The 56512-nt window shown below is 69.7% G+C and carries 54 protein-coding genes (1 of these 54 cut by a window edge); 32 read left to right on the top strand and 22 right to left on the bottom strand.

What is annotated here, in order from left to right; translation table 11 throughout:
- Positions 1–467: the final stretch of an ATP-dependent Clp protease ATP-binding subunit ClpX gene (gene clpX, locus FK530_RS21275; protein WP_146488971.1), read on the top strand. Its footprint begins 811 nt before the window's first position; only the last 467 of its 1278 coding nucleotides appear in the window; the start codon falls outside the window, past its left edge; it ends in the stop codon at positions 465–467.
- A 71-nt stretch (positions 468–538) separates the two neighbouring features.
- Here the strand turns inward: clpX and FK530_RS21270 are convergent, their stop codons facing one another.
- Positions 539–2158: an ABC-F family ATP-binding cassette domain-containing protein gene (locus tag FK530_RS21270; protein WP_146488970.1), complete on the bottom strand. Its 1620-nt coding sequence runs from the start codon at positions 2156–2158 to the stop codon at positions 539–541.
- 111 nt (positions 2159–2269) lie between these two features.
- Here FK530_RS21270 and FK530_RS21265 point away from each other — a divergent pair, with 111 nt between their 5' ends.
- From FK530_RS21265 to proB, 9 genes are all read left to right on the top strand, one after another.
- Positions 2270–4957: a valine--tRNA ligase gene (locus tag FK530_RS21265; RefSeq protein WP_146488969.1), complete on the top strand. Its 2688-nt coding sequence runs from the start codon at positions 2270–2272 to the stop codon at positions 4955–4957.
- A complete protein-coding gene (gene folC / locus FK530_RS21260) occupies positions 4954–6372 on the top strand; it encodes a bifunctional tetrahydrofolate synthase/dihydrofolate synthase (protein WP_146488968.1) in 1419 nt (472 codons plus the stop codon). Before FK530_RS21265 ends, folC begins: the two co-directional genes overlap by 4 nt.
- Positions 6369–6770 (top strand): DUF4233 domain-containing protein, encoded by a 402-nt coding sequence (locus FK530_RS21255; RefSeq protein ID WP_146488967.1) that lies wholly within the window; start codon positions 6369–6371, stop codon positions 6768–6770. The genes folC and FK530_RS21255 overlap by 4 nt, the downstream gene beginning before the upstream one ends.
- A 111-nt stretch (positions 6771–6881) precedes the next feature.
- Positions 6882–7295, top strand: coding sequence for a nucleoside-diphosphate kinase (gene ndk / locus FK530_RS21250; protein WP_146488966.1), 414 nt, complete (start codon positions 6882–6884; stop codon positions 7293–7295).
- A gap of 319 nt (positions 7296–7614) precedes the next feature.
- A complete protein-coding gene (locus FK530_RS21245) occupies positions 7615–10689 on the top strand; it encodes a translation initiation factor IF-2 N-terminal domain-containing protein (RefSeq protein WP_146488965.1) in 3075 nt (1024 codons plus the stop codon).
- Between the two features lie 147 nt (positions 10690–10836).
- Positions 10837–11148 (top strand): 50S ribosomal protein L21, encoded by a 312-nt coding sequence (gene rplU / locus FK530_RS21240; protein ID WP_068524798.1) that lies wholly within the window; start codon positions 10837–10839, stop codon positions 11146–11148.
- A gap of 45 nt (positions 11149–11193) precedes the next feature.
- Complete coding sequence (rpmA, locus tag FK530_RS21235) at positions 11194–11457, top strand: 50S ribosomal protein L27 (protein ID WP_013126135.1); 264 nt, start codon at positions 11194–11196, stop codon at positions 11455–11457.
- A gap of 111 nt (positions 11458–11568) precedes the next feature.
- Entirely contained in the window at positions 11569–13029 is a 1461-nt protein-coding gene (gene obgE, locus FK530_RS21230) for a GTPase ObgE (RefSeq protein WP_146488964.1), read from the top strand.
- Positions 13026–14162, top strand: a complete 1137-nt coding sequence (gene proB / locus FK530_RS21225; RefSeq protein ID WP_146488963.1) for a glutamate 5-kinase — start codon at positions 13026–13028, stop codon at positions 14160–14162. Before obgE ends, proB begins: the two co-directional genes overlap by 4 nt.
- Positions 14163–14202: 40 nt before the next feature.
- Here proB and FK530_RS21220 read toward each other — a convergent pair whose 3' ends face one another.
- Entirely contained in the window at positions 14203–14712 is a 510-nt protein-coding gene (locus FK530_RS21220) for an SRPBCC family protein (protein ID WP_410468448.1), read from the bottom strand.
- Between the two features lie 108 nt (positions 14713–14820).
- On the opposite strand from FK530_RS21220, the gene FK530_RS21215 reads away from it, so the two are divergent.
- The 3 genes from FK530_RS21215 (at position 14821) to FK530_RS21205 (ending at position 17127) form a co-directional block, all read left to right on the top strand.
- Positions 14821–15828, top strand: a complete 1008-nt coding sequence (locus FK530_RS21215) for an AurF N-oxygenase family protein (RefSeq protein ID WP_146488962.1) — start codon at positions 14821–14823, stop codon at positions 15826–15828.
- Positions 15829–15928: 100 nt separating this feature from the next.
- Positions 15929–16546: a ClpP family protease gene (locus tag FK530_RS21210; RefSeq protein WP_146488961.1), complete on the top strand. Its 618-nt coding sequence runs from the start codon at positions 15929–15931 to the stop codon at positions 16544–16546.
- The gene (locus FK530_RS21205; RefSeq protein ID WP_146488960.1) at positions 16543–17127 is read left to right on the top strand and encodes a ClpP family protease; all 585 of its coding nucleotides are present in this window, start codon (positions 16543–16545) and stop codon (positions 17125–17127) included. Before FK530_RS21210 ends, FK530_RS21205 begins: the two co-directional genes overlap by 4 nt.
- A gap of 4 nt (positions 17128–17131) precedes the next feature.
- Here the strand turns inward: FK530_RS21205 and FK530_RS21200 are convergent, their stop codons facing one another.
- Genes FK530_RS21200 through FK530_RS21185 form a run of 4 tightly spaced genes read right to left on the bottom strand, consistent with a single transcriptional unit; the run spans position 17132 to position 21788 of the window.
- Positions 17132–17485 (bottom strand): helix-turn-helix domain-containing protein, encoded by a 354-nt coding sequence (locus FK530_RS21200; protein ID WP_146488959.1) that lies wholly within the window; start codon positions 17483–17485, stop codon positions 17132–17134.
- A gap of 60 nt (positions 17486–17545) precedes the next feature.
- Positions 17546–19759 carry a glycoside hydrolase family 3 C-terminal domain-containing protein gene (locus FK530_RS21195; RefSeq protein ID WP_146488958.1) on the bottom strand — a complete coding sequence of 738 codons (2214 nt, stop codon included), beginning with the start codon at positions 19757–19759 and terminating at the stop codon, positions 17546–17548.
- Positions 19756–20649, bottom strand: a complete 894-nt coding sequence (locus tag FK530_RS21190) for a Sir2 family NAD-dependent protein deacetylase (RefSeq protein ID WP_146488957.1) — start codon at positions 20647–20649, stop codon at positions 19756–19758. The genes FK530_RS21195 and FK530_RS21190 overlap by 4 nt, the downstream gene beginning before the upstream one ends.
- 41 nt (positions 20650–20690) lie before the next feature.
- Positions 20691–21788, bottom strand: coding sequence for a CorA family divalent cation transporter (locus tag FK530_RS21185; protein WP_146488956.1), 1098 nt, complete (start codon positions 21786–21788; stop codon positions 20691–20693).
- A gap of 112 nt (positions 21789–21900) precedes the next feature.
- Between FK530_RS21185 and FK530_RS21180 the strand changes: the two genes are divergently transcribed.
- Both FK530_RS21180 and FK530_RS21175 read left to right on the top strand, forming a co-directional pair.
- Positions 21901–23271 carry an MFS transporter gene (locus FK530_RS21180; protein WP_146488955.1) on the top strand — a complete coding sequence of 457 codons (1371 nt, stop codon included), beginning with the start codon at positions 21901–21903 and terminating at the stop codon, positions 23269–23271.
- Between the two features lie 15 nt (positions 23272–23286).
- Positions 23287–24642 carry an MFS transporter gene (locus tag FK530_RS21175; RefSeq protein ID WP_146488954.1) on the top strand — a complete coding sequence of 452 codons (1356 nt, stop codon included), beginning with the start codon at positions 23287–23289 and terminating at the stop codon, positions 24640–24642.
- Positions 24643–24917: 275 nt separating this feature from the next.
- Here the strand turns inward: FK530_RS21175 and FK530_RS21170 are convergent, their stop codons facing one another.
- Complete coding sequence (locus FK530_RS21170) at positions 24918–25670, bottom strand: isocitrate lyase/PEP mutase family protein (RefSeq protein WP_146488953.1); 753 nt, start codon at positions 25668–25670, stop codon at positions 24918–24920.
- A 116-nt stretch (positions 25671–25786) separates the two neighbouring features.
- Here FK530_RS21170 and FK530_RS21165 point away from each other — a divergent pair, with 116 nt between their 5' ends.
- Together FK530_RS21165 and FK530_RS21160 are read left to right on the top strand one after the other, a co-directional pair.
- Positions 25787–27754, top strand: a complete 1968-nt coding sequence (locus FK530_RS21165; RefSeq protein WP_166443327.1) for an ATP-binding cassette domain-containing protein — start codon at positions 25787–25789, stop codon at positions 27752–27754.
- Complete coding sequence (locus FK530_RS21160) at positions 27751–28521, top strand: CbiQ family ECF transporter T component (RefSeq protein WP_146488952.1); 771 nt, start codon at positions 27751–27753, stop codon at positions 28519–28521. The genes FK530_RS21165 and FK530_RS21160 overlap by 4 nt, the downstream gene beginning before the upstream one ends.
- A gap of 87 nt (positions 28522–28608) precedes the next feature.
- On the opposite strand, the gene FK530_RS21155 is transcribed toward FK530_RS21160, so the two are convergent.
- The 5 genes from FK530_RS21155 to FK530_RS21135 all read right to left on the bottom strand — a co-directional run bounded on the left by FK530_RS21155 (position 28609) and on the right by FK530_RS21135 (position 32704).
- Complete coding sequence (locus FK530_RS21155) at positions 28609–28998, bottom strand: ectoine synthase (RefSeq protein ID WP_146488951.1); 390 nt, start codon at positions 28996–28998, stop codon at positions 28609–28611.
- Complete coding sequence (ectB, locus tag FK530_RS21150; RefSeq protein ID WP_146488950.1) at positions 28995–30293, bottom strand: diaminobutyrate--2-oxoglutarate transaminase; 1299 nt, start codon at positions 30291–30293, stop codon at positions 28995–28997. Before ectB ends, FK530_RS21155 begins: the two co-directional genes overlap by 4 nt.
- A gap of 35 nt (positions 30294–30328) precedes the next feature.
- A complete protein-coding gene (gene ectA, locus FK530_RS21145) occupies positions 30329–30859 on the bottom strand; it encodes a diaminobutyrate acetyltransferase (RefSeq protein WP_146488949.1) in 531 nt (176 codons plus the stop codon).
- Positions 30860–30968: 109 nt separating this feature from the next.
- Positions 30969–31844 carry a Vgb family protein gene (locus FK530_RS21140; protein ID WP_146488948.1) on the bottom strand — a complete coding sequence of 292 codons (876 nt, stop codon included), beginning with the start codon at positions 31842–31844 and terminating at the stop codon, positions 30969–30971.
- Positions 31841–32704 (bottom strand): PfkB family carbohydrate kinase, encoded by an 864-nt coding sequence (locus FK530_RS21135; RefSeq protein WP_146488947.1) that lies wholly within the window; start codon positions 32702–32704, stop codon positions 31841–31843. Before FK530_RS21135 ends, FK530_RS21140 begins: the two co-directional genes overlap by 4 nt.
- A 40-nt stretch (positions 32705–32744) precedes the next feature.
- On the opposite strand from FK530_RS21135, the gene FK530_RS21130 reads away from it, so the two are divergent.
- Together FK530_RS21130 and FK530_RS21125 are read left to right on the top strand one after the other, a co-directional pair.
- Positions 32745–33125 (top strand): VOC family protein, encoded by a 381-nt coding sequence (locus FK530_RS21130; RefSeq protein WP_146488946.1) that lies wholly within the window; start codon positions 32745–32747, stop codon positions 33123–33125.
- A 98-nt stretch (positions 33126–33223) separates the two neighbouring features.
- A complete protein-coding gene (locus FK530_RS21125) occupies positions 33224–34627 on the top strand; it encodes an LLM class flavin-dependent oxidoreductase (RefSeq protein ID WP_146488945.1) in 1404 nt (467 codons plus the stop codon).
- 3 nt (positions 34628–34630) lie between these two features.
- Here FK530_RS21125 and FK530_RS21120 read toward each other — a convergent pair whose 3' ends face one another.
- Complete coding sequence (locus FK530_RS21120) at positions 34631–36235, bottom strand: alkaline phosphatase D family protein (RefSeq protein ID WP_146488944.1); 1605 nt, start codon at positions 36233–36235, stop codon at positions 34631–34633.
- A 331-nt stretch (positions 36236–36566) separates the two neighbouring features.
- On the opposite strand from FK530_RS21120, the gene FK530_RS21115 reads away from it, so the two are divergent.
- The 7 genes from FK530_RS21115 to mutM all read left to right on the top strand — a co-directional run bounded on the left by FK530_RS21115 (position 36567) and on the right by mutM (position 42100).
- A complete protein-coding gene (locus FK530_RS21115; RefSeq protein WP_231706745.1) occupies positions 36567–37868 on the top strand; it encodes an MFS transporter in 1302 nt (433 codons plus the stop codon).
- 22 nt (positions 37869–37890) lie between these two features.
- On the top strand, positions 37891–38451 hold the full coding sequence (gene rsmD, locus FK530_RS21110) for a 16S rRNA (guanine(966)-N(2))-methyltransferase RsmD (protein WP_146488942.1): 561 nt from the start codon (positions 37891–37893) through the stop codon (positions 38449–38451).
- Positions 38448–38921, top strand: coding sequence for a pantetheine-phosphate adenylyltransferase (coaD, locus tag FK530_RS21105; RefSeq protein WP_146488941.1), 474 nt, complete (start codon positions 38448–38450; stop codon positions 38919–38921). The genes rsmD and coaD overlap by 4 nt, the downstream gene beginning before the upstream one ends.
- Before the next feature lie 127 nt (positions 38922–39048).
- Positions 39049–39840 (top strand): DivIVA domain-containing protein, encoded by a 792-nt coding sequence (locus FK530_RS21100; RefSeq protein ID WP_146488940.1) that lies wholly within the window; start codon positions 39049–39051, stop codon positions 39838–39840.
- 57 nt (positions 39841–39897) lie between these two features.
- Positions 39898–40476 (top strand): YceD family protein, encoded by a 579-nt coding sequence (locus tag FK530_RS21095; RefSeq protein WP_146488939.1) that lies wholly within the window; start codon positions 39898–39900, stop codon positions 40474–40476.
- A complete protein-coding gene (gene rnc, locus FK530_RS21090; RefSeq protein ID WP_146488938.1) occupies positions 40473–41240 on the top strand; it encodes a ribonuclease III in 768 nt (255 codons plus the stop codon). Before FK530_RS21095 ends, rnc begins: the two co-directional genes overlap by 4 nt.
- Positions 41240–42100: a bifunctional DNA-formamidopyrimidine glycosylase/DNA-(apurinic or apyrimidinic site) lyase gene (gene mutM, locus FK530_RS21085; RefSeq protein ID WP_146488937.1), complete on the top strand. Its 861-nt coding sequence runs from the start codon at positions 41240–41242 to the stop codon at positions 42098–42100. Before rnc ends, mutM begins: the two co-directional genes overlap by 1 nt.
- Here the strand turns inward: mutM and FK530_RS21080 are convergent.
- From FK530_RS21080 to FK530_RS21060, 5 genes are all read right to left on the bottom strand, one after another.
- A complete protein-coding gene (locus FK530_RS21080) occupies positions 42045–42563 on the bottom strand; it encodes a hypothetical protein (RefSeq protein WP_146488936.1) in 519 nt (172 codons plus the stop codon). The two genes, mutM and FK530_RS21080, sit on opposite strands and share 56 nt — an antisense overlap.
- Before the next feature lie 110 nt (positions 42564–42673).
- The gene (locus tag FK530_RS21075; RefSeq protein ID WP_146488935.1) at positions 42674–43363 is read right to left on the bottom strand and encodes a hypothetical protein; all 690 of its coding nucleotides are present in this window, start codon (positions 43361–43363) and stop codon (positions 42674–42676) included.
- Between the two features lie 40 nt (positions 43364–43403).
- Positions 43404–43826 carry an NAD(+)--rifampin ADP-ribosyltransferase gene (gene arr, locus FK530_RS21070; RefSeq protein WP_146488934.1) on the bottom strand — a complete coding sequence of 141 codons (423 nt, stop codon included), beginning with the start codon at positions 43824–43826 and terminating at the stop codon, positions 43404–43406.
- Positions 43823–44323, bottom strand: coding sequence for a DUF1648 domain-containing protein (locus tag FK530_RS21065; protein ID WP_146488933.1), 501 nt, complete (start codon positions 44321–44323; stop codon positions 43823–43825). Before FK530_RS21065 ends, arr begins: the two co-directional genes overlap by 4 nt.
- Positions 44324–44333: 10 nt before the next feature.
- Positions 44334–44873, bottom strand: coding sequence for a DUF1648 domain-containing protein (locus FK530_RS21060; RefSeq protein ID WP_146488932.1), 540 nt, complete (start codon positions 44871–44873; stop codon positions 44334–44336).
- Positions 44874–44954: 81 nt separating this feature from the next.
- Here FK530_RS21060 and FK530_RS21055 point away from each other — a divergent pair, with 81 nt between their 5' ends.
- From FK530_RS21055 to smc, 6 genes are read left to right on the top strand one after another with little or no spacing between them, the layout of a single operon-like run.
- Complete coding sequence (locus FK530_RS21055) at positions 44955–45392, top strand: OsmC family protein (protein WP_146488931.1); 438 nt, start codon at positions 44955–44957, stop codon at positions 45390–45392.
- Positions 45393–45395: 3 nt separating this feature from the next.
- On the top strand, positions 45396–45677 hold the full coding sequence (locus tag FK530_RS21050) for an acylphosphatase (protein WP_269434175.1): 282 nt from the start codon (positions 45396–45398) through the stop codon (positions 45675–45677).
- Between the two features lie 3 nt (positions 45678–45680).
- Positions 45681–46496, top strand: a complete 816-nt coding sequence (locus tag FK530_RS21045) for a hypothetical protein (protein ID WP_146488930.1) — start codon at positions 45681–45683, stop codon at positions 46494–46496.
- Positions 46496–47701, top strand: a complete 1206-nt coding sequence (locus FK530_RS21040) for a glutathionylspermidine synthase family protein (protein ID WP_146488929.1) — start codon at positions 46496–46498, stop codon at positions 47699–47701. Before FK530_RS21045 ends, FK530_RS21040 begins: the two co-directional genes overlap by 1 nt.
- Positions 47698–48156: a DUF350 domain-containing protein gene (locus FK530_RS21035; RefSeq protein ID WP_146488928.1), complete on the top strand. Its 459-nt coding sequence runs from the start codon at positions 47698–47700 to the stop codon at positions 48154–48156. Before FK530_RS21040 ends, FK530_RS21035 begins: the two co-directional genes overlap by 4 nt.
- 25 nt (positions 48157–48181) lie before the next feature.
- Complete coding sequence (gene smc / locus FK530_RS21030; RefSeq protein ID WP_146488927.1) at positions 48182–51766, top strand: chromosome segregation protein SMC; 3585 nt, start codon at positions 48182–48184, stop codon at positions 51764–51766.
- A gap of 102 nt (positions 51767–51868) precedes the next feature.
- Here smc and FK530_RS21025 read toward each other — a convergent pair whose 3' ends face one another.
- The 4 genes from FK530_RS21025 to FK530_RS21010 all read right to left on the bottom strand — a co-directional run bounded on the left by FK530_RS21025 (position 51869) and on the right by FK530_RS21010 (position 56215).
- Positions 51869–52834 carry a RelA/SpoT-related domain-containing protein gene (locus tag FK530_RS21025; protein WP_146488926.1) on the bottom strand — a complete coding sequence of 322 codons (966 nt, stop codon included), beginning with the start codon at positions 52832–52834 and terminating at the stop codon, positions 51869–51871.
- 3 nt (positions 52835–52837) lie between these two features.
- Positions 52838–53836 (bottom strand): DUF262 domain-containing protein, encoded by a 999-nt coding sequence (locus tag FK530_RS21020; RefSeq protein WP_262406790.1) that lies wholly within the window; start codon positions 53834–53836, stop codon positions 52838–52840.
- 54 nt (positions 53837–53890) lie between these two features.
- Positions 53891–55213 (bottom strand): DNA cytosine methyltransferase, encoded by a 1323-nt coding sequence (locus FK530_RS21015; protein ID WP_146488924.1) that lies wholly within the window; start codon positions 55211–55213, stop codon positions 53891–53893.
- 72 nt (positions 55214–55285) lie between these two features.
- On the bottom strand, positions 55286–56215 hold the full coding sequence (locus tag FK530_RS21010; protein WP_158645163.1) for a NaeI family type II restriction endonuclease: 930 nt from the start codon (positions 56213–56215) through the stop codon (positions 55286–55288).
- Positions 56216–56512: the final 297 nt, after the last annotated feature.

Below are 56512 nucleotides of genomic sequence, written 5' to 3'. Positions count from 1 at the left end.
GCAACGAGGTGCGTACGAAGGCGGAGGTTGACACGGTCGACCATTTCGCCGACGTCCTCCCCGAGGACCTGATCAAGTTCGGCCTGATCCCCGAGTTCATCGGCCGTCTGCCCGTCATCGCGTCCGTCTCGAACCTCGACAAGGAATCGCTGGTCTCGATCCTCTCGGAGCCGAAGAACGCGCTCGTCAAGCAGTACCAGCGGCTCTTCGAGATGGACGGCGTGGAGCTCGAGTTCGATGAGGACGCTCTCGGCGCCATCGCCGATCAAGCGATCCATCGCGGCACCGGTGCCCGCGGTCTGCGCGCCATCATGGAGGAAGTCCTCAATCCGGTGATGTTCGACATCCCGTCGCGCGACGACGTGGCGAAGGTCGTCGTCACCGGGGAGACGGTGCGCGACAACGTGCTGCCGACCATCGTGCCGCGCAAGCACTCCCGCGGCGAGCGTCGCGAGAAGAGCGCGTAAAGGACGTACGGACTGCGCCCCCGGCCGAATCGGCCGGGGGCGCAGTCGTTCCGATCACCGGAGGTGCACGGTCACCGGGCGCGCTGCACCCGCGCCTCGTGCCACACGGGTTCGTCGGCCTCGCGCACGGCGCCGTCGGAGCCGAAGACCAGGAACCGGTCGAAGGACCGCGCGAACCAGCGGTCGTGCGTGACCGCGAGGACGGTGCCCTCGTACGCCTCCAGCGCGTCCTGGAGCGCCTCGGCGCTCTCGAGATCGAGGTTGTCCGTCGGCTCGTCGAGCAGCAGCGCGGTGCTCCCGGCGAATTCGAGCAACAGCACCTGGAAACGCGCCTGCTGCCCGCCGGACAGGGTCTCGAAGCGCTGCTCCGCCTGCCCGTGCAGCTCGTACCGGCGCAGCGCGGGCATCGACCGTCCGAGGTCGGCCGCGTGCTCGTGCCGAAGGATCTCGACGAGGGTGCGTCCCTGCAGTTCCGGGTGCGCGTGGGTCTGGGCGAAGTGCCCCGGGACGACGCGCGCCCCGAGTGCCGCGGTGCCGGTGTGCGCCACGGCCTCGCCCGCGAGCAGGCGCAGGAAGTGCGACTTCCCGGAGCCGTTCGACCCCAGCACGGCGACCCGCTCGCCGTAGAAGACCTCCAGGTCGAAGGGCTTCATCAGGCCGGTCAGCTCCAGCTGCTTCGCCGTGACGGAGCGGACACCGGTGCGCCCGCCGCGCAGCCGCATGGCGATCTGCTGCCGCCGCGGCGGCTCGGGCGGGGGACCGGCCTCCTCGAACTTCCGCAGCCGGGTCTGTGCCGCCGAGTACCGGGAGGCCATGCCGTCGTTGAACTTCGCCTGCTCGCGGAGCGTGAGCACGAGCTTCTTCAGCTGCTGATGGCGCTCGTCCCAGCGGCGGCGGAGCTCGTCGAAGCGGGCGAACCGCTCCTCCCGTGCGGCGGGAAAGGTGGCGAAGCCGCCGCCGTGCACCCAGGCGTCCGCGCCGCCCGGTGCGGGATCCACGGCCACGATCCGCGTGGCGGCACGCGAGAGGAGCTCTCGATCGTGACTGACGAACAGCACTGTCTTCGGTGTCTGCCGGAGCTGCTCCTCGAGCCACTCCTTGCCGGGGACGTCGAGGTAGTTGTCCGGCTCGTCCAGTAGCAGTACTTCGTTGTCGCCGCGGAGCAGCGCTTCCAGCGCGAGGCGTTTCTGCTCGCCGCCGGACAACGAGGCCAGCCCGCGCCACTGGGCACGGTCGTAGGGGATCCCGAGCGCCGCGACCGTGCAGGCGTCCCACAGGGTCTCGGCGGCGTAGCCGCCGGCGTCGCCCCACTCGGCGAGCGCGGTCGCGTACCGCATCTGATTCGCGTCGCCGTCGTCGTCCATGAGCGCCAGTTCGATCGCGTCCAGCTCGCGCGCCGCCTCCTGGAGACGGGGAGCCGAGACCGACAGCAGCAGGTCGCGGACCGTCCGTTCGTCGCGCAGCGATCCGATGAACTGGGGCATCACCCCGACGCCGCCACTCGAGGTGACCGTCCCTCCGTGCGGCTCCAGCTCGCCCGCGAGGAGCCGCAACAGTGTCGTCTTGCCCGCGCCGTTGCGCCCCACGAGGGCGGCCACCACGCCGTCGCCCACCCGGAACGAGACGTCACCGAGCAGCGCCCGCCCGTCGGGCAGGTAGTACTCCACGTGCGTCGCCTCGAGATGTCCCATATGCCCCATCCTGTCGGTCGCGCCGGGGAGCGCGCCACTGCTTTTCCGTGTCGGGGTCGTGCCGTGAAAGCCCCACGCGGAGCGCCTGCGTGCACTGACTAGAATCGTGGGGTGACTACTGAGCCGCAGAACGCCGCAGACCGACTTCCCGCCGCCTGGGAGCCCGGTGCGGTAGAGGCGGACATCTACGCCGGGTGGGTTGACGCCGGGTACTTCACCGCTGACAACACCTCGCCCAAGCCGGCTTTCTCGGTGGTCCTGCCGCCCCCGAACGTGACCGGCAGCCTGCACCTCGGGCACGCGCTCGACCAGACCATCACCGACGCGCTGTGTCGCCGCAAGCGGATGCAGGGCTTCGAGGTGCTGTGGCTGCCGGGCACCGACCACGCCGGCATCGCCACCCAATCGCTGGTCGAGAAGCAGCTCGCCGCCGAGGGCACCAGCCGTCGCGAGATCGGCCGCGAGAAGTTCCTGGAGCGCGCGTGGGCCTTCAAGGAGGCCAGCCACGGCAACATCACCGGCCAGATGCGCCGCATCGGCGTGGGCATCGACTGGTCGCGCGAGCGGTTCACCATGGACGAGGGACTCTCCCGCGCCGTCCAGACCATCTTCAAGCAGCTCTTCGACGCGGGCCTGATCTACCGCGCGGAACGCCTCGTGAACTGGTCGCCCGTGCTGCAGACCGGCATCTCCGACCTGGAGGTCGACCACAAGGAGGTCGACGGCGAGCTCGTCTCCTTCCGGTACGGCTCGCTCAGCGACGATGAGCCGCACATCGTCTGCGCCACCACGCGACTGGAGACGATGCTCGGTGACACCGCGATCGCCGTCCATCCCGAGGACGAGCGCTACCGTGCCCTCGTCGGCACGACGCTCGAACACCCCTTCCTGGATCGCCGCATCCCCGTCGTGGCCGACGACTACGTCGACCCCGAGTTCGGTTCCGGCGCCGTGAAGATCACTCCCGCGCACGATCCGAACGACTTCGCTCTCGGCCAGCGGCACGACCTGCCGATGCCCACGATCATGGACGAGACGGCCCACATCGTCGGTACGGGAACGCAGTTCGACGGCCTCGACCGATTCGCGGCCCGCAAGGCGATCCGTGACGCCCTCGCCGAGCAGGGGCGGATCGTCAAGGAGGTGCGGCCCTACCGGCACAGCGTCGGCCACAGCGAGCGCTCCGGCGAGCCGATCGAGCCGCGGCTGTCGATGCAGTGGTGGGTCAAGGTCGAGCAGCTCTCCAAGGCCGCGGGCGACGCGGTCCGCAGCGGCGACACGACGATCGTGCCCGAGTCGCTGGCCCCGCGGTTCTTCGACTGGGTCGACGAGATGCACGACTGGAACATCTCCCGCCAGCTGTGGTGGGGTCACCGCATCCCCGTCTGGTACGGCCCGGCGGACGCCGAGGGCAACCGCGACGTGGTGTGCTGCGGTCCGGAGGACACTCCGCCCCCCGGGTACGAGCAGGACCCCGACGTGCTCGACACCTGGTTCAGCTCCGGCCTGTTCCCCTTCTCGACCATGGGCTGGCCCGAGCAGACCGCCGACCTGGCCAAGTTCTATCCCACATCCACGCTGATCACCGGCTACGACATCATCTTCTTCTGGGTCGCCCGGATGATGATGTTCGGCACGTTCATCGGCGAGGAGCCGCGAGCGCCGGGCAAGGTCCCCTTCCACGAGATCCTGCTGCACGGTCTCGTCCGTGACGAGTTCGGCAAGAAGATGTCGAAGTCGAAGGGCAACGGCATCGACCCGCTCGACTGGGTCGACGAGTACGGCGCCGATGCGCTGCGCTTCACCCTGGCCCGCGGCACCATCCCGGGCGCCGACCTCAACGTGGGCGCCGATGCGGCGGCGAGCAGCAAGAAGTTCGCCACCAAGTTGTTCAACGCGACCAAGCTGGCGCTGATGAACGATGCCCGGGTCGGCGAGCTCCCGGCCCGTGCCGCGCTCACCGACGCCGACCGCTGGATCCTCGACCGCCTCGCCGCGGTGCAGGCCGAGGCCGACGCCGCCTTCGACGCCAACGAGCTGGGCAAGGCCTGCGAGGCGTTGTACCACTTCGCGTGGGACGAGCTGTGCGACTGGTACCTCGAGGTCGCCAAGCTGCAGTTGCAGGGTGCCGACGAGACGGTGGCCGAGCACACCCGCCTCGTCCTCGGCAAGGCCCTCGATGTGATCCTGCGGATGCTGCACCCGACGATGCCCTTCGTCACCGAGGTCCTGTGGAAGGCCCTCACCGGGGGCACCTCCCTCGTGATCGCCGACTGGCCGTCGCGCGACTGGGCACCGGCCGAGATCCCCGCCGACGGGGTCGAGTCCGCCCGTCGTTTCGCCGACCTGCAGCGTCTCGTCACCGAGATCCGCCGGTTCCGCAGCGATCAGCTGCTCAAGCCCGGCCAGCGGGTCGCCGCTCGGCTCTCCGGCCTCGACGAGGCGGGACTCACCGCCCTCGCCCCGGCCGCGGCGAACCTCTGCCGGCTCACTCCGCCGGAGGACGGTTTCGCCGCGACCGCCTCGCTCGAGGTCCGCCTCGTGGGCGGCACCGTCACCGTCGAGGTGGACACGTCCGGCACCGTCGACCTGGCTGCCGAGCGGGCGCGCCTGGAGAAGGATCTCAAGGCCGCGCAGAAGGAGCTCGACGGGACCACGGCGAAGCTCGGGAACGAGGCCTTCCTCGCCAAGGCGCCCGACGCGGTCGTCGACAAGATCCGCACACGACAGACGGTCGCGCAGGAGGAGGTCGAGCGCCTCGCAGCCCGGATCGCGCAGCTCGGCGGGGGCGCCGCGTGACGGTACCCGCGTTCGCCGCCGACCCCGACGACCTCGCCGAACTCGCACAGGTCGAGGCGGAGCTGGACCAGCGCTGGCCCGAGACGAAGATCGAGCCCTCGCTGGCGCGCATCTCCGCGCTGATGCAGCTGCTCGGCTCGCCGCAGGACGCGTATCCGTCCATCCAGGTGGCCGGGACCAACGGCAAGTCGTCGACGGCGCGGATGATCGATTCGCTGCTGCTCGCCTTCGCGCGTCGCACGGGCCGGATCACCAGCCCGCACCTGCAGCTCGCGACGGAGCGCATCGCGGTCGACGGTGCGCCGCTCACCGCCCGGCAGTACGTCGACACCTACCGCGAGCTCGAGCCCTACATCGAGCTCGTCGATCAGCAGTCCGAGGCGGCCGACGGCCCGCGGATGAGCAAGTTCGAGGTGCTCACCGCGATGGCCTTCGCGGCGTTCGCCGAGGCCCCCGTCGACGTCGCGGTCGTCGAGGTCGGTCTGGGCGGGACCTGGGACGCGACGAACGTCGTGACCGCCGAGGTCGCCGTCATCACCCCGATCGGCCTCGACCACGTGGAGATCCTGGGGCCCGACCTCGCCTCGATCGCCGGGGAGAAGGCGGGGATCGTCAAGCGCGCCCCGGAGCGGCTGATCCCCAAGGACACCGTGGTCATCGTGGGTAAGCAGGAGCCGGAGGCGATGGACGTGCTGCTCCGCAGAGCCGTCGAGGCGGACGCCGCCGTCGCGCGCGAGGGCTCCGAGTTCATGGTCGTCGAGCGGCGCGTGGCCGTCGGCGGGCAACAGCTGACCCTGCAGGGGCTCGGCGGCGTCTACGACGACGTCTTCCTCCCGCTGCACGGCGAGCACCAGGCGAACAACGCCGCGGTCGCGCTCGCCGCCGTCGAGGCCTTCTTCGGTGCGGGCGCCGACCAGCAGCTCGACATCGACACCGTCCGGGAGGGCTTCGCGAAGTCGGCGTCGCCCGGTCGGCTCGAGCGCGTCCGCAGCGCCCCGACGGTGCTCATCGATGCCGCCCACAACCCCCACGGCGCACAGGCTCTCGCGCGCACCATCGAGACGGAATTCGGTTTCCGCACCCTGATCGGCGTGGTCTCCGTGCTCGCCGACAAGGACGCCGTCGGTGTGCTCACAGCGCTCGAGCCGGTGCTTGACACCGTCGTGGTCACGCACAACGGCTCGCCCCGCGCGCTCGAGGTGGAGCGCCTCGCGGCGATCGCGGAGGAGATCTTCGGCGAGGACCGTGTGGTCACGTCGCCCACCATGGTGGACGCGGTGGAGACCGCCGTCGCGCTCGCCGATCAGGAGTCCGACGACGAGGAGGGCCCCGCCTCGGGGGTCGGCGTCCTCATCACCGGCTCCGTGGTCACCGCGGGCGCCGCGCGCTCGCTGTTCGGAAAGGAACCCCAGTGACCGAGCCCCAGCGGTTCACACCGCCGCCCAAGGACCCGTGGAAGAGCTTCCGCGGCATCCTCTCCGGCACCCTGATCCTCGAGATGATCGTCATCCTGCTGGCGCTGCCGGTCGTGATCCGCCTCTCGCCGGGCCTGTCGGGACTCAAGGTCGCCTATGTGCTGGTCCTGGCCGCAGCATGCTTCGGCGGGTGCATGGTGGTCAAGAAGCCGTGGGCGATCCCCGCCTTCCTCGCGCTGCAGGTCGCCGTCATCGCCGGCTTCGTCGTGCACTGGGGGATCGGCGCCGTGGGCGTCGTCTTCGCCATCGTCTGGGCCTACATCGCCTACATCGAGCGCGACGTCAAGCAGCGCATGGCCGAGGGACGCCTGCCCGGGCAGGAGCCGATCGTCGAGTGAGTGTCCCGAGCGTCGGGTCCTGCTGGCGTCGGCGGCCGGATCCGGCGGTCGCCGGCGCGGAAAACCGACGCTCGGAACGCGCCCCCGGACCTCACCGTTACGCTGTAGCCCGTGACTGAGCGGACTCTGATTCTCATCAAGCCCGACGGCGTGCGGCGCGGCCTGTCCGGGGAGATCCTGGCGCGCATCGAGCGGAAGGGCCTGACCATCGCGGCCCTCGAACTCAAGCACGTCTCGACCGAGGTGGCCGAGGGCCACTACGCCGAGCACAGGGAGAAGCCCTTCTTCGGCTCCCTGCTCGAGTTCATCACCTCCGGGCCCGTGGTGGCCGCGGTGCTGGAGGGCCCGCGCGCGATCGCGGCGTTCCGCCAGCTCGCGGGCGGCACCGACCCGGTGGAGAAGGCCGTGCCCGGCACGATTCGCGGCGACTTCGGCCTGGAGACCCAGGAGAACCTTGTGCACGGTTCCGACTCGCCCGAGTCCGCCGCGCGTGAGATCGCCCTCTGGTTCCCCGGTCTCGCCTGACCTGCCAGAACCTGTTACACACCCCTGATTCCCACGGGCCCGCCCGCGCGAACCGCGCGGCGCGGGCCCGATACTTTTCCGCACTGCCTGTGGCATGTGGGATACTGACCCCGGACGCACGTCGGCGCGCGCAACCGCGCGGCGCCGACCGGCCCGGCTGGTTCGCACAACGTCGAGCCAGCGTGCGCCACGCACGAGACACGTGCAGACCTTGACAAACGTGGGGCGGTAGGAGATTCCTTCGCCCGCACCACACGACACGCCCCCGCGTGGCCGCGACCAGCAGTGATCGCGCCCGGGGGTCGGTAGGAGATATTGAGTGGCCGACAACACGTCGCCGGAAGAACAGAACAACGAAGCTCGCGAGGAGTTCCCGCAGAAGCTGCGCGTCCACGCGTTGGCGCGCCTGCTGGGCCTCACCAGCAAGGAGGTGCTCGCGCACCTCGGCGAACTGGGCTTCGTCGCACGCAGTGCGCACTCCAGCATCGATCGCAGTGCCGCCGAGCGGGTGCGCGACCGCATCACCGAGTCGGCGGCCGAGGCCTCCGCGGACCCGGCGGCGCCCGCCGCCGAGGCGCCCGAGCCCGTCGCTGCAGCGGTCGAGCCGGAGCAGCCCGTGGCCGACAGCACCCCGTCGCTGTTCTCGGCGGCCGCGGTGGCCGAACCGGTCGTCGAGCAGGCACCGGCGGTCGCCTTCGACGCGAACGTGCCCCTGTTCCTGCAGCCCGAGAAGATCGAGCAGCCGCCGCGCAGGGCACGCGCCGCGAAGAAGGACGCCGAGGATTCTCCGGCCACCGAGTCCGCCAGCGCCGAGTCGGCTCCCACTGCGGCTGATACATCCGTCGACGGCGCGCCCGCCGCGGAGGATTCCGGGGCCGGTTCGACCGATGCCGCGGCGTCGACCGAGCAGAACGGCGACGACGAGGCGGGCGGCAACCGCCGGCGCCGTCGCGGTCGCCGGGGCCGCGGGCGCGGCCGCGGCGAGAACGCCGACGAACAGGACTCCCAGGAGCAGAACGAGGGCGACAAGGCCGGCGACGCCGAGGCGCCGGCTCAGGACGCCGAGCAGGCCGATGGTGAGCGAACCGGCGGCGAGTCCGACGCGGAGAAGGCCGACGAGACCTCGTCGGACGACGCCGACGGGGACGACGTCGAGGACGTGACGGACGGTGGCTCGCGCCGTCGCCGCCGGCGTCGCCGCCGTCGCGCGGGCACGGGGGAGGACGGCGCGGAGGCCGCCTCGACCGACGACCCGCCCAACACCGTGGTGCACGAGCGCGAGCCGCGGCAGCGGACCCGTCGCGACGAGGTACGCGGCATCAGCGGTTCGACCCGCCTCGAGGCGAAGCGCCAGCGCCGCCGCGACGGCCGGGACACCGTGCGTCGCCGCCCGCCGATCCTCACGGAGTCGGAGTTCCTCGCGCGCCGGGAGGCCGTCGATCGCGTGATGGTGGTCCGCGAGCGCACCGGCGTCGGCCCGTCGGAGGGCCAGGACGGCCACACCGTCCCGCACCCGCAGGACTACACCCAGGTCGCCGTCCTCGAGGACGGCGTGCTGGTCGAGCATTTCGTGACCTCGTCGAGCTCGGCGTCGATGGTGGGCAACATCTACCTGGGCCGCGTGCAGAACGTGCTGCCCTCGATGGAGGCCGCCTTCGTCGACATCGGCCGCGGCCGCAACGGCGTCCTGTACGCCGGCGAGGTCAACTGGGACGCCGCCGGACTCGACGGCAACGCCCGCAAGATCGAGCAGGCGCTCAAGCCGGGCGATCAGGTGCTCGTGCAGGTGTCGAAGGACCCGGTGGGGCATAAGGGTGCCCGCCTCACCACCCAGATCTCGCTCGCCGGCCGCTTCCTGGTCTACGTGCCCGGCGGTGGCTCCGCCGGCATCTCGCGCAAACTGCCCGACACCGAGCGCAAGCGCCTCAAGGAGATCCTCAAGGAGATCGTGCCCGCCGACGCCGGCGTGATCATCCGCACCGCGTCCGAGGGCGTCAGCGCCGAGGAGCTGGCGGGCGACGTCGCCCGGCTGCAGGCGCAGTGGGCCGAGATCGAGCAGGCCTCCTCGCAGAAGGGCGTCAAGGCGCTCTACGAGGAGCCCGACCTGCTGGTCAAGGTCGTGCGCGATCTGTTCAACGAGGACTTCAGCAAGCTCGTCATCGAGGGCGCGAAGCCGTGGAGCACGGTCGAGAAGTACGTCTCGACCGTCGCGCCCGACCTGCTGCCGCGGGTCGAGAAGTTCGAGAAGGCCCACGCCGACGCGCCGGACGTCTTCGCGACGTACCGCATCGACGAGCAGCTCGCCAAGGCGATGGACCGCAAGGTCTGGCTGCCCTCGGGCGGCACGCTGGTCATCGACCGCACCGAGGCGATGACCGTCGTCGACGTCAACACCGGCAAGTTCACCGGCGCCGGCGGCAACCTCGAGGAGACCGTCACCCGGAACAACCTCGAGGCGGCCGAGGAGATCGTGCGGCAGATGCGCCTGCGCGACATCGGCGGCATGATCGTCGTCGACTTCATCGACATGGTGCTCGAGTCCAACCGCGATCTCGTGCTGCGCCGCCTCACCGAGGCCCTGGGCCGCGATCGCACGCGCCACCAGGTCTCCGAGGTCACCTCGCTGGGCTTGGTCCAGATGACCCGCAAGCGGATCGGTACCGGTCTCGTCGAGGCATTCTCCACGCCGTGCCAGGCCTGCTCGGGCCGGGGCATCATCGTTCACGACGCACCGGTCGAGTCCTCGGGCGGCGGCGAGGACAACGGCCGCTCCGGTGACAAGGCGGAGGGCTCGGGCCGCAAGAAGCGCAAGCGCGCCAAGTCCGACGGTGCCGCACCGGCCCCGTCGACCCCGACCGCGCCCGCCAAGGAGCCCGCCGCGCACAAGGGCGAGCACCCGATGTTCCGTGCGATGGCCGCGCACCACGACGAGGACGCCCCCGAGGGCGTCGACACGGCCGAGGCGCAGCCCGCCGAGGCGCCGGCCGAGGGGGCGACCGCCGAGCGGGACGCCGTCGAGCCGGTCGTCGAGGCCGTCGCGGAGACGCCCGTGACCGAGGCGCCCGCGGCTCCGGCGGCGGAGGCCGCGCCCGCGCCGCGCGCCGAGGCCGCGACGCCGGTCGAGGCGACGGCACCGTCGGCGCCCCGGCGGCGGCGGGTGGCGCGCAAGGCGCCCACCACCACGTCGGCGGCGGCGCAGACCATCGTGGTCGACATCGCCGCCCCCGCGCCCGAGGCGCCGGTGGCGGGCGCCCCGGCCGCGGACGGTGCCGGAGCCTCCGTGGTCGAGCCCGCGCGCAAGCGGGCCCGTCGACGGGCCGCCGCCCGTCCGGCGGGGCCCGCGGCGGGAGGCCCCGGGAGTGACGGTGCCGACAAGGCGGACCAGCCGGTTTGACCCTGTCGCCGGCCTTCCCGTAACCTGGGAAGGTCGCTTTTCCGGCGGCGCGCTCGTGCGTGCGTGTTCCGGAGTACCCGCGTGATACGAGCCGCGCACCTGGCGCGCGCTGAACTACGAGATGTGTAAGAAGAGGTAAGTCCGAAGATGGCCACGTATGCGATCGTCAAGACCGGCGGCAAGCAGTACAAGGTCGCCGTCGGCGACCTGGTGAAGGTCGAGAAGATCGACGGTGAGGTCGGCAGCAGCGTTTCGCTGCCCGTCGCTCTGGTCGTCGACGGCGCGAACCTCACCACCGACGCCGCGGCGCTGGAGAAGATCTCCGTGACCGGCGAGGTCGTGGATCAGGTCAAGGGACCGAAGATCCGGATCCACAAGTTCAAGAACAAGACCGGCTACCACAAGCGTCAGGGCCACCGGCAGAAGCTGACGGTCGTCAAGGTGACCGCGATCGCCTGACCGGCGAACCGAGACAACGAACACCCCTAGTACAGGAGTAGCCAGATGGCACACAAGAAGGGCGCGTCCAGCTCGCGCAACGGTCGTGATTCCAACGCCCAGCGACTGGGCGTGAAGCGGTTCGGTGGCCAGAAGGTCAGCGCCGGCGAGATCCTGGTCCGCCAGCGCGGCACCCACTTCCACCCGGGCGTCGGCGTGGGTCGTGGTGGCGACGACACCCTGTTCGCCCTCGCGGCGGGCGCGGTGGAGTTCGGCACGAAGCGTGGCCGCAAGACGGTCAACATCGTGCCGGTCGCTGTGGAGGCCTAGGTCCCGCAGCGTCACACGAGTCTTTTCGAAGGCGGGCAGGTCTCCACGACGTGGGACCCGCCCGCCTTCGGCTTTTCGCCCATCCGGGCACATCGGTAGAAAGAGGTTCATATGTCCAGGTTCGTCGACCGGGTGACGGTGCACGTCACGGCCGGTAACGGGGGCCACGGCTGCGCCTCGATCCACCGGGAGAAGTTCAAGCCCCTCGGCGGCCCCGACGGCGGCAACGGCGGCCGCGGCGGCTCCGTGATCCTCGAGGTCGATCCGCAGGTGCACACCCTGCTCGACTTCCACTTCCGGCCGCACCTCAAGGCCACCAACGGCAAGCCCGGCGAGGGCGGCAACCGCGAGGGCAAGTCCGGCCAGGACATGGTGCTCAAGGTGCCGGACGGCACCGTCGTGCTGGACACCGACGGCAAGATGCTGGCCGACCTGGTGGGCGCGGGCACCCGATTCGACGCCGCCCAGGGCGGTCGCGGCGGCCGCGGCAACGCCGCACTCGTCTCGAAGGCCCGCAAGGCGCCCGGTTTCGCCCTGCTCGGCGAGGACGGCCAGGCCCGCGACCTCGTGCTCGAGCTCAAGTCGGTCGCCGACGTGGGCCTCGTCGGCTTCCCGTCCGCGGGCAAGTCCTCGCTGGTCTCCGTGCTCTCGGCGGCGAAGCCCAAGATCGCCGACTATCCCTTCACCACGCTCGCGCCCAACCTCGGCGTCGTCTCGGCGGGGGAGACCACCTTCACCATCGCGGACGTGCCCGGGCTCATTCCCGGCGCGTCGACCGGCCGCGGCCTCGGCCTGGACTTCCTGCGGCACCTCGAGCGCTGCGCCGTGCTCGCGCACGTCGTGGACTGCGCGACCCTCGAGCCGGGCCGCGACCCGGTGAGTGACGTCGACGCGCTCGAGGCCGAGCTGGCGGCCTACCAGCCGGCGCTCGCCGCCGACACCGGCCTGGGTGAGCTCTCCGAGCGCCCGCGGATCGTGGTCCTCAACAAGGCCGACGTGCCCGATGCCGAGGAACTCGCCGAGATGGTGCGCCCCGAGTTCGAGGCGCGCGGCTGGCCCGTCTTCGTGATCTCCGCGGTCGCGCACACCGGCCTGCGCGAGCTCACCTTCGCGCTGGCCGACCTGGTGCAGAAGTACCGGGCCGAGCGCGGCACCCCGGTGGCGCGGCGACCCGTCATCCGGCCCATCGCGATCGACGAGTCCGGCTTCGAGGTCATCTCCGATCCCGATCAGCCGGGCGGCTTCATCGTGCGCGGCCCGCGCCCGGAGCGGTGGATCAAGCAGACCCCGTTCGACAACGACGAGGCCGTGGGCTACCTCGCCGACCGCCTCAACCGGCTGGGCGTCGAGAAGGAACTGATCAAGCTCGGCGCCGAGCCCGGCTGCCCCGTCACCATCGGCGACGTCTGCTTCAACTGGGAGCCGTCGCTGGGCACCATCGACGACGTGCCGGTGACCGGCCGCGGCACCGACATCCGTCTCGAGCAGAACGAGCGGGTGGGCGCGGCCAAGCGCCGCCACCAGCACGACGTCCGCCGCGGTTTGGCGAGCGACGACGAGGACGACGAATGACGGCGGCGCCCGCGACCGGTGATCTCCTCGCGGGCGACATCCGCGCCGTGGTCGCTGGCGCCCGCAAGCTCGTGGTGAAGATCGGCAGCTCCGCGTTGACCGATCTCGAGCACGGCCTCGCCTCCGACCGGTTGGACGCCCTGACCGATGCCATCGTCGCCCGCCTCGACCGGGGGACGGAGGTCATCGTCGTCTCCTCGGGTGCGATCGGCGCCGGGATGGCGCCCCTGGGCCTCAAGCGTCGGCCGACGGACCTGGCGACGAAGCAGGCCGTCGCATCGGTGGGGCAGCTCCAGCTCGCCAACGCCTGGGGCGCCTCGTTCCGGCGGTACGAGCGCATCGTCTCGCTCGTGCTGCTCACCGCGCACGACATCGGCCTCCGCGTGCACGCCGCGAACGCGCAGCGCACCCTGGACCGGCTGCGCACCCTCGGCGCGGTGCCGATCATCAACGAGAACGACGTGGTGGCGTCGAACGAGGTCCGCTTCGGCGACAACGATCGGCTCGCCGCCCTCGTCGCGCATCTCACCGGTGCCGACGCGCTGGTCCTGCTGTCCGACGTCGACGGGCTGTACGACGGCGATCCCCGCAAGGGAGACGCGGCGCTGCTCGCCGCCGTCGACGGGCCCGAGGACCTCGACGGCGTCGTCGCCGGTTCCGGCGGCGCGCTCGGTACGGGCGGGATGGCGTCGAAGCTCTCCGCGGCGCGGCTGGCGGCCGACGCGGGCGTCCCGGTGCTGCTCACCGCCGCGGCCCTCGCCGACCGGGCGCTCGACGGTGCCGACGTCGGCACCGTATTCCGGCCGCGGGCCGTGCGCCTGTCCGCCCGACGGTTCTGGGTGCGGCATGCCGCCGACGTGCACGGCGACCTGACCCTGGACGACGGCGCCGTCTCCGCGGTCGTCGATCGTCGCCGTTCGCTGCTCCCCGCCGGCGTGACGGCGGTGGCCGGCACTTTCTCCGGGGGAGACGTGGTGAACCTGCGCGACCTGCGCGGGGTCGTGCGGGCTCGCGGTGTGGTCGCGTACGACCACACCGAGCTCGAGATGATGCTCGGCCGCGATACGACGGACCTGCCGGAGGGCCTGCGCCGGCCCGTCGTCCACGCGGACGACCTGGTACCGGTCCGCTAGGCCCGCCGGGCGGCCGCCGGAGCCGATCCGGTCGGTGTGCTCAGACCTGGGTGCCTTCGAGATCGCGGCGCAGCGCCGCCTCGGAGGCCTTCACCGCCTGTACGGCGAAGGGCTCGATGAGCATGCCGAGTGCCTTCCCGGCCAGGCCGCCGGGCAGTTCGTAGGTGAACTCCACGGCGAGTTCGGTGGTGGCGTCGTCGACGGCGGTGAAGCTCCAGCGCGACGTGGTCGTGAAGCCCGCGATCGAGGTCAGTGTGATGAGGCGGTCCTCCTCGAACTCGGTCACCCGCACGACCGAGCCGATCTCCTTGGGGCCGACCTTCACGGCGGAGTCGTACGTCGCGCCGAGGCCGTAGTCCTTCTCACCCTGCGGGTCGAACCGGCTGATCCCGAAGAACCACCGGGGCACGGTCCGGTAGTCCGCGACGTGCGCGAACGCGGTGCTCAGCGGCACAGACGCGGTCGCGGTGTGGTGGATCGTGGTCATGGTGCCTCCGGCCTCGGCGTCAGGGACGACGTACGTATGGGACCCGGTGTCCCGGGTGACCACCGGCGACCCTACATGCACGACCAGGGCATTCATACAGACAGGTAGGAAATGTCCACCATCGTGGTACATTTTCAATAGAACTGTGTCAGCCCGCAGGAGGAGTCCGTCATGGCACTGCACATCACGCACATGGGCCGCACCCGCGGCCGCCCGTTCCCCGGGCAGGCGGAGTACGAGCAGACTCTGCAGGATCTGTCCGAGGCGTCCGTCCAGCGCAACTTCGATCCGTACGTCGACATCGACTGGGATTCGCCCGAGCTCGCGGTGATCCCGGACGATCCGCGGTGGATCCTCGACTCGCGGTTCGACCCGATCGGCCGCACCGAGTGGTACCAGTCGCAGCCCCGCGCCAAGCAGATCGAGATGGGGATGTGGCGCCAGGCGAACGTGGCCAAGGTCGGCCTGCAGTTCGAGTCGGTGCTGATCCGCGGGATCATGCAGTACACGGCTCTGCAGCCGAACAACTCGCCGGAGTTCCGCTACGCGACTCATGAGGCGAAGGAGGAGTGCCAGCACACGCTGATGTTCCAGGAGTTCGTCAACCGGATCGGGATGGACGTCCCGGGCGGTCCGCTGTGGTTCCGGCGCCTGTCGCCGATGATCCCGCTGGCGGCCACCACCTTCCCGATGATCTTCTACATGGGCGTGCTCGGCGGCGAGGAGCCGATCGACCACGTGCAGAAGCAGTTCCTGCGCTCCGGCATCGAGCAGCACCCGACGATGACCGCGGTCATGCAGCTCCACGTCGCGGAGGAGGCGCGCCACATCTCGTTCGCGCACCAGTTGCTGGAGCACCGCATCCCCACGCGTGGCGCGTTCCCGCGGTTCCTGCTCTCGCTGGCGCTGCCCCTCGTGATGCGCTCGCTGCTGACGGCGATCGCGGTGCCGCCGCGCGAGTTCCGCAAGCGGTTCGACATCCCGCGCGAGGTCTGGAAGCAGATGTACTGGCGCTCGCCCGAATCGCAGGCGATGAAGCGTGAGGTCTTCGGCGACGTCCGGCTGCTCGCCGAGAAGACGAAGTTGATGAACCCGGTCTCGCGCGTGCTGTGGCGCGTCCTTGGCATCGACGGTCGCGTCTCGCGCTTCCGCAGCGAGCCCGCCTACTCCGCCGGCTGACCCGGCGCCAGGAATCCGCCTGGAGCGGAGCTGCCGTGAGCGGTTCCGCCCCAGGCGGATTCGTCTGTCCTGAGCGTTCGTCCCGTTCCATCATGGGCGCATGGCTGATAACCCGAAGATTCCGCATTTCACCGAGAGCGTGCGCCGCGAGCTCTACGACCGACGGGTCGTCGTCCTCGACGGTCCGCTCGACGACGACAACGGCTCCCTGCTCGCGACCCAGATCCTTTCGCTGGCCTCCGCCGGTTCGGCCGACATCGCGCTGTGGATCCATTCGCCGGGCGGTTCCGTCCCGTCGATGCTCGCGATCCGCGACGTCATGCGGCTCGTCCCGTGCGACGTCTCCACGCTGGTCCTCGGCATCGCCTACAGCGCCGGCCAGTTCCTGCTCTCCGCCGGCACGCCCGGTAAGCGGCGCGCGCTGCCGCACGCCCGCGTGCTCATGCACCAGGGCTCCGCGGGTATCGGCGGCACCGCGGTCGACATCGAGCTGCAGGCGGGCGACCTGCGGCACACCCGCGACACGGTCCTCGGCCTGATCGCCGCGGACACCGGCCGACCCGTGGAGCAGATCTTCGAGGACTCGCTGCACGATCGCTGGTACACCGCGGAGCAGGCGCGCGAGTACGGCTTCATCGACGAGATCGTCGACTCCTTCGACACCGTCGTGCCCGGCCGGCGCCGCGCGGGATTCGACCTGGCGGGGGCGGTCCGATGAGCACCTACACCATTCCCAACGTCATCGACCGGCGCCCGAACGGCGAGCGGATCACCGACGTCTACTCCCACCTGCTCTCCGAGCGCGTCGTCTACCTCGGCACGGCGGTCGACGCGGGAGTCGCGAACGCGATCGTCGCCCAGCTGCTCTTCCTCGCCTCCGACGGTGACGGCGAGATCCAGCTGTACATCAACTGCGAGGGCGGCGATCCCAGTGCTGCGCTGGCGATCTACGACACCATGCGGTACATCCGGCCGGCGATCGCCACCACCTGCGTCGGGCAGGCGGTCGCGGTGGGCGCGCTGCTCCTCGCGGGCGGCACACCCGGCCGGCGGATGGGCCTGCCCCACTCGCGCGTGGTGCTGCACCAGCCCTCCGCGCAGGGGCGCGGCACGATCCCGGATCTGATCCTCCAGGCCGACGAGGTGATCCGCGTCCGCGCGCAGATGGAGCGGGTGCTGGCGCGGCACACGGGCCGGACGCCGGACGAACTGCGCGCGGACACCGATCACGACCGCGTCTTCACCGCCGAGGACGCCGTCGGCTACGGGCTGATCGACGAGGTGATCGAGGAGGCCTGACGGGTCAGGCCGCCAGCGCCAGCAGGCGTGGCCCGGGCGACGCGGGCGCGGGGGAGACGGGGCGCGCCGCCGGCACCGGGGTCGCCGTGAGATCCAGGCGCAGGACGGGGCGGGCCGGCTGCAGGCGCAGCCCCACCTCGACGGCGACGGCGCCGACCCCGGTACCCAGTGCTCCGGCGATGGCGGCGAGCATCTCGCTCGACGGGTCCTTGAGACCGCGCTCGATCTCGGAGAGGTACTGCGGCGAGATCCCGGCGCGCTCCGCGGTGTCCGTCAGCCGTTCGCCCCGCTCGTGCCGCAACCGGCGCAGGTGAGCGCCGAGCTCGTGCCGGAACAGTGCCTCGCCGCGGGTCGTCATACCGGCAACGCTACGACTCCCGGGCCTCCGGCACCGTCGGATCCGCTCTGAGCAGCGTGGTCACCGTGCGGCGACCGCGGCTTCCAGTCGCGCCCGCGCCTCGTCACCGGCCGGCCCGGGCAGCATGTCGAGCGCCTTCCCGAGCGGCATCGATCCGGCGAGCTCCAGCAGCTGGTCGACGGGCATGCCGCCCGCGGCCCCGGCGAGTGCCGTGCGGAAGTCCTCGCCCGCGACGGGGTGCGCCGCCCACTCCGCGATGGTCGACTCCATGTCCAGGGCGTCGACGATGGTGTCACCGTCGAGCGGGATCTCCGCAGCGGCATCGATGTCCGCGCTGCTGCGCCCCACCTCCACCTTGTAGGTGCCGGGCGCGGTCACCCACGCGCCGCGCGGCTCGTCCCAGAAGGCGAAGGCACGGCGCGGCAGGTCGATGCTCACCGTCATCGACGCACCGGGATCGAGCGCGACCTTGCGGAACGCCGCCAGGGACCGCCGAGGGCGGAGGACGGGGCCGGGCCCGCCGCCGATGTACAGCTGCACCACGTGACTCCCGGCGCGCGACCCGGTGTTCGTGACGCGGACCGTGGCGGTCGCGGCGTCGGGGCCGGTGGCGCGCACGGCGAGGTCGTCGACCGCGAAGTCGGTGTAGCCGAGCCCGTGCCCGAACGGGTACCGCGGAGCGATCCCGCGCGTGGTGTACCAGCGGTAGCCCACGAGCAGGCCCTCGCCGTACCGCACCGTGCCCAACTCGCCGGGGAAGTTTCCGAACGCCGGCGTTTCCTCGAGCCTGTGGGGGATCGTCTCGGCGAGCCTGCCCGACGGTTCCGCCATGCCGAAGAGCAGGTCGGCGACGGCCGCGCCGCCGCCCTGGCCCAGCAGGAAGGCCTCGAGGATCGCGTCCACCTCGTCGTGCCACGCTTCCAGCTCGACCACCCCGCCGCCGACCAGCACCACGACGGTGCGCGGCGCCGCGGACGCGACCGCGCGGATCAGTTCGACCTGCTGCGGGGCGATCGCGAGGTCCGGCCGGTCGAAGCCCTCGGACTCCTCCGACTCGGTGAGTCCGGCGAAGACCACCGTCACGCCGGACCGCGCGGCCGCGGCGACCGCCTCCGAGCGGAGGATCTCGCCGTCGCCCGCGTCGCCGAGGCCGTAACCCGCCGCGAACTCCACGGCGACGCCCAGATCGGCTCCGCGCGCGGCGATCTCGTCGAGCGGCACGTCGACGCGGGTGGCGTTGATGTGGCTCGACCCGCCGCCCTGGTACCGCGGGGCACGAGCGAGCTCGCCGATCACGGCGATCGATCCGGAGGCGCCGCCGAGGGGGAGTGCCGCGTTCTCGTTGCGCAGCAGCACCGCGCATTCCGCCGCGGCCTCCCGCGCGAGCGCGTGGTGCGCGTCGAGGTCCGGCGCGGGCTCGTCGTCCGACGGTGCCCACCGCGTCAGGTCGATCACGCGCTGCGCCGCGCGCGTCACGACGGCCTCGTCGAGCGCGCCCGCACGCACGGCGGCGACGACCTTCCCGGCGCTGTGCGGCCCGTGCGGCATCTCGAGGTCGAGACCGGCCCGCACCGCCGCGACGGGATCGTGCACGGCACCCCAGTCGGAGACCACGAGGCCCTCGAAGCCCCACTCGTCCCGCAGGACGGTGGTGAGCAGCCAGGGGTTCTCGGAAGCGTGGACGCCGTCGATGCGGTTGTAGGAGCACATCACGGTCGCGGGCGCGGCCTCGCGGACGATCGTCTCGAACGCGGGCAGGTAGATCTCGCGGACGGTGCGCGGATCCGCGTCCACGCTGATCCGCATCCGCTCGGTCTCCTGGTTGTTCAGCGCGAAGTGCTTCACCGATGCGCCCGCGCCGGCGCTCTGCAGCCCCTGCACCGCGGCGGCGCCGAGCGTGCCGGCCAGGAGCGGATCCTCCGAGTAGTACTCGAAGTTCCTACCGCACAGCGGGTGCCGCTTGATGTTCACGCCGGGGCCGAGGACCACGGCGACGCCGAGCGCGCGCGCCTCGGCGGCGACGGCCGCCCCGATGCGTCGCGCCAGGTCCGGGTTCCAACTGGACCCCACCGCGACGGCCGGCGGGAAACAGGTCGCGGGCGCGGCGGCGTTGAGTCCGAGATGATCCGACGCGCCGACCTGGCGGCGCACGCCGTGCGGGCCGTCCGTCAGCACGATCGACGGGACGCCGGGCGCCGGGGCCGTGGTCCAGAAGTCGGCGCCCGTGAGCAGGCGGGCGCGGTCCTCGAGCGGCAGGTCGGCGGCGGAGGTCATCGGGTCCTCTCGGTCGGGGTACGACGGTCGTCGGTGAGACGGGCCAGCGCCGTCGCGACGTCCACGTCGACGGTGACGTCGGCCAGCTCGTCGCCGCGCGTGCGTCCGCGGTTGACGATGACGACGGGTTTGCCCTGTTTGGCGGCGTGCCGCACGAAGCGCAGGCCGGACATCACGGTGAGGGAGGTGCCGAGCACGAGGAGGGCATCGGCGTCGTCGACCGCGGCGAAGGCCCGCGCGACGCGCGGCTTGGGCACGGACTCGCCGAAGTAGACGATGTCGGGCTTGAGCACGCCGTCGCACACGGCGCAATCGACCATGGTGAAGTCGGTCGTGTCCTCGACGACGACGTCGGCGTCCGGGGCGACCTCGAGCGCGCCTCGTCCGGCGATCCGTGCCGTGAAGCCGGCGTTGAGCGGTTCGAGTTGGGCGTGCAGGCGGTGGCGGCTGATCCGGTAGTCGCAGCTCAGGCAGCGGACCTGGGCGTAGTTGCCGTGGAGGTCGATGACGCCGCGAGAACCCGCCTTGAGGTGCAGCAGGTCGACGTTCTGCGTGATCACCCCGGTCACGCCCGGAAGCCCGGCCAGCGCCCGGTGTGCGGCGTTGGGCTGCGCCGAATCCATGTGCCGCCAGCCGAGGTGGTTGCGCGCCCAGTACCGTCGCCGGAACTCGGCGGAGCCGAGGAACTGCTGGAGCGTCATCGGAGTCCGACGGGGCGCCCCCGGGCTGCGGTAGTCGGGGATGCCGGACGCGGTGGAGACGCCCGCGCCGGTGAGCGCGACGATCCGCCGCCCGCGCAACACGGCGTGCGCCCGGTCGAGCCGTTCGGCCCAGTCCACGTCGGGCGCGGTGGCCTCCGCGGGCTCCCAGGCGGGTATCGCAGTGCGCACGCCACCAGGTTACTCGCCGGAACGGGGCCGACGGGGCGGTCTCAGCGCTGACCGTCGGCCCGGTCGGCCGGCGGTCGGCCGCCCAGCGCCGACGAGGCACCGCCCGAGGTGGAGTGCGCGCCGTGGTGCGCGCTCGCGAACGGATCGACCTCCGGCCCCTTGTTCCGGCGCAGCCACAGCGCGAGCGCGATCAGGGGTACGAGCAGGCCGCCCAGGCCCAGGAAGAAGAACTGCCACGCGCCGCCGATGTGGTCGACGAGCCAGCCGAAGTTCTGGCCGAAGAAGCCGGTGACGAAGGTCAGCGGCAGGAAGATGGTCGAGAGGATGGTCAGGCGCTCGATCGTCGAGCTCTGCCGTGCTGCGGAATGCGCCTGTTGGACGGAGACCACGGCGATGTTCGCCTGCAGGATGGTGCCGAGCAGGTCGCGCTGGGCGGAGACCTCCTCGTTGACCAGCTGCAGTCGGTCGTAGACGTCGCGCAGGTAGGGGGCGAGGCGCTCCTCGCCGAGGCCCTTGCCCACCGCGGTGACCACCGCGAGCAGCGGGTGCGCGGCCCGGTAGAAGTTCGTCACCTCGCGCCGCAGCAGGTAGATCCGCTCGGTGGGGGCGACGGCGCCCGAGAAGACCGTCGCCTCGATCTGCTCGATGTCGTGCTCCAGGCCGGCGACGACGGGCTCGTAGCCGTCCACGACCTGGTCGAGGATCGCCCACAGCACCGCGTCGGTGCCCAGCGCGAGGAGCTCGGGCTTCTGCTCCAGCCGGGCGCGCGCCTGGTGCAGCTCGCTCGCCACACCCTGCCGCACGGTGATGACGAAGTTCTTCGCGACGAAGACGCTGATCTCGCCGAAGTCGACCTCCTCGCGGGCGTCGTCGTAGCGCGCGGTCCGCAGGATCACCAGCTTGACGGATGCCTCGAAGTCCTCGACCTTGGGCCGCAGGTGGTAGTCCTGTGCGTCCTCGACGGCGAGTTCGTGCAGATCGAAGGCCTCGCGGACGGACTCCATCTCCTCCGGTGTCGGCTCGAACAGGCCGAGCCAGACGAAGCCGTTCTCCGTGCAGAGGCGGGCGGCGTCCAGCGGCGCGAGGGTCTCCTCGGCCTGCCGGGTGCCACCCAGGTAATGGGCGCAATCGACGATCACTCAGGAGATTCAACCGCACCGGGGGCGTCCGCGTGGGAGTTCGCACCGCCCATTCGCCTGGCGGTCACCGCCCGGAAACCGATGTATTCGTTCACCGAAGTATATTCCGACGATGACCACCGAGACCTCGCAGGCACCGTCGATCGCAGCGCGCCTGGATCGGCTGCCCATGACACGGCTGCACCTCGCCGCGGTCGGCGTCATCGGCCTCGGCCTGTTCTTCGATCAATACGAGAACTTCCTGGCGGCGACCATCGCGACGGTGCTCAAACGCGACTTCGCGCTGGGGACCGACGAGCTCAAGGTGCTGCTCGCGTCGGCGTTCATCGGCCAGTTCATCGGTGCGCTGTTCATGGGCCGGCTCGCCGACCGGTACGGCCGGCGGACCGCCTTCATGATCAACTTGGCGCTGTACTCGGCGATGTCGCTCGCCGGCGCGTTCAGCCCGAACGCCGCCTTCCTGGTGGTGACGCGCTTCGTCGCGGGGATCGGCATCGGCGGCGAATTCGCTCTCGCCGATTCGTATCTCTCGGACATCCTGCCGAAGAACGTGCGCGGCAAGTACATCTCGCTCGCCTACGTGGTCTCCTTCCTCGGCGTCCCGGTGGTCGGCTTCGCCGCGCGCTGGCTCACACCGCAGGTCTTCGACCTCGGCGGGGTCGAGGTGCAGGGCTGGCGCCTGCTGTTCGTCTTCGGGGCCCTGGGCTCGCTCCTCGTGTGGCTGGTCCGGCGTGGCCTGCCGGAGTCGCCGCGCTGGCTGGAGGCGCAGGGGAGGTTCGACGAGGCCGACGCCATCGTCCGGCGCCTCGAGGCGCAGGCGGTGAAGGAGGGGAAGTCGCTCGCCGAACCCGATGCGGCGCTCCGCCCGGTGACGTCCCGCTCCATCACGATCCGCGCGCTGTTCCGGCCGCCCTACCGCCGGCGCACCGTGATGCTGTGGATCGTCTCCGCGCTGGAGGTCTTCGGCTACTACGGGTTCGGCACGATCGCGCCGCTGGTGCTGCTCGCCAAGGGCTATTCGATCCAGACCTCGCTGCTGTTCGTCGCGCTGTCGTACATCGGCTATCCGCTCGGCGCAGCGCTCGCGGTGCCGATCGTCGAGCGGATCGAGCGCCGCTACCTCGTGATCGGCTCGGCGGGCCTGATGGCGGCCTTCGGGCTGTGGTTCGGCTTCGCGGCCGGTCCGGTGCAGATCGTGCTCGCCGGATTCCTCTACACCCTCGCGTCCAACCTGTTCTCGAACGCCTACCACGTGTACCTCGCGGACTCCTATCCCACCGCCATCCGCGGGACCGCCGCCGGCGCGGCGTATTCGCTGTCGAAGCTGGTGACCGCGTTTCTTCCGTTCGTTCTGCTTCCCATTCTCGACGAGCGTGGCAGCGTGTGGGTGTTCGCGGTGGTGGCGGCGGCGATGATCGCCCTCATGATCACGGTGGCCGCCCTCGGCCACCGGAGTACGGGCCGCTCCGCCGACGAGGTCTAGGACGGAAAGGCGATCATGACGGAATCGAGTGCGAAGACTCCCGTGTCGTCGCGGGCGGAGACGCGGCGGGCGATCTGGAACACGTTGCGCGGCAGCAGTGGCAACCTGGTCGAGTGGTACGACGTCTACGTCTACACCGTCTTCGCGACGTACTTCGAGAGCCAGTTCTTCGACAAGGCCGACAAGAACTCGACCGTCTACGTCTACGCGATCTTCGCGGTCACCTTCGTCATGCGTCCCGTCGGTTCCTGGTTCTTCGGACGGTACGCGGATCGTAAGGGCAGGCGGGCCGCGCTGACGATGAGCGTCTCGCTCATGGCCGCGTGCTCGTTCATCATCGCGATCGTGCCCGGCCGGGAGACCATCGGTGTCGCGGCCGCGGTGATCCTGATCCTGTGCCGGCTTGTGCAGGGCTTCGCGACGGGCGGCGAGTACGGCACGTCCGCGACGTACATGTCCGAGGCCGCCACGCGCGAACGCCGCGGCTTCTTCTCCTCGTTCCAGTACGTCACGCTCGTCGGTGGCCACGTCCTGGCGCAGTTCATGCTGCTGGTGCTGCTGGGGATCTTCTCCAAGGCACAGGTCTCCGACTTCGGCTGGCGCATCGCGTTCTTCGTCGGCGGCGTCGCGGCGATCGTCGTCTTCTGGCTGCGCCGCACCATGGACGAATCGCTCTCCGAGGAGCAACTCGCCGCCGTCCGCGCCGGCGAGGACACGAGCTCCGGCACCATGCGCGAGCTGCTCTCGGGATACTGGCGACAGCTGGTGCTGTGCTTCCTCATCACCATGGGCGGCACACTGGCCTTCTACGTCTACAGTGTCAACGCCCCCGCCATCGTCAAGAGCACGTACACCGACCACGCGCTGACGGCGACCTGGGTGAACCTGATCGGCCTGATCTTCCTCATGCTCATCCAGCCCATCGGCGGCATGATCAGCGACCGGATCGGCCGCAAGCCCATGCTGGTCTTCTTCGGCGTGGGCGGCGTCTGCTACACGTACTTCCTCATCACCTACCTCCCCGACGTCCACGTCGCGATCGGCTCGCTCGCGATGGTCTGCTTCGGCTACGTGATCATCACCGGCTACACGTCGATCAACGCGCTGGTGAAGGCCGAGCTGTTCCCCTCGCACGTCCGCGCCCTCGGCGTGGGCATCGGCTACGCGCTCGCCAACTCGATCTTCGGCGGCACCGCGCCCCTGCTCTACGAGGCGGCCAAGAAGTCGGGCCACGTGCCGTGGTTCATCGCCTACGTGACGATCACCATCGCGATCTCGCTGGCCGTGTACATCGTCTTCCTGCGCAACAAGTCCGAGACCTTCCTCGACCGGGAGCGCGGCAGCGCCTTCGTCCCCGACGGTGCGCGGTAGGCCTACGCCCCGGCCTCCCACACGACGCGGGCGCGCAGGCTGTCGAACTGTTCGCGCGTGATCAGCCCCCGGTCAAGGAGACCCGCCAGCGTGTGCAACCGGTCGACGGGATGCGGCGTCGTCGCGAAGGCGGCGAGGACCGCCGGGCTGAGCGGCGAGGGCGTCCCGTCGGCGAGCAGTCCGGGCGGCGGTGTGTCGGGCGCCCCGGTGCAGTACTGGAAGGCCGCGCGGGCCCGCTCGTCCCGCGCGGCGAGCTCGAGAACAGCCCCACGGCGTCAGCGCCAGCGCGCGAGCAACTCGTTCGATCGTTCGGTGAGCGCCATCTGCCAGATCGGCCCGAAGCTGATGCGGCCCGCGCCGGCGGCGGCCAGAGCGGCCAGGTCGTCGGTCGCGGGGTTCGCGATCGCGTTCACGGGGAGCGGCAGCGCGTCGGCGAGGTGCCGGAGAGTGGCCGCGTCGTGGAACGCGACCGGGTAGAGCGAATCGGCGCCGGCCTCGGCGCACAGCTGCATCCGCGCGATGGCGCGCTCGACGCGATCGTCCGCCTCGCCCACCTGGTTCTTGAAGATGTCGGTGCGGGCGTTGATGACCACGTGCACGCCCGCGGCGTCCGCGGCGGCGCGCAGGGCGGCGACGAGGTCGGCGTGCTCCTGGGCCTCCCGGAAGCGCCCGCCCTCGGAGTGGACGGTGTCCTCGATGTTCAGCCCCACCGCGCCCGCGCCCAGCAGTCCCTCGACGATCCGTTCGGCGGACTGCCCGTAGCCCGATTCGATGTCGACCGAGACCGGCACGTCGACGGCCGCGGTGATCTGCGCGACGCGGGTCATCGCCTCGTCGAAGGACATGCCCTCGCCGTCGGGCCTACCGACCGAATCCGCCATTGGGTGCGAGCCGACGGTGAGCGCGGCGAAGCCGGCCGCGACCGCGGTGTTCGCGGACCAGGCGTCCCAGGTGGTGGGCAGCACGACGGGATCGCCCTTGCGGTGCAGGGACGTGAGGGTGACGGCCAGATCGGCGAGCGAGGTCATGCCCTCAGTCTGGTCCATGCGTCCGCGCGGCGCTCGGAATCCGACGGGCCGGTCGGTCCGCTGAGATGTGCGGTCGCGGATACAGTGATTCGATGTCGGAAACCGAGTCGGGTCCGCTGCGGCCCGTCGAGTTCGCCCACGCGGCGGTCACCGCCGCGCTCATGTCCGCGATCGCGGTGCTCTCCATGGTCGTACCGGGCGCCGTCGTCTTCGCCTGGGCCGGAGCGGTTCCCATGGGGGTTCTGGCCTTCCATCACCGCGCCCGGGTCGCGGTCGCGACGACGATGGCCGCCGGGACTGTCGCCTTCCTGCTGGCGGGCTTCGGCGGCCTGGTGTCCGCGTGGACCTGCGTGTACATGGGCGTGATCTGCGGACAGGTGCGCAGACGGGGCCGCGGGCGCGGCACGATGCTCGCCGTCGCGGCGCTGTGGGGCGTCGTGGTCGCGACCGCGGTTCTCGCCTTCCTCGCGGTCGTGACGGAGATCCGCACGGTGGTGTTGGGAGCCTTCGCGGCGAACGTGCGCGGCCTCGGTGCGCTGCTCCTGCCGCTCCCCGGCGGTGCCGGACCCGGGGCCGCGCTGCAGCGCCTCGCGGACTTCGGGCTCCTGCACTGGCCGGCCTTCGTGTGGGTGTCGGTGTGGCTCATCGTGGTCGTGGGCTGCTCCTTCGCGTGGCGCATCCTCACCCCGGTGCTGCGCCGCGTTCGTGCGACCAGCGCCGCACCGCGCGACCTCTTCCCCCGCGACGTCGGGGACGAAGCGCCTCGCCCCCTGCCGGTCCGGCTGCAGGACGTCGCCTTCCGCTACCCGGACGCCGAGCGCGAGACGCTCGCCGGCGTCTCCTTCGCCGTGGAGCCCGGCGATCACGTCGCGGTGACCGGTGCCAACGGCACCGGCAAGTCGACGCTCATGCGCGTGCTCGCGGGGCTCCCACCGACGAGCGGCGACATCGTCCGGTCCGGACCGGTGGGATTGGGCCGGCCAGGGGGCACCGCCCTCGTGCTGCAGCACGCCGACAGCCAGGTGCTCGGTATCCGCGTCGCGGACGACGTGGTCTGGGGCCTGCCGGACGCGGTCGACGTGGATGTCGAGGGCCTGCTCGCGGAGGTCGGGCTCGCGGGGATGGGTGACCGGGACACCTCAGGCCTGTCGGGCGGGGAGGCGCAGCGCCTCGCCGTTGCGGCCGCCCTCGCCCGGCGGCCCGCGCTGGTCGTGGCCGACGAGGTCACCACCATGGTGGACCGCGACGGCCGGGACGAGCTGATGGACCTGCTCGGCGGCCTGACCCGGCGGCACGCGCTGGGCCTGGTGAACATCACGCACTATCCGGAGGAGGCGGCCGGGGCGGACCGCACCGTCGACCTCGGCAGCGCGCAACGCGCGGAGTCCCCGCCTCCCGTCGCGGGCCGGGCCGCCCGCCCCGACCCCGGAGGGCCGCTGCTCGTGCTGCGCGAAGTCCACTACGAGTACGACGCGGGCACGCCCTGGCGGCGCCCGGCGCTGCGCGGCGTTGACCTCGTGGTCCGCCAGGGTGAGGCGATGCTCCTGTGCGGCGGCAACGGTTCGGGCAAGTCGACGCTGGCCTGGGTGATGGCGGGGCTGCTCGCTCCGACCTCCGGGACCTGCGAGCTCGACGGTGCGCCCGTCACCGGACAGGTCGGTGCGGTGGCGCTCGCGCTGCAGGCCGCCCGCCTGCAGCTGGTGCGGGGGACCGCCGGCGATGCCCTCGCGGCGCTGGCCGGACTCCGCGGAGACGACGGGCCGGCGATCGCCCGTGCCCTCGCGTCCGTGGGCCTTCCCGCGGCGACGGCCGGTCTCCTGGTGGACCGGCTCAGCGGTGGTCAGCTCCGCCGGGTGGCGCTCGCGGGTCTCCTCGCGCGGGCACCGGGGCTCCTCATTCTCGACGAGCCGCTCGCCGGGTTGGACCTGCCCTCGCAGCGCGAGCTGATCGAGTTGCTGATCGGGATCCGGGACGGGGGCCAGGCGATGGTGATCATCTCGCACGACGTCGATCACCTGGACCGGCTGTGCGACCGGACCGTCCACCTCCGGCACGGCGTGATCGACGCGGAGGAGGTGGCATGAGCAGGGCGACGTCGCTGGTGCTGCGCCCGCTCCCGCGGCGTTCCTACCTGCACGATCTGTGGGCCGGTACGAAACTGCTGGCGGTGGCCGCGATCTCCGTCGTGCTCACGATCGACCCGGGGTGGCCCGTGATCGGCCTGTTCGCCGCGCTCCTCGTCCTCGCCGCCGCGGCGGCGAGGATCCCGCTCTCGGTGCTGCCCGCCGTCCCGCGGTGGGTGCTCGTGATGGTCGCGATCGGCGGCTGCCTGATGGCCGCGAGCGGCGGTGCGCCCCACGTGGACCTCGTCGGGGCGACCGTGGGCCTGGGCGGTGTGCTCAACCTCCTCCGCGTCATCCTGCTGGGGCTGGTGCTGCTCGGGGCGGGCGCCCTCATCGCGTGGACCACGGACCCCGCCGACGTGGCACCCGCTGCGGCGCGACTCGCCCGGCCACTGCGACCGCTGCGCGTGCCGGTGGACGAGTGGGCCGTCACGCTGGCGCTCGCGCTGCGCACGTTCCCGCTGATGATCGACGAGTTCCGGACCCTGGCGGCGGCGCGACGGCTGCAGCCGCCGCCCGCGGTGAAGCGTTCGCGCCGTGCCGATCTGGTCGACCTCTGCGTCGCGGCGATGGTGGTCTCCCTGCGGCGGGCCACGGAGATGGGGGAGGCCATCGCCGCCCGCGGCGGCACCGGCCGGCTGGTCGTCCACGCCGCGGGGCCGGGTCGCCTCGACGCCGTCGCGGCGGTGGTGGTGGTCGCCGCGTGCGCTTTCGCCCTGGCTCTCTAGATCGGCCCCAGACGCAATTGAACACCGTTTCCGACATTCTGACCTGCGGGTCTTCTGTCCGAAACGGTGTTCAATTCAAGGTGAGGATCAGTCGACGGCGACCAGGGGGTAGACGCCGTTCTCGTCGTGCACCTCGGTGCCGACGACGGGCGGGTTGAAGACGCACAGCATGCGCATGCGGGTCCTGGTGGTCACGGTGTGCCGCTCGTTGCCGTCGAGCAGGTACATCGTGCCGGGCGCGAGCGGGTACTCGACGCCGGTCTCCCGGTCGAGCAACGTGCCCTCGCCCTCCACGAGCCACACGGCCTCCACGTGGTTGGCGTAGTGGAACTCGTTGACGGTGCCGGGCTCGATGACGGTCTCGTGGAACGAGAAGCCGACCTTGTCGCCGCCGAGGACGATGCGCTTGCTGCGCCAGTGGCCGGCGGCGACGTCGCGCTCGGTACCGGTGATCTCGTCGGTCGTACGGACGATCATGCGGACAGCACCTTTCGGGTTGCGGTGGCGAGGATGTCGAGGCCGAGATCGAGCTCGGAGTCGGTGATGGTCAGCGGGGGCAGCAGCTTGACCACCTCGTCCGACGGGCCGGAGGTCTCCGCGAGGAGGCCCTGCTCGTAGGCGGCGGCGCACACCTGTCCGGCCTTGTCGGCGTCCGTGAAGACCAGGCCCTGGACCATGCCGCGGCCGCGGTGGCTCAGCTGCTCCGGGAACTCGGCGCACAGCTCGCCGAAGCGCTTCTCGATGTGCGCGCCCTTGCGGAGCGTCTCCTTCTCGAGGACGTCGTCCGACCAGAATTCGTCGATCGCGTGCTTGGCGGTGACGAAGGCCGGGTTGTTGCCGCGGAAGGTGCCGTTGTGCTCACCGGGGCCCCACACGTCGAGCTCGGGCTTCATCAGCGTGAGCGCCATCGGCAGGCCGTAACCGCCGATCGACTTCGAGAGGGTCACGATGTCGGGCGTGATACCGGCGGCCTCGAACGAGAAGAACGGACCGGTACGGCCGCAACCCATCTGGACGTCGTCGACGATCAGCAGCATGTCGTGCCGCTCGCACAGGTCGGCCAGCGCACGGAGCCACTCGGGGCGGGCGACGTTCACGCCGCCCTCGCCCTGGACCGTCTCGACGATGACGCCGGCCGGCTTGTTGAGACCGCTGCCGGAGTCGGCGAGCACCGCCTCGAACCACTGGAAGTCCGGTGCGACGCCGTCGAAGTAGTTGTCGAAGGGCATCGGGGTCGCGTGCACCAGCGGAATGCCGGCGCCGCCGCGCTTCATCGAGTTGCCCGTCACGGACAGTGCGCCGAGCGTCATGCCGTGGAAGGCGTTGGTGAAGTTGATGATCGACTCGCGACCCTTCACCTTGCGGGCGAGCTTCAGTGCCGCCTCCACGGTGTTGGTGCCGGTGGGGCCGGGGAACTGCACCTTGTAGTCGAGGCCGCGCGGCTTCAGGATCTTGTCCTCGAAGGTCTGCAGGAACTCGCCCTTGGCCACCGTCGACATGTCGAGCGAGTGGGTGATGTGCCCCTCGGAGATGTACTCCACCAGGGCCTGCTTGAGCTTCGGGTGATTGTGGCCGTAGTTGAGCGCGCCGGCGCCCGCGAAGAAGTCCAGGTAGCGGCGTCCGTCGCGGTCGATGAGCCATGAGCCCTCGGCCCGATCGAACACGGCGGGCCAGCCGCGCGAGTAGCTGCGCACCTGCGACTCGCGGGTGCTGAAGATCGAGGGCTGCTCGAAATCTGCGGTACTGGTGTGATCGTCGGTCAGGGTTGCCATGGTGATCCTCCTCTGGGCCGTGCAGCGCCCCGCGATCAAGCGGGGTCGATGGTGTACAGCTGCTCGGGATCGTGTGGTTCGGAATCAGTGGGGGAGATGTGATGCGAGGCGAAGAGATCGCTCACCGCGAGGGTGGACCCGCGCTTCTTCGCCACCGCGCCGAAGAGCTGTTGGGACGCGGTGTTGTCCGCGGTGATCGTGGTCTCCAGGCGTGAAACGCCCTCCACCGCAAGACGGTCCAACAGATCGATGAGCATGCGCGAGGCGATGCCGTGACCGCGGTGCGCGGCGTCCACCGCGACCTGCCACACGAACAGGGTGTCCGGGCGGTCGGGCCGACGGTAGCCCGTGACGAAACCCGCTACGGCGCCGTCGCGTTCGGCGACGATCGACGAGGCGGCGAAGTCACGGCACAGCAACGTATACGCATACGTCGAATTGAGATCGAGAACCTCGGTGTCGCGGGCGATTTCCCAGAGTCGAATCCCGTCGTCGATCGACGGGCGGCGGGTGCTGACCCCCGTTTTGGCGGGGGCTGTGGGATCGCTCTTGTGAGACGGGCTCATCGCTTTCGACGCTAACAACCGGCACTGGGGAAGTCACCCGCCCTCGGAAATCGGTCACCGGAACGCCGGGGTATCCCCAGCGAGTCGGGTCAATGTGAGATGGGTCACATCAGGGGTGTGGAGGGGTGATCCTCGCGAGTGCACCGATCTCCAGAGCCGCCCACAGCGCACCGTCGGGGCCGAGCGTGATGCCGTGCGGCTCGGAGGCCGGCGTCGGGAGCTCGTACCTGCGGATTCGTCCCTCATCGTCGATGGACCCGAGCGCATTGCCGGCCCACTCGGTGAACCACATCCGCCCGTCGGGGCCCGCGCAGATGGCGTGTGGGCGGGCGGCGGGGTCCACGAGCGGGTGCCGGGTGACGGTCCCGTCGGGCGCGATGCGGCCGATCCGCCCCGCCCCGATCTCCACGAACCAGACGCCGTCGTCCGCACCCGCCGCGATGCCCACCGGCGCGCTGCCGGCGTCGAGGGGGACGGTGCGGATCGACCCGTCGACGTCGATCCGGCCGATCGCGTCGGCCTGATTGAGCGGGAACCAGAGCGCGCCGTCGGGGCCCGCGGCGATCGCGGACGGGAAGGCGCCCGCGATGGGCAGGTCGAACGCGGTGACCTCGCCCGTGACCGTGGCCCGGCCGATCCGGTTCGTGGCCGTGGCGGTGAACCACAGCGCACCGTCGGGCCCCGTCGCGAGGCCGTACGGCCCGCAGCCCGGTGCGAGATCGATGTGCGAGACCTCGCCCTCGACGGTGATCCGGCCGAGCCGGTGGGCGCGGTACTCGGTGAACCACAGGGCGCCGTCGGGTCCCGGGACGATGATGGTCGGGCCGGTGTCGGCGCCGGCGGGGAAGCGCACGGTCTCGCCCGTCGCGACGTCGTACCGGCCGATCTCCCCACTCCCGACCAATGTGAACCAGAGTCCGTCGTCCGGCCCGGTGGCCAGGGCGTACGGGCCGTCGCCGGGCACGGGGTGGATCGAGATCGTCATCCGGTGGGCTCCTGTTCGGCGAGGAAGGCGTCGACCTCCGCGGCGGTCGGGGCCGCCGCCGCGCCCGCGGCGGTGGCCGTGAGGGCCCCGGCGGCGTTGGCGCGGCGCAGGCGCTCGGCGGGAGGCAGGTCCCAGTGGGCGGCGAGGGCTCCGGCGAAGGCGTCCCCGGCGCCGGTGGTGTCGACGACCTCCACCGCGAAGCCGGGCGTCTCGACGGTGCCGTCGGGCCCGCAGGCACGGGCGCCGTCGCCGCCGAGGGTGGTGACGACGTGCGGCACGCGCTCCACGGCCTCCGCGAGCGCCTCCTCCTCGTCCCGGTTGACGATGACGGCGTCGAGGAGGTCGACGAGGTCGTCGGGCAGCGCCTGCACGGGGGAGGGGTTGAGCAGGACGACGGTCCCCGCCTCGCGCGCGGCGCGCGCGGCGTCGACGACGGCCGGCAGGGGGATCTCGAGCTGCAGGAGGAGGACGTCCGCCTCGGCGATCGCCGCACGCGTCGCGTCGCCGACGGTCACGGCGCCGTTCGCGCCCGGCACCACCACGATGTGGTTCTCGCCCGAGGCGTCCACCGTGACGTTCGCGAACCCGGTGCTGCCGTCCACCCGCGCGACGCGGGTGACGTCCACGTCCGCCGCGGCCAACGAGTCGAGGACCGTCTCGGCGGCGGCGTCCTCGCCGACCGCACCGATGAACACCGTCGAGGCCCCGGCGCGCGCCGCGGACCGGGCCTGGTTCGCCCCCTTGCCGCCCTGCCCGAAGGCCACCGACTGCCCGGTCACCGTCTCACCCGGCTGCGGGAAACGCTCGCACACCGTGACCGCGTCCAGGTTCACGCTGCCCACCACGACCACTGACGTCATGCCCGCACCCTACGGCGCACCGCGGCCGTAGGCTCGGCCCATGACCATGATTCGTCCGTTCCTCATGTTCCAGGGCGGGGTCGCCGCCGCGGCGATCGAGCTGTACGTGGCGGCCTTCGACGGCGCAGTGCTCTCCTCGGTCCCGCACGCCGATCCGGGGCAGGGAATCCAGCTCGCGGAGTTGGTGATCAAGGGGGAGCACGTCCTGGTCAGCGACAGTGCGGTCGATCACGCCTTCGACTTCACCCCGTCGACCTCGTTGTTCGTGGACTGCGACGACCGCGAGGAACTGGAGCGCCTGACGGAGACCCTCGGCGCGGGTGGGAGGACCTACATGCCGCTGGGCGCGTACGGATTCTCCACCGCCTTCGCCTGGGTCGGGGACCGGTTCGGCGTGTCCTGGCAGCTCAACCTCGCCTGACGGTCCGCCGTACCCGGACGCGCCCCGGGCGGCCGGGCTCGCGTCACGCTGAGTGCAAGCCTGGGCGGGTGCCGGCCCGCGGCCTAGCGTCGGCCGATATGAGCCGTCAGATCCGTTTCAACGCCTTCGACATGAACTGCGTCGCCCACCAGTCCCCGGGGCTGTGGCGGCACCCGGAGGACCAGTCGCACCGGTACAAGGAACTCGGCTACTGGACGGACCTGGCGAAGCTCCTGGAGCGCGGCACCTTCGACGGCATCTTCATCGCCGACGTCCTGGGAATCTACGACGCTTACAACGGCAACGGCGACGCGGCGATCAGGCACGCGGCGCAGGTCCCCGTCTCCGACCCGATCCTGCTGGCCTCGGCCATCGCGGGCGCGACGGAGCACCTCGGCATCGGCATCACGGCGGGCACGGGCTTCGAGCACCCCTTCCCCTTCGCGCGCAGGCTGACCACGCTGGACCACCTCACGAACGGCCGGATCGGCTGGAACGTGGTGACCGGCTACCTGCCGTCCGCGGCGCAGAACATGGGGCAGCTCGACCAGCTGCAGCACGACGAGCGCTACGACCACGCCGACGAGTACCTGGAGGTGCTCTACAAGCTGTGGGAGGGCTCGTGGGAGGACGACGCGGTGATCCGCGATCGCCAGAGCGGCGTCTTCACCGATCCGTCGAAGGTGCATCCGATAGGTCACCACGGCAAGTACTTCGACGTGCCGGGCATCCATGTGGGGGAGCCGTCGCCGCAGCGCTCGCCGGTCATCTACCAGGCCGGGGCGTCGCCGCGCGGGCTGAAGTTCGCGACGGAGAACGCCGAGGCGATCTTCGTGGCGGCGCCCACCAAGGCGATCCTGAAGAAGCTCGTCCGCACGATCCGGGAGGGCCTCGTCGCGAACGGCCGTGACCCCTACTCGGCCAAGGTCTACACGCTGCTCACCATCGTGACGGACGAGACGGAGGCCAAGGCGCAGGCCAAGCTCGAGGAGTACCACCGTTACGCCAGCATCGAGGGCTCGCTGGTCTTCATGTCCGGCTGGATGGGGGTGGACCTGGGCGCCTACGACCCGAGCGACCCGGTCGGCGATGTGCAGTCCAACGCCATCATCTCCGCCGTCTCCAACTTCCAGCAGGCCGATCCGTCCGGCAAGGAGTGGACGGTCGAGGACATCGGCAAGTGGGGCCGCATCGGCGGTATGGGACCGGTCCTCGTCGGCTCCGCCGAGCGCGTCGCCGACGAGCTGCAGGAATGGGTCGAGGAGACGGACGTGGACGGCTTCAACCTGGCCTACGCCATCACGCCCGGCACCTTCGAGGACATCGTCGAGTTCATCGTCCCGGAACTGCGGCGACGGGGCGTGTACCCGTCGGAGTACGCGCCGGGGACGCTGCGCAACAAGCTGTTCGGGCGGGGTGACCGGTTGCCCGCCGATCACCCCGCCCAGCGCCACCGCTACATCCGCGCGGACGACGAGGCCCACGCGGGCGCGCCCGCCTAGGGTTCAGGCGGCGGGCAGTTCCTTGCTGTAGAGCGAGGCGCCCTTGGCGTCGCGCAGGTGCACCGTCAGAGCGCGCGTGCCGCCGTCGATGGTGACCTGCCCGAAGTGCTGGAAGCCCTCTGCGGGGGAGACGTTCGCCTTGTCGGGGGCGTGCACGAACTCGTACTGCGCGCCGAACGTGCCGTCCAGCGGGCTCTGCGGGAAGGCGCCCGCGTTGAGCGGGCCCGAGACGAACTCCCAGAACGGCGAGAAGTCCTGGAAGGCCGCCTTGTCCGGGTGGTAGGAGATCGCCGCGGTGTAGTGCACGTCCGCGGTGAGGTACACGACGTTCTTCACGTCCTTGGTCCGGGAGAGGATGCGGGAGAAGGCGATCTCGCGGCCCAGCGGGGCTCCGTTCTCGCCCTGCGCGACGGCCTCCATCGACTTCGGTCCGCCGTCCTTCGGATCGGTGGCGGCGTCGGGCACGACGATGCTCAGTGGCAGGTCGTTCGCGACCACCTTCCACACGGCCTTCGACGAGGTCAGGCCGTCGATCAGCCACTGCGTCTGCTTGTCGCCGAGGATCCCGGCGTCGTTGGCGGTGGCCCAGGCGTTGGGGTTCGGGTCCTTGTAGCTGCGCATGTCGAGCACGAAGACGTCCAGCAGGGGTCCGTAGGAGATCTTGCGGTACAGGCGACCATCCGCGGCTTCCGTGGGCTGCACCGGCTGCCATTCCCGCCACGCCCGGTAGGCGAAGTCCGCCAGCTTGTTCACGTCGGTCTCGGTGTAGCCCTTGCGGTTCTGCCCGGCCAGGTTCTCGCCGGGGAACCAGTTGTTGATCACCTCGTGGTCGTCCCACTGGATCAGCTGCGGCACGTTCGCCGCGAACCGCCGGTAGTGCTCGTCGGTGAGGTTGTAGGCGTAGTTGCCCCGGAAGTCCTCCAGGGTCTGCGCCACGTGGTCCTTCGCCGCGGCGGTCACATTGCGGTAGACGGTGCCGTCGTTCTGCTTCTGGGTCTCCGGAACCGGGTTGTCGGCGTAGATCGCATCGCCCGAGTGGAGGAAGAAGTCGGGCCGCACATCGGCGATGGCGCCCATGATCGCCATCCCGCCGTCGCGGTTGATGCCCCAGCCCTGGCCGACGACATCGCCGGACCACGTGAAGTTCACGTTCCCCGCCGCCGACGGCGCCGTGCGGAAGGTGCCCGCCACCGGCTCCGACCTCGCACCGTTCTCGCCCTCGAGGGTCACGCGGTAGTGCACCGTCTGGCCGGGCTCCAGGCCGGTGACGCGGAACCGTCCGGCACCGTCGGACGACGGATCGAGCTGCGGCCCCTCGAAGCGGCGCGGGTTGCTGAAGGACTCCGACGAGGCCGTCTCGACGATCATCCGTGCGGGCGCGTCCGAGCGGGCCCAGAGGAGCGCACCGTCGGTCCGGGGGTCGCCGGACGCGATGCCGTGCGTGAGGGACGGCCGTCTGCGCACCACCCCTGGCGAGGACGAGGCGGCGGCACCGTCGGACGAGCTGCCGCACGCCGACAGGAGCGAGCCGGCGGGGATCAGCAGGGCGCCGGCGGTGCCGGCCTTGAGGAGGGAGCGGCGCGAGAAGAGCGAATCACTGAGGGGCATTGCGGAAACGATGCCGCAGTCCGGTTCCGGATCGGCGAACAACCGGTTACCAGCGGGGATGCGAACCGGTGTCCACATGGTGAACCACTAAGGGTGGATCGATACTTCGATTCTGTTAACGTCGAACGCGCGGTAATCACACGTCCGGTGGGCCCAGCAGTGTCTAGCCACAGGCAAGCCCGGTCCGCACGGTGACCAACGCCAGGGGCTGATCTGCATGCCTGATAACTCAACAACGCCCTCCGTGCCGTCCCCGCTGTCCATCGCGGGACTCCAGGAGACCGAACAGCAGCACAAGAGCAAGCTGCACAAAGCCATCGCGGCATCGGCGATGGGCAACTTCACCGAGTGGTTCGACTACGGCGTCTACGCCGCGACGACCGCGTACCTGACCCAGGCCTTCTTCCCGGGCACGCTCGGCACCCTGGGCACGCTGCTCGGTTTCGCCGTGTCGTTCGCCCTGCGTCCGCTCGGCGGATTCGTCTGGGGCCCGCTCGGCGACCGGCTCGGCCGGAAGGTCGTGCTGGCGACCACCATCCTGCTGATGGCCGGATCGACGGCGCTGATCGGTGTGCTGCCCACGCATGCGCAGGTGGGTGTGCTCGCGCCGGTTCTGCTCATCGGCCTTCGCGTGGTGCAGGGCTTCTCGACCGGTGGTGAGTACGGCGGCGCCGCGACCTTCATGGCGGAGTACTCGCCGGACGGCAAGCGCGGCCGCTACGGCAGCTTCCTCGAGTTCGGCACCATGTGCGGTTTCGCCGGTGGTACGGCCTTCGTGCTGCTCCTACAGCAGCTGCTCACGCGCGACGAGATGTACGACTGGGGCTGGCGCATCCCGTTCTTCGTCGCGATCCCACTGGGCTTCGTGGGCTGGTACCTGCGGCACCAGCTGGACGACACTCCCGTCTTCGAGGAGATGGCCGAGGAGCAGGAGCACCAGGGCTCCGCCTGGCAGCGCTTCGTGTCCCTGCTGCGGGACTACAAGCGCCCCATCATGATCATGTTCGGGCTGGTCATCGCCCTCAACATCGCGAACTACACCCTGATCGCGTACATGCCCACCTACCTGCACGGCACGATCGGCATGACCGAGTCCGACTCGTCGATCCTGATGCTGATCGGCCAGGTCGCGATGGCGCTGTGCATCCCGTTCTTCGGCGCACTCTCGGACCGCACGGGACGCAAGCCGATGTGGTGGTTCTCGCTGATCGGCCTGCTGGTGATGGCCTGGCCCATGTTCTGGCTCATGGGCCAGGGATTCGGTTGGGCGATCCTCGGATTCGTGGTGCTCGGGCTGCTGTACATCCCGCAGCTGTCGACCATCACCGCGACCTTCCCGGCGATGTTCCCCACGCAGGTGCGCTACGCGGGGTTCGCCATTTCGTACAACGTGGCGACCGCCGCCTTCGGCGGTACGGCGCCGCTGGTCAACGACGCGGTGGTGGAGAACACCGGCTGGCTGCAGTTCCCGGCCTTCTACATGATGGGGGCCTGCGTCATCGGCCTCATCGCGCTGCCGTTCCTGCAGGAGACCAAGGGCTGCTCGATCCGCGGCACCGAGGTGCCCGGGCCGGACACCGATGCCACCCGCCTCGCGCAGATCGAGGAGGCGAAGCTCGCCCAGGCGAGCTGACGGCCGTGACTAGAGTGGAGCGGTGACCAGGATCATCGCCGGGGCGGCACGCGGGCGCAGGCTCGCAGTGCCGCCCCGCGGCACTCGTCCCACCTCGGATCGCGTGCGCGAGGCACTGTTCAGCGCGCTCCAGTCCCGCCTCGATTTCGACGAGCTGTCCGTCCTCGACCTCTACGCGGGGTCGGGGGCGCTGGGCTTCGAGGCCCTGTCCCGGGGCGCCGCCCGCGCCGTGCTCGTCGACGCGGATGCGAAGGCCGTCGCGGTGATCAACCAGAACGCGCGCACCGTCGGCCTGCCGGGCGCGACCGCGCACCGTCGGGCGACGAGGGCCTTCCTCGAACTCCCGGCGCAGTCCTACGACCTCGTCTTCCTCGACCCGCCCTACGACCTGCCGGCAGACGCCGTCGACGGCGACGTGGCCGCGCTGACCGCAGGCTGGCTCGCGCCCGGCGCCCACGTCGTCGTGGAGCGCTCGGCGCGCACGGCCGCCACCGCATGGCCGGAGGGCTTCGAACCCGAGCTGACGCGCGACTACGGGGAGACGCGCGTGGAGATCGCCGTCTGGCAGGATGACCGGGCATGAGCAAGGCGTGCTGCCCCGGATCGTTCGACCCGATGACCAACGGCCACCTGGACATCTTCCGCCGCGCCGCGCGGATCTTCGACGAGCTGGTGATCACCGTCGTCGTCAACCCCAACAAGCAGGGCATGTTCTCGATCGACGAGCGGATCGCGCTGATCGAGGAGAACGTGGCGGACCTGCCCGGGGTCACAGTCGACCGGTGGACGGGGCTGCTCGTCGACTACGCGCGTCAGGAGGGCGTCGCGTGCATCCTCAAGGGCCTGCGCAACTCGACGGACTTCGACTACGAGCTGCCGATGGCCGGCATGAACATGCACCTCACCGGTGTCGAGACCGCGTTCCTCACCACCGCGCCGGAGTTCTCCTACGTGTCGAGCTCGCTGGTCAAGGAGGTCGCGAAGCTCGGCGGCGACGTCTCCGCGTTGATCCCGCCGAACGTGCAGAAGGCCGTGGCCGCCAAGCTGTCGTGAAATCGGCCGATGTCGAGCCGGCAGCGCATATATCCGGCGCGAACTGCAATTCGGCGGATTCCCCGGGGGTCGACACGCGGCGGCGCCGTTACGGCGAAACATCGGTCCCACGCGTCACAATGGGTGTATGTACCGCGTATTCGAAGCACTGGACGAGCTGGGCGCCATCCTGGAGGAGGCGCGCAGCGTCCCCATGACCGCCGGGTGCCTCGTGCCCCGCGGTGATGTGCTCGAGCTCCTCGACGACATCCGCGACGCCTTCCCGGCCGACCTCGACGACGCGCAGGACGTGCTCGATCAGAAGGATCGCCTGATCAGCGAGGCGCGCACCCACTACGACACCACGGTGACCCAGGCCAATTCCGAGGCCGACGCCACGCTGAGCCGTTCCCGCGCCGAGGCCGACCGGCTCCTGGCGGATGCGAAGGCGCAGGCTGATCGCATGGTCGCCGAGGCGCACCAGCACGCCACCGGCCTTGTCGCCGAGGCGCGGGCCGAGGACGAGCGGATCCGTCGCGGCGCTCAGCGTGAGTACGAGGCCGTGACCGGCCGCGCCCGCGCCGAGGCCGAGCGCCTCGTCGCCGACGGCAACGCCGCGTACCAGCGGTCGGTGGCCGAGGGTATCGCCGAGCAGGAGCGCCTCGTCGCCGAGACCGAGGTCGTGGCCGCGGCCAAGGGCGAGTCGGATCGCATCATCGACGCCGCGCACGCCGAATCCGATCGCCTGCGCGGGGAGTGCGACGTCTACGTCGACACCAAGCTCTCGCAGTTCGAGGAGGTGCTCGGCGCCACCATGCGGTCCGTGAACCGCGGCCGGCAACAGCTCCGCACCGCCGCGGGCGTGCACGACTACAGCGATCACGGCGCCGCCGACGGCTACCTCGAGGAGTTCGCCGAATCACGGGTCGACGCGCGGTAGGCGGGTTGACGTACAATCGGGTGTTTGGCTTGACCTGACGAGTTCCCGAGGATTGTTGTGAACGAACCCAATGCCGCCGTGCGCCAGCCGGCCGGTAAGCCGTACGTACTCGACGTCCGGGCCTTCGGGCGGCGGCCGGGCACCTCAGCGCAGGTGCACCGCACGGTGGCCGCGCCCGAGCGCATCGGCGTCGACCTGATCGGAATCGAGACCGGCGAGGAGGTCGACCTCGATCTGCAGGTCCAGGCCGTCTCCGAGGGCGTCCTCGTGACCGGCACCGTCAGCGCGAACACCGCGGGACAGTGCGCCCGCTGCCTCGATCCGCTGTCGGGCGCGCTCAACCTGTTCCTGACGGAGCTGTACGCGTACCCCGAGAGCGAGACCGCGAAGACCACCGACGACGACGAGATGTACCGCATCGAGGACGACATGATCGACCTCGAGCAGGCCATCATCGACGCCGTCGGCATGGAGCTGGCCCTCGACCCGACGTGCTCCGAGGACTGCCCGGGCCTGTGCCAGGGCTGCGGCGAGAAGCTGGCCGACCTGCCCGCCGATCACCACCACGAACAGATCGATCCTCGCTGGGCCGGACTCGCGAAGTTCGCCACCGACGGCGAGGCCGACACGAAGTGAGCAAGCGTCTCCCCGCGCCGCCCGCCACGGACCGCGCCCCGCTGCTCGAAGCCCTGGGTGTCGCGCTCGACGACGAACTGCTCACCCTCGCCCTGACGCACCGCTCCTACGCCTACGAGGCGGGCGGGCTGCCCACCAACGAGCGGCTCGAGTTCCTCGGCGACAGCGTGCTCGGGATCTCGGTCACCGAGTGGCTGTACACGACCCATCCGGACAAGCCCGAGGGCGAGCTCGCGAAGATCCGCGCCAGCGTGGTCAACATGCACGCCCTCGCCCGCGTGGCCCGCGGGCTGGGGGAGGGCGGCCTCGGCGCGCACCTCTACCTGGGGCGCGGTGAGGAGCTGACCGGCGGCCGCGACAAGGACTCGATCCTCGCCGACGGCACCGAGGCACTGCTCGGCGCGGTGCACATCGAGCACGGCATCGACACGGCCCGCGAGGTCGTTCTGCGCCTGTTCCTGCCGTTGCTGACGGCGTCGTCGTCGATGGGCGCGGGACTGGACTGGAAGACCTCGCTGCAGGAGCTCACCGCGGAGCGGGATCTCGGCGCGCCGGCGTACCGCATCACGTCGACGGGGCCGGACCACGACAAGGAGTTCACCGCCGTCGCGGTGGTGGACTCCAGCGACCTCGGCGAGGGTGTGGGCCGTACCAAGAAGGAGGCCGAGCAGAAGGCCGCCGCGGCCGCCTGGAAGTCGCTGGACGGGGGAGCGGTCGGCCCTGCCGCCGGGGACGCGCCGGCGGGCGACGCCGAGTCGGCCTGATGCCCGAGCTGCCCGAGGTCGAGGTCGTCCGGCGCGGTCTGGTCGATCACCTGGTCGGCCGCGGCGTCACCTCCGTGGAGGTGCTGCACCCCCGCGCCGCGCGCCGCCACGTCGCCGGCGAGGCGGACCTCATCGGCCAGATCACCGGTGCCGATGTGGAATCCGCACAGCGGCGGGGCAAGTTCCTGTGGCTGCCGCTCGCGCGCGGCGGCGCCTCCGCCGACGCCGCGATCGTCGTGCACCTGGGCATGAGCGGGCAGATGCTGGTCGGGCCGGGCGACGACCGGCACCTGCGCATCCGGGCCGGATTGTCCGACGGTGCCGTGCTCCGGTTCGTCGACCAGCGCACCTTCGGCGGCTGGGCCGTGGACCCGCTCGAGGAGGTCGCCGGCACGTTCGTGCCCGCGTCCGTGGCGCACATCGCTCGCGACCCGCTGGACCCGCTGTTCGACCGCGACGCCGTGGTCGCGCGGATGAAGCGCAAGGACACCGAGATCAAGCGCGTGCTGCTGGACCAGACCGTGATCTCCGGCGTGGGCAACATCTACGCCGACGAGGCCCTCTGGCGCTCGGGTGTCCACGGCCGCCGTCGTGCCTCCGCCCTGACCAAACCCGCGCTCGGCCGGCTGATCGACGACGCCACCGACGTGATGCGGAGCGCGCTCGACCAGGGCGGCACCAGCTTCGACTCGCTGTACGTGAACGTCAACGGCCAGTCGGGCTACTTCGAGCGGTCGCTCAACGCCTACGGGCGCGACGGTGAGCCGTGTCGCCGGTGCGGCACCATCATGCGTCGTGAGTCCTTCATGAACCGGGGCTCGCACTTCTGCCCGAGCTGTCAGACGGTGCCGCGCCGCTGAGGCCGGAGATCGGCGGACGTACCACCGGGATGAGTCCGCGAAACAGCATCGCCATGATCGCGGCCACCAGGACGAATCCCAGAGGCGCGGAGGGCATCGTCGTGAAAGCGGACTTCACGAGAACCATCAGGCCGTAGCCGATCGTCCCGACGATGGCGGTGTTCAGGATCCACGCCGTGGTCAGACGGCGATACTCCTCGGGGTGCTCGGTCCAATAGGCCCGAACCGCCGGTTTCATCCGCGGGCTGAAGCCGCGGCCCACGAGTGGTACTGCGATCGCGACGAAGACGACCGTCGCTCCGAACGTTATGAGCTGGTTCTCGACGTACGTCGAGCGTGGAACCGCGCCGGCGCCCCTCCCGCCCGACTGTGGATACGCCTCCGGGCCGGCCACGTAGACCAGTCCGAGTACGACGAGGAAGAACAACAACGACCCGAGATACAGCCCCCACTGCTTCTGCATGGCCCCACGGTAGGTCTCACCCCGTCGGGGAGTGCGGGCTCCGGCTCGAGTGCCGGGATTCTCACATTCGACGTTCCGAGGGAACCGAACACCGATGCGGTGCGTCGTCGTCAGAGCGCCTTCGGCTCCGTGCTTCCAAGCCGCGACGTGCGGACTTCGGAGGCCCACGCCTCAGCTTCCACGAGACGCAGTTGCGCAGCGAGATCACCGCGAGGGCGGGGCGTCGGCGGCTCCTCGTCCATCGAGAAGTCAGGGGCACGAGTGCGATCCGCGAAGATCAGTGCCTGCAACTCCTGCATGCGGGTGAAGTACCGATCCGTGGGGAAGAAGCCGAAACGGTGGTCGTCACGGGCATCGGCCACGGTGGTCGAATACACCCGCTCCATGCGCAGCCGCTCAGCCTCGGCAACGGACATGGGCCAGCACTCGATCCGCTCCAGATCCGCGAGGAGCTCGGCGCCCACCGCGAACCGGGCTGGTTGATCCGGCAGTAGGTTCGGCGCCTCGCCGTACTCCACGACCCACCCTTCGGGGGCGTGCGTGATACGCGTGGGCCGTGTCCACGGCGTGATCCGGGTGCCGTACATCGTCGGGCGGCTGCGCATCGCCTCGTCAGTGGGCTCTGGATTGCCGCCGTACTCGACCGGCGCCGTGGGCGGCCAGAAGAACTCGAGCGGCACCTCATCAGGCACAGTGAGATCGGTGACGACCCATCCCCGGGCCAGCAGACGCGAGTCGACATCATCCTGGAACAGTCGCACGGCATCGGTCAGGCGGCGAATCTCCTCGTCAGCGGACATGCGCCCATTCTCCGCTGAGGGGGTGACAAGTTTGGCGCGGTCAGTTGATGATCTCGCCGCGATCGGTGGGGGCCTTCGAGATCAGGGTGTCGCGCCACATCTGCAGCGCCTCGGGGGTGAGTCGGGTCCAGTCGGTCACCTCGGCGACGATGCGCAGCGGCTCGGTGCTGCGGTACGACCGGGTGGGGTTGCCGGGGAACTTCTTGTCGGTGACGTTGGGGTCGTCCTCGAACGCGCCCGTGGGCTCCACCTCGTAGACGCGCGGGGCGGCACCGTCGGACTTGAGCTCGGAGGCGAGCTCCGCGGCGAGCCCGGCACCGTCGCGGAGGGCGGTGAAATAGATGTGGTTCATCACCACGTCGGGGCGGTAGTTCGAGACGAAGCCCGCGCTGAGCAGGTCGCCGGGCTGGAGGTCGGCGGTGGTCCCGTGGAAGAACGGGCCGGTTTCCGAGGAGGCGCTCATGGACTCAGGGTATCCGTGGGAGGCCGGAGGGCGCGCCAGAGAAGGTGCGCCGTGCTCACGGCGATGACCGCGAGGACGACCCAGATGCCCACACCGAGCACGGGATTCCCGTCCGGACTCACGATCGCGCCCGTCACCGAGACGGCCAGGAGCAGGAGGACCGCGCTCCCCACCGTGAGGAGGTAGCGCTGCAGGAGGGCGTCCAGGCCGGATCGGTGCTCCGGGTCGAGCCAGTACGCCCGCGCGGTCGGCGGGAGATTGATCAGGCCGTCCGGGATCGCGGACGTGCACGCCGCGAGCACGCCGAACAGGGCCGCGAGACCGGCGGTCGAGGCCGCCAGGATAGCGAGCGCCGAGCCGCGGGGCCGCCACGCGTCCGGGGTCCCACCTCCGCCCCAGTGCGTGGGGAACGGGTCGGGCCCGGACGCCGCGGCCCACGCGAGGCTCGCGCCGCAGAGCACGACCGCGGCGAGGAAGATCCACCAGCGAGGTCGCATGCCCACAACGTTACCGTGGCGAACGACTGTCGCTCCGGCCGGGGCGGGCTCCGCGCGCCGTCGTCGAGGACCGCTTGGGCGGGTGCATGAGCAACCAGATCAGGTATCCGACGGACCCCACCAGCGCGACGAGGAAGAGGATCACCAGCGTCGACTTCGCGGCGGTCTCGGTGGGGTCGATGACCGTCACCACGAACGTCGCGCCCTGCAGAACCAGGAAGAGGCCACCCGCCCAGAGCAGGAAGCCGGAGACGATGTCGTCGAACGCGGGACGGTGCGCGGGGGACAGCCAGTAGTCGCGCCGGGGCGTGCGGATGACGGAGGCCGGAATCCGCGGCGCCGTCAGCGCGAGAACCGCGAACAGCACGGCCACACCCGCGGCGATGCCAGCGTGCAGCGGCACGGCTTCGCCGCGCGGGGTGCACGAATCCGGCTGCCCGGACAGGCCGAAATGCGTCGGGAAGGGGTCCGGCCCGGAGGCGGCCGCCCACGCCGCTGCGGCCGCGTACGCGAGGACGGTTCCGAGGAAGGACCACCACCGTGCGCGCATGGCTCAACGCTACCGCCCGACCACGGCCGGCACCGGGCCGCCGGGCACCGGTCGCGGCCGGTGCTGCCGTAGATTGGACATATGGCCGACGACACGAACGCGCAGGCACCGTCCACCGAACTCTGGGTCGAGCGCACCGGCGTGCGCCGCTACACCGGGCGCAGCTCGCGGGGTGCCGAGGTGCTCGTGGGCTCGGTGGACGTGGAGGGTGTGTTCACCCCCGGTGAGTTGCTCAAGATCGCGCTCGCGGCGTGCAGCGGCATGTCCACCGATCACGTGCTCGCGCGGCGCCTCGGCGACGACTACGACGCCACCGTGCGCGTCTCCGGCGACGCCGACCGGGAGAACGAGACCTACCCCGAGCTCAACGAGATCCTCGAACTGGACCTCTCCGAGCTCGACGAGGCGGGCCGGGAACGGCTGATCACCGTCGCGCGCCGCGCCGTCGATCAGGTGTGCACCGTGGGCCGCACGCTCAAGGCCGGCACCACCGTCAATCTCGACATCACGTCGGAGTAGCGAGTGCCCGACGAGCAGTCCCGGATGACGGCCTGGGTGCACGGTCAGGTGCAGGGCGTCGGCTTTCGCTACTGGACGAAGACTCAGGCCCTGGAACTGGGCCTGCTGGGCTACGCTGCCAACCAGCCCGATGGGCGTGTGCGCGTCGTGGTCGAGGGCGACCGGTCCGCGTGCGAGACTTTGCTGCAGCGTCTGTGGTCGGGGCACACTCCGGGGAGGGTCGATCTGGTCGTGGAACTTTTCGGGCCCGCACGAGGCGGGCTCCCGTCGTTCGAGGAGAGGTGAGGCATGCAGCCGCCCGTTCCTGAGAACCGCCCCGTGGGCGACATCCCCGGGCCGGAGTCGAACCACCTGCCGCCCGTCCCCGGGCTCCCGCCTCAGGTGAACCTGCCCGATACCGTCGAACCGCCGCGGCGACCCGGCCGGATCCGCGAGCAGGACGAGAACACCACCGCCCGCCCCGAATCGGTGGCCGAGGCGCGTGCCCGGCAACGGGCCCAGCGCCAGCGCGCCGAGGACGAGGAACGCGAGGCGGCGGAGGCCGCGGCCGCGGCGGCGAAGAAGAGCCGGCGCCGCAAGCAGATGATCGGTGCCGGCGTCGGTGTCGGTGTCGTCGGCGCGATCGCCCTGTTGTACGTCGCGATCCCGGACAACGACAACACCCAGAACGTGAACACGCAGACGGCGTACTGCACCGTCGACGGCGACCAGGTGGTCTCCGACGACTACTGCTCGCGCGGAACCTACAACCCGGTGACCGGCTTCATCTTCCTCAACGGGATGAGCTACCGGTACAACTACGGAGGCTCCTACAACAACGGCAGGCTCACCGGCGGCAGCTACGACCGCCCGCCCAACACCGCGTTCCGTACGTCGTCGGGCGCGGCGGTGGACCCCGCGAAGACCACCTCCTTCGGTACCAACGGCCAGAGCAACGCGGCGAGCAAGCCCGCGCCGCCCGCGGCCGGGTCCAAGTCCGGTGGAAGCGGGACGAAGGCAGGCAGCAACAACGGCTCCTCCGGCAAGAACATCGACCGCGGTGGCCTCGGCACCGGTAGTAAGGGCGGCAGCTCCAAGGGCGGCTCCGGATCGAGCGGTTCCTGATGCGGCGCATGCGGGGAACGCCCCGCGAGGGCTGGCAGCGGACGGTCGAATCGCAGGGCCTGGTGTTCGGCACGCCCGCGCGCGACGGTGCGGGCGACAGCCGGAACTACTGGGACGAGTCGGTGTTCTACGAGTTCGACATGGACGAGGTGCTCTCCCTCGAGGCGCAGGTCGAGGTGCTGCACTCGATGTGCCTCAAGGCCGTCGAGAACGTGATCCTCACCGAGCGGTACGCCGATTTCGGCATCCCCGAGTGGGCCTGGGGCGCGATCGAGGAGTCCTGGAAGCGGCAGGACCCGCACGTGTACGGCCGCTTCGACCTGCGCTACGACGGTCGGCGGCCCGCGAAGCTGCTCGAGTACAACGCGGATACGCCCACGTCGCTGTTGGAAGCCGCTGTGGTGCAGTGGTACTGGTTCCAGGACACGGCTCCGGACAAGCGCTCGTGGGACGAGGGCGGGTACGACCAGTGGAACTCGCTGCACGAGTCGCTGGTGGCGCGCTGGGGCGAGATCCGGAACGTGATCCCGCCGTCGGAGTTGCATTTCACCTGGTCCGGCGCCGACGCGACGGGCGAGGACCACGTGACCACCGGCTACTTGCAGGAGACGGCCGCCGAGGCGGGCTTCGACACCGTCGGCCTGCCCATCGAGGACATCGGCTGGGACCACGACCTGAAGACCTTCGTCGATCTCGAGGACGCCCCCATCCACTCGGTGTTCAAGCTCTACCCGTGGGAGTGGATCCTCGAGGACGACTTCGGCAAACGGGTCGTCGAATCCATCCCCGCGACCACGTGGATCGAGCCGCTGTGGAAGGCGATCCTCTCCAACAAGGCGATCCTCGCGGTGCTCTGGGAGATGTACCCCGACCACCCGAACCTGTTGCCCGCCTATATCGACAGCCCCGGCTTCCTCACCGAGTACGTGAAGAAGCCCAAGCTCGGGCGCGAGGGCGCGAACCTCACGATCGTGGACGGGGGCCGGGAGACCGCCACCGGTGGCGTCTACGGCGCCGAGGGCTACGTGTACCAGATGTTCGACCCGCTTCCCGAGTTCGACGGCTATCGCCCCGTGATCGGCGCCTGGGTCGTCGGCGACGAGTCCGCCGGTATCGGCATCCGCGAGACCTCCGGCCTCATCACCGACGACGGTGCCGCGTTCATCCCGCATCGCATCACTCCGAAAGGCACGACCGCATCATGAACACGACCTTCCTCGCCGCCGCAGACCTGGGCACCCTGGGCAAGGGCATCGGCGCGATCTGCCTCTACGCCCTCGTCGGCCTGGTGCTGATGGTGGCCGGCTTCTACGCCGTCGACCTGTCCACCCCCGGCAAGCTGCGCGACCTCGTGAAGGCCGGCAAGCCCAACGCCACCTACATCACGGGCGCCGGCATGCTCTCGATGGCGTTCATCATCGTCGTCGCGATCTACGCGAACTACACCGGCGGCGGCGACCTGTGGGCGGGCGTCGTGTACTCGCTGGTCTACGGCATCGTCGGGATCGTCGCGCAGATCGTGTGCGTGCGCGTCCTCGACCTGGTCACCGGTGTGGACATGGACGAGCTCATGTACTCCGAGGTCTTCCTGCCGCAGGCCCGCGTCATCGCCGCCTCGCACGTTGCGCTCGGTCTGATCGTGGCGATGGCGGTCCTGTAGCGGTCACCGCCTAAACTGGCGTTTCGTGTATCTCAAGTCGCTGACACTGAAGGGCTTCAAGTCCTTCGCTTCGGCGACGACTCTGCGCCTCGAACCGGGTATCACCTGCGTCGTCGGACCCAACGGCTCGGGCAAGTCGAACATTCTCGACGCCCTGCGCTGGGTGATGGGCGAGCAGGGTGCCAAGGGCCTGCGCGGCGGCAAGATGGAGGACGTCATCTTCGCCGGCACGTCCGGTCGCGCGCCGCTGGGCCGGGCCGAGGTCACGCTCACCATCGACAACTCCGACGGTGCGCTACCCATCGACTACTCCGAGGTCTCCATCACGCGGCGCATGTTCCGCGACGGCGCCGGTGAGTACGAGATCAACGGCACCAAGTGCCGCCTCATGGACGTGCAGGAGCTGCTCTCGGACTCCGGCATCGGTCGCGAGATGCACGTCATCGTCGGGCAGGGGCAGCTCGCCGCGATCCTCGAATCGAAGCCCGAGGAGCGTCGCGCCTTCATCGAGGAGGCGGCCGGCGTGCTCAAGCACCGCCGGCGCAAGGAGAAGGCGGTCCGCAAGCTCGACTCGATGCAGGCCAACCTCGCCCGGCTCACCGACCTGACGACGGAGCTGCGCCGCCAACTCAAGCCGCTGGGGCGGCAGGCCGAGGTGGCCCGTCGGGCGCAGACCATCCAGGCCGACCTCCGCGACGCCCGGCTGCGCCTCGCCGCCGACGACCTGGTGCGCAGGCGCGCCGAACTGGCCGACCAGAGCGGCAACGAGGCGGCGGTGCGTGAGGAGCAGAATCTCGTCGCTGAACAGCTGGACGAGGCGAACGCACTGGTCGCGGAGCACTCGGAGGCCGTGGCCGCGCTCGACCCCGCGGTGAAGGCCGCGGGGGAGGGCTGGTTCTCGTTGTCCGCGCTCGCCGAGCGCGTCTCCTCGACGGAGCGGATCGCCTCCGAGCGCGCCCGCCTGCTGTCGGAGCCCGTGCAGCACGCCCCCGGCCGCGACCCCGAGGAGCTGGAGGCCGAGGCCGAGCGCGTCGCCGAGGAGGAGGCCGAGCTCATGGAGGCCCTCGAGGAGGCCGCCATGATCCTCGAGGAGGCGACGGAAGAGCTGGCGTCGCGCGAGGAGTCGGCCCGGGACGCGGAGAAGGCGCACATGGCCGCCGTCGCGGCCATCGCGGACCGTCGAGAAGGGCTGGCCCGCCTCGCCGGCCAGGTCGAGACCCTTCGCACCCGCGCCGAATCCGTGGAGTCCGAATCCGGACGGCTCACCGCCGCGATCGCTGAGGCGGTCGAGCGGGCCGAGGCCGCAGAGTCCGAGTTCGAGCAGGTCCAGGGGCAGATCGCCGAGCTCGACGCCTCCGAGGCCTCGCTCGACGAGCATCACGAGCGCAGCGTCGCCGCGTTCAACGCCGCGAGCGCGCGGGTGGAGGAGCTGCGCGCCTCGGAGCGGGAGGCCGAGCAGAAGGTCGCCTCGCTGGTCGCGCGCATCGAGGCGCTGTCGATGAACCTCGACCGGGGCGACGGCGCCGCCTGGGTCGTCGAGCACGTCGACGGTGTGACCGCTGCGGTCGCGTCACGGCTGTCGATCCGCAGCGGCTACGAGAAGGCCGTCGCGGTGGCGCTGGGCCCGGTGGCGGAGGCCGTGGCGGCGGGCTCCGTCGATGCGGCCGTGACGGCTGTCGAGCGGCTGCGCGAGGCGGACGGGGGCCGGGCGGCCGTCGTCATCGAGGGCGTCGCGCCCGGCACCGTGCCGTCCGGCCCCCTGCCCGACGGTGCCGTCTGGGCCGTGTCGTGCGTGGACGCACCGTCGTCGTTGGAAGGGGCGGTTTCCGCGGCGCTGGCCGGGTACGTGCTCGTGCCTTCGGTGGCGGACGCGGTTGCCGTAATCGCCGCGCGGCCCGAGCTGCGGGCCGTCACGTCCGACGGTGACGTCATCTCCCACGGGGTGCTGACCGGCGGCTCCGCGGCGCGGCAGTCCACCCTGGAGGTGCAGAAGTCGATCGACGCGGCCGAGGCGACGCTGGGGGAGACCCGGCGGTCGGTGGAGTCGCTGTCGGCGGCGCTGGCCGGGGCGAACGAGGACTTGGCCGCGCGGCGCGAGGTCACGGAGTCGGCACTGGCGGCGCTGCACGAGTCGGATTCCCAGCTCGGCGCGATCTACGAGCAGCTGGCCCGGCTGGGGCAGGCAGCGCGGAGCGCGCGCGACGAGGCGGAGCGTCTGGTGGCGCAGCGAACCCGGATCGAGGGCTCGCGGGATGAGACTCGGGCCGCGCTGGTGGAGCACGAGGAGCGACTGCGTCTCGCGGAAGCCCTGCCGGACGATTCGGTGTCCGTGGGGACCGATGAGCGGGATGCGGCTGCTGCCGCCCTGGCTGCGGCGCGTTCGGTCGAGATGGAGGCCCGGCTCGCCCGCCGCACCGCCGAGGAGCGCGCGGCCGGCGTGCGAGGCAAGGCCGAAGGGCTTCGACGGGCCGCCGCGGCCGAGCGGGCCGCGCGGGAGCGGGCGGAGGCTGCGGCGGCTTCTCGGCTCGCTGCCGCCGCGGTGGCTTCGTCGGTGGCGGAGGGCGCCGCGTTGGTGTCCTCGCGGTTGGGGCGCGCGGTGACGAGGGCTGCTGCGCATCGTGATGCGCTGGAGGCATCACGCGCGCAGCGCGCCGGCGCGCTGGACGTCGCGCGGCAGGAATCGACCGCGCTCGCAGCTCGGCTCGCGCAGCTGACGGATGCGGTGCACCGCGACGAGGTGGCGCGGGCGCAGGCGGCGCTGCGGATCGAGCAGCTCGAGGAGCAGGTGGTGGCGTCGTTCGCGATGTCGCCCGATGATCTGGTCGCCGAGTATGGGCCGGACGTTCTGTTGCCCGCGTCTGCGCTGGAGCTGGAGGAATACGAGGCGGCGCGCGAGCGCGGCGAGACGGTGGTGAAGCCGCAGGGGCTGCCGTTCGACCGGGCGGTGCAGGAGCGCCGGCTCAAGCTCGCGGAGAAGGACCTCGCGACGCTCGGGCGCGTGAACCCGTTGGCGCTGGAGGAGTTCGCGGCGCTGGAGGAGCGCTACAACTTCCTCTCCACTCAGCTCGAGGACGTGAAGTCGGCCCGCGAGGATCTGCTGAGTGTGGTCGAGGAGGTGGACGCCAAGATCCTGCAGGTGTTCACCGAGGCCTGGGTGGACGTGGAGCGCGAGTTCGTCGAGGTGTTCAAGACCCTGTTCCCCGGCGGCGAGGGCAAGCTGATCCTCACCGAGCCGGGCGACATGCTGACGACGGGCATCGACGTCGAGGCCCGGCCTCCGGGCAAGAAGGTCAAGCGTCTCTCGCTCCTGTCCGGCGGCGAGAAGTCCCTGACCGCCGTCGCCATGCTGGTCGCCATCTTCCGCGCCCGGCCGTCACCCTTCTACGTGATGGACGAGGTCGAGGCGGCCCTGGACGACACCAACCTCCGACGCCTGATCTCCCTGTTCGAGCAGCTGCGCGACAAGTCCCAGCTCATCGTCATCACGCACCAGAAGCCGACGATGGAAGTCGCCGACGCTCTCTACGGTGTGTCAATGCGTGGGGACGGGATCACCCAGGTCATCTCACAACGGATTCGTGGACAGGAGCTGGGCGCGCTGCCCGTATGATGCGGGGACAAACGGTTGGGGCTATCCGCGAACGCGACCGATAGTGATTGCTGCCGGACGAGCATTTGCAGATCCGTCCTGGTTGACGCGTACCTGGCGATCTCACAATCGCACTACTACATCGCCGCGCAAGGTGCCTAGGTCAGGCTGATGTGCGACCGCCTCTGCAGTTACCATGATTTTGGCATGATTTCGGCGGAGTGAATCTTCGAATTCTGAGAAGGGCACAATCCTAAGTAGCGCAATGGCTATGGCCTGAAGCGGCGTCACGAGCGTATCAGCTAGGATGGTGGAAAACCCAGATGTCTTGAGAAGCTTGTCGATAGTATCGAACTCCACATTGCATGATTCGACGAGGCTTCGCGCTGTTTCGACGAATCGAAGAACGTTATGTGGACGTCTGTCCGGTCGCCAAAGGCTGAGCCAGTTCTCGTACTTGGTGTCATTTTCGTTGTCAGGTGGATCAATACTCTGGCTCTGATGCAGCTGTGAAGCTGCTTCTAGATCGGTAAGGATACCATCAAGCATTTCTAAAGCTGCACGCGCCTGGCTCGAAGTTCTGAGCGTGTGCCATCCGATTCTTCCGCTCGATACGCTCTTGTAAATCTGATCATGAGTCGCGCTCCACCAAGCGTACTGAAGTCCTGTTCGTACCTGCACCTCGAAGCGTCGTTCTCGGACATTAGACGACACTACGGCTGGGCTGACTTTACCTTCAAGTGTGGCGATGAGGTGAACATCGTCGTACGCGAACGAATCATGCTTGCCGTTGCTCCGCACCTTGGTTTGATAGGTGACGACTGGCTCCAGTTCCAACATCGCCGGTTCGATCTGGTTTCGAGTTGGAACGACAATCATTGCGGCGTAGAGATCATTGAGGTCGCCGAAGCCGCCCCGTCCAGATTCAACCTTCGATAGAGCGCTCTCGGCTGTTTTGATTCTGTCATCGAAGAGCCAATGATTGTCTGCGCATACCGTGCGGAGCCTAGAACCCGCGAGTCTCTGTACCTCGAGTGCGACTTCGAGTGCAGAATTGTATGCACTGAGAACACTTCCGGTGATCAGCACAAGCTACTCCGGATCGTTAATCAGTACCTCGGCGAGAACCTCAGCACGGATTCGCCGGTTCGCTTCCTTGCTTGTGCCCTGCCTAACGGCATTGCTATAGGATATTTCTGCGGGAGAACGCGGCTCCTCCAGGCGTTCGGAGAGAAGTCGAAGTTTCTCTGCAGTGGAATCGTCGGCAGGTATGCTCTCGCCGAGAGCAATTCTCGCGGCCCACAAACTGTAGAAGTCTCCCAGGTTTCGCCATCGCGTATTGCGCCATTCTAAGGGGAGGTTATTCATCCACAGTAGGATCTCTTCGAATCTATCCAGAGCCTGGTCTTCGTCGGGGATTTGTTCGTCGTACTGCGCATAATATTCGTCCAGCGCGTTCGCGCTTCCTTCCTGAATTCCATCCATTGTGAGGATAAAAATTTCCGAGACGTACTCTACGTCTTGCATTCGGGAAATTCTAGCACGCGTGGCCACATTAATCTTGCTCCAGAAGGGGTGCCGGGCGAGGTTTGTCATCTTTGTGATGAATGCGCCGTCGAACTGGGCTTTACGTAGCTCTTGCCGGTTGAGTTTCGCTGTGTTCCGATTTAGGCGCGCGAAGGCTTCTCTGATCTCGTGGGGATTTGAACGGCTGATATTCTCGACGCTAAGAACGTAGTCGACGAACTTCTGCTGTTTGCTTTCAGGTAGATCAGAATAGTACGCGTCAGCCAGATCCTCATCGTCCAAGTAGGAACCTAAGTGGAACTTGTCCATCGTGAACTCAATTATAGCTTCGAGGCGCTGCTTTCCATCGATAACGTTGTGCCGCGTTGGAGCTCCTGCGCGCGTCTCGTTCTCGAGATATATGGCGGGGCAAGGAAAGTCTTTCAAGATGGTGTCGATGAAAAAACGCCGGTAATCGTCGCTCCATACAGACCGTCGTTGGTAACTAGGGTTGAGATTCAACTGGCCGGACGCGTGAAGTTCCAGGAACCACTGGACGGTTTGCGTGTTTGGGCGTCGATGCATCGTTCTCAAGGCCTTCTTTCTGGCTGTGAATCATCTTCCGCAGTACGGCAGCGATTAACTGATCCGTGCGCGCAATTGCTTCTCAATAAACGAAAGATGTCTCGAATGGTCAGATTGACCACGGAAGGCGCGCCACTCTCCGAGCTTGTAGGTAGTCCGGCCGCCTCGGGACCCTGTAGTTATCTCGAAGTCTCGGCTTAGGAACGTGATTCGCCGCTCGATCTCGTCCGTGGGCATCGTGTTGCCGAGATCGCGGCTTAATCCAGCGAGCGACACGAAATTTCTGCGTTCTCGCAAGGCCTTGTAGACCTCATCGTGGAATTCGGGGGCATCACCGTCGGTTGGCGCCTTCGCATCGCCAGTCTTGCGCAGTGCGGCCGCGATGGACTCTCCGACTGCACGGGCAACCGGGGGTGGAAAGGCGTTGCCGATCTGGCGGTAAATCGTGGTCTTTTTCCCGCGCGCGGGAGCGAAATCCCAGTAGTATTCGCTAGCGCGGTCTTGGTGCCAGCCTTGGAGGCGCGCGATCATCTCGTTCGTAAGTTTCGGGACATAGTTGGCGGGTGTGTCTTTGGTGGGTGCCTCATTGGCGACTCCGAAGCCATCGACCGACAGTTGCATCCATGCATGCTTGGCACGAGTTGGGCCGAGATCGGGGCCGCCATGCTTCTTGGAGCCGCCAACGATTGTGGGCGCAATCCTATTGGCCTTCTTTGCCCACGCGGTCGCGCCACGCCAGCCGCTCGCGGCCATGAGAGGCTTGAGCGCTTCGCCGACGGTCGGCGCAGTTTCACTTGGCTCGGGCCATGCGAAATATGGAGCGAATTCTTCCTTCAGCGCAACGAGAATGAACCGTGGCCTGAGCTGAGGTACTCCAAAGTCGCGAGCTTCCAGAAGGCGCCAGTCCGCCTTGTATCCAAGCTCGGCGAGTCGGTCGAGGACTGCTTGGCGGTAGCCGGCGAATCGCGGCATCGAGAGACCGCGGACGTTCTCAAGCAGGATCGCGTCGGGCTCCATGCGCCCCGCAGCCTCGACCGCCCAGGCGAACAGGTCGCGCTCGTCCTCTGCGCCCTTCTGCTGTCCCGCGATAGAGAACGGAGGGCATGGCACGCCGCCGGCGAGCAGACTGACTCCCCGGTGTTCCTCAGGGGACCAGACCGACTCATCGGCAACATCCCCGATCGCTACCTTTGGCTGCTCCAGACCCTCATCGTCTGCTAAACGTCGAAGATTGCGATCGAGTGTCGCAGCCGCGTCCTCATCAAGCTCGACGGCCAGAGTGTGGCGGAACCCAGCAAGATGCAGGCCTAGGCTCTGGCCGCCTGCTCCTGCGCAAATCTCGACGACCGTGAGGTCGCTGCGTGTCTCTCCGCTCATGATGGACGCCATCATGCCAGGGGGCACCGACAAACTTGCGGAGACGTGCACGCAAGTTGCAACATTCGGCCTCTACCCAAGGCTGTCGCTGTACCAGTCCGTCGAGAATGCAGTCGCGCTGGCCGGCTCGACGGGCATGAGGACTAGGCTCCCGCCGTCCTTGCCAACCGCGATTGGCCCGGCCCACTCGGGGCTGGCGGGCGATACGTATGCGGAGACGTACTCAGTGCGTCGTGGGACCGGGAGGCCGAGCTGTCGAGCGGCGCGTGCCTGCCAATCGTAGGCGCCGCTCAGGATGACCATGCCTTCGGCTGCCAAGGGACCCCGAGCTCCACCCTTGCCGCCCCGCAGGCGTCGTGTCGGGTCGAGCTGTGCCGCTGCCGTGCACACCGCTGCACGACTGACAATTTTGCCTGGTGCTCTGCGGAAGAGCTCGGAGATGCGGGCAGTGCCACCCTTCGGTTTGAAGATTGCTGCGATGTCGGAAGGGGATAGGTGAAGCAGGACGTTCGGCGGGAGATCGCCGTCGCGGGTCAGCCAGTGAATGTGGGGGCGGCCGGCGGCCGACAGCGTCCGTTTCGCGTCACGATTCTGTCCTTTGCCTAGCCACTCTTCCCGGGCGCGAACTACGCCGAGCGAGAAGGATGAATCGACATCGCTGGCGGTGACGACCATGCAGAGCTGATTTACAGCCTCGGGCGGCAGCATCCATGAGCCCATCTTCTGGCTGTACTTCGCGTCGACATCGTGGCCGGCAATTTGGTAGTCGAGCTTGTCGCCGTCAGCAAACTTGAATTCGCGCTGCAGATTGATCTCGATCAGGGTTCCGAAGTGGGTTTTCTCAGTCTTGAATAACTGTTCCCAGCTGTACCGCTTGGTCCGAACGCCGTCGTAGAGCTGGTCGAACGTGTCGCGAAGGACCTGAGCTGTCCTCTCGCCATCAGGGTCAAGTCGTCGCAGGGCAGCGACGACGTCGTTGAGGTCAGGGTCGTCAAGCTCCACGAGGTGAGGGTAGCGGCTCGCCAGGATTGCTCAAGGGCTTCCGCGTGACGGCGGAACTGGCAGCACCTGACCCGACAGCAGCGCGCACGCTGTCGACCACTGCTGAGACATCCTCGTGCTCCCAGAATCTGAGGACGCGCCAGCCTGCACGCTCGAGCCGCTCAGACGTAGGGACTGGTGCACGGTTAGGTGACATCTGATCTGGCTTGCCCCGGGAGGGCGGCCTGGAAGGATGACTACTGTGCCTAAGCCTTATCCGAAAGAGTTCCGTGATGATGTGGTCCGGGTTGCCCGGGA

It is taken from the genome of Tsukamurella conjunctivitidis, from assembly GCF_007858475.1.
Lineage (GTDB): Bacteria > Actinomycetota > Actinomycetes > Mycobacteriales > Mycobacteriaceae > Tsukamurella > Tsukamurella conjunctivitidis.
The sequence above is the reverse complement of the archived record's forward strand: the minus strand, read 5'-3'. Positions and strand labels throughout refer to the sequence as shown.

Excerpts from the sequence above, each read along its gene's own strand:
- FK530_RS21130 (WP_146488946.1), top strand. The coding sequence starts at position 32,745 with ATGACCATGATTCGTCCGTTCCTCATGTTCCAGGGCGGGGTCGCCGCC.
- FK530_RS21065 (WP_146488933.1), bottom strand. The coding sequence starts at position 44,323 with ATGCGACCTCGCTGGTGGATCTTCCTCGCCGCGGTCGTGCTCTGCGGC.
- FK530_RS21270 (WP_146488970.1), bottom strand. The coding sequence starts at position 2,158 with ATGGGACATCTCGAGGCGACGCACGTGGAGTACTACCTGCCCGACGGG.
- FK530_RS21180 (WP_146488955.1), top strand. The coding sequence starts at position 21,901 with ATGACCACCGAGACCTCGCAGGCACCGTCGATCGCAGCGCGCCTGGAT.
- proB (WP_146488963.1), top strand. The coding sequence starts at position 13,026 with ATGACGGCGGCGCCCGCGACCGGTGATCTCCTCGCGGGCGACATCCGC.
- FK530_RS21055 (WP_146488931.1), top strand. The coding sequence starts at position 44,955 with ATGGCCGACGACACGAACGCGCAGGCACCGTCCACCGAACTCTGGGTC.
- FK530_RS21040 (WP_146488929.1), top strand. The coding sequence starts at position 46,496 with ATGCGGCGCATGCGGGGAACGCCCCGCGAGGGCTGGCAGCGGACGGTC.
- FK530_RS21140 (WP_146488948.1), bottom strand. The coding sequence starts at position 31,844 with ATGACGATCTCGATCCACCCCGTGCCCGGCGACGGCCCGTACGCCCTG.
- rpmA (WP_013126135.1), top strand. The coding sequence starts at position 11,194 with ATGGCACACAAGAAGGGCGCGTCCAGCTCGCGCAACGGTCGTGATTCC.
- FK530_RS21080 (WP_146488936.1), bottom strand. The coding sequence starts at position 42,563 with ATGCAGAAGCAGTGGGGGCTGTATCTCGGGTCGTTGTTGTTCTTCCTC.
- FK530_RS21210 (WP_146488961.1), top strand. The coding sequence starts at position 15,929 with ATGGCTGATAACCCGAAGATTCCGCATTTCACCGAGAGCGTGCGCCGC.
- FK530_RS21200 (WP_146488959.1), bottom strand. The coding sequence starts at position 17,485 with ATGACGACCCGCGGCGAGGCACTGTTCCGGCACGAGCTCGGCGCTCAC.
- obgE (WP_146488964.1), top strand. The coding sequence starts at position 11,569 with ATGTCCAGGTTCGTCGACCGGGTGACGGTGCACGTCACGGCCGGTAAC.
- FK530_RS21075 (WP_146488935.1), bottom strand. The coding sequence starts at position 43,363 with ATGTCCGCTGACGAGGAGATTCGCCGCCTGACCGATGCCGTGCGACTG.
- arr (WP_146488934.1), bottom strand. The coding sequence starts at position 43,826 with ATGAGCGCCTCCTCGGAAACCGGCCCGTTCTTCCACGGGACCACCGCC.
- FK530_RS21125 (WP_146488945.1), top strand. The coding sequence starts at position 33,224 with ATGAGCCGTCAGATCCGTTTCAACGCCTTCGACATGAACTGCGTCGCC.
- FK530_RS21100 (WP_146488940.1), top strand. The coding sequence starts at position 39,049 with ATGTACCGCGTATTCGAAGCACTGGACGAGCTGGGCGCCATCCTGGAG.
- FK530_RS21015 (WP_146488924.1), bottom strand. The coding sequence starts at position 55,213 with ATGAGCGGAGAGACACGCAGCGACCTCACGGTCGTCGAGATTTGCGCA.
- rplU (WP_068524798.1), top strand. The coding sequence starts at position 10,837 with ATGGCCACGTATGCGATCGTCAAGACCGGCGGCAAGCAGTACAAGGTC.
- FK530_RS21045 (WP_146488930.1), top strand. The coding sequence starts at position 45,681 with ATGCAGCCGCCCGTTCCTGAGAACCGCCCCGTGGGCGACATCCCCGGG.
- mutM (WP_146488937.1), top strand. The coding sequence starts at position 41,240 with ATGCCCGAGCTGCCCGAGGTCGAGGTCGTCCGGCGCGGTCTGGTCGAT.
- FK530_RS21020 (WP_262406790.1), bottom strand. The coding sequence starts at position 53,836 with ATGCATCGACGCCCAAACACGCAAACCGTCCAGTGGTTCCTGGAACTT.
- ectA (WP_146488949.1), bottom strand. The coding sequence starts at position 30,859 with ATGAGCCCGTCTCACAAGAGCGATCCCACAGCCCCCGCCAAAACGGGG.
- FK530_RS21060 (WP_146488932.1), bottom strand. The coding sequence starts at position 44,873 with ATGCGCGCACGGTGGTGGTCCTTCCTCGGAACCGTCCTCGCGTACGCG.
- FK530_RS21120 (WP_146488944.1), bottom strand. The coding sequence starts at position 36,235 with ATGCCCCTCAGTGATTCGCTCTTCTCGCGCCGCTCCCTCCTCAAGGCC.
- FK530_RS21170 (WP_146488953.1), bottom strand. The coding sequence starts at position 25,670 with ATGACCTCGCTCGCCGATCTGGCCGTCACCCTCACGTCCCTGCACCGC.
- FK530_RS21160 (WP_146488952.1), top strand. The coding sequence starts at position 27,751 with ATGAGCAGGGCGACGTCGCTGGTGCTGCGCCCGCTCCCGCGGCGTTCC.
- FK530_RS21205 (WP_146488960.1), top strand. The coding sequence starts at position 16,543 with ATGAGCACCTACACCATTCCCAACGTCATCGACCGGCGCCCGAACGGC.
- FK530_RS21155 (WP_146488951.1), bottom strand. The coding sequence starts at position 28,998 with ATGATCGTCCGTACGACCGACGAGATCACCGGTACCGAGCGCGACGTC.
- FK530_RS21195 (WP_146488958.1), bottom strand. The coding sequence starts at position 19,759 with ATGACCTCCGCCGCCGACCTGCCGCTCGAGGACCGCGCCCGCCTGCTC.
- FK530_RS21035 (WP_146488928.1), top strand. The coding sequence starts at position 47,698 with ATGAACACGACCTTCCTCGCCGCCGCAGACCTGGGCACCCTGGGCAAG.
- coaD (WP_146488941.1), top strand. The coding sequence starts at position 38,448 with ATGAGCAAGGCGTGCTGCCCCGGATCGTTCGACCCGATGACCAACGGC.
- FK530_RS21135 (WP_146488947.1), bottom strand. The coding sequence starts at position 32,704 with ATGACGTCAGTGGTCGTGGTGGGCAGCGTGAACCTGGACGCGGTCACG.
- FK530_RS21215 (WP_146488962.1), top strand. The coding sequence starts at position 14,821 with ATGGCACTGCACATCACGCACATGGGCCGCACCCGCGGCCGCCCGTTC.
- ectB (WP_146488950.1), bottom strand. The coding sequence starts at position 30,293 with ATGGCAACCCTGACCGACGATCACACCAGTACCGCAGATTTCGAGCAG.
- FK530_RS21115 (WP_231706745.1), top strand. The coding sequence starts at position 36,567 with ATGGGCAACTTCACCGAGTGGTTCGACTACGGCGTCTACGCCGCGACG.
- FK530_RS21175 (WP_146488954.1), top strand. The coding sequence starts at position 23,287 with ATGACGGAATCGAGTGCGAAGACTCCCGTGTCGTCGCGGGCGGAGACG.